We start from the raw sequence: 57671 nt of genomic DNA on the forward strand, positions 1-57671 counted from the left end.
TTTCGCGGTTGGAGCGTAGCATATCAACACCATCCGTTCTACAATAGTTACCTATATTATACAACATTAACGCGGTGTCGTCTTAAACAAAATTAACATAAAATAGGCTGTCGAGACTTTCTCGACAATCTGAGAAGACCTTAGTAGGTCTTCTTTTTTTGGACTTAGATGCCCCTGTATACAAGGAATATGATGAACAAAGCAACATTCTGTCTTTTTTTGGCGCCTGAACGATGTATAATATAGAAAATGAAAAACAATAAGGAGGCCGTTCATAGTGCGGAAATTTCGTTGGATTTCAGCAGTTGCAGTCCTCATATTTGTAGCCACCGCGCTTCCGGTTCAGGCGGCGACCATTCCGGCCGCCGCGGAAACGACGGATAAGCAGGTTGGGTCGCTAACTCCGACAGTGGTAAGCCGTTTAGAAAAAGCGGTGCAAGAACTCATCGGCTCGAAGACAGCATTTCAATTTGACGATGTGACGGATATGGGGAAAACTTGGATTGTAGAGGGCGGACTGGAAGATGGAACTGCTACGTTACAGACAGAATATAATAAAGAAAAAAATAGAGTAGATTCTACAACCATACGATATAAAATAAGCAGCTTGGGAAAAGCGATGAACGCGCCACTCAAGACGAAAGTGCTAAACAGCGCCAAAGCGTTTGACAGCAAGCGTCCTTTGCAATTTGAAGCATTTTGGCGGGTCAAATCCCCTTATCAGTCCAACAAGCCATCAAATTACTGGGTATTTTGGGGCGCAGGTGAACAGGCTTCCTCGTTGTATGTGGATGTGGATCGAGGTAACGCTATTACCATCAACGCGGACTATGCGCTGAAGCGGGTGGACCCTCTGATACTGAACCGTGCAATGAACACATTTAAGCGTGTGAGTGGACAGCCAATTAAGGTGCAGCACGCTTCACGGTACAAGGACGAAACGAAGGGGCTTTCATATTGGTCGTTTGAGGATGCAAACGAGGCCAGTGAGGTCAAAATTAGCGCGGTAACCGGTAAAGTGCTGGCCGTATCCACCTATGGGGTGGATTGGAATGATGACGCAGATTTCAAAAAAACATTTGCAAGCCCGAAATATACTGCCTCAGAAGCTTTGAAGCTAGTCAAGCCCAAGGCTCAGATGTTGTTTAATATCAATTTGACCGGCTATAAAGTGAAAGTTCAAGGGAATCAATATACGTTCTACAAGCAGCAAAAGGGAACGGATTCTATTGTGGCTAAAGTAAATAAAAAAGGGACTTTTTACGCTTACTCTCTCCATTCTTCCGTTGGGAAAATGTAGTAGGAAATAGAAAAGATGAATCAAGCCGCTCCACTCCTGATATCATATTGTCGGGGAGTGGGGCGGCTTTTTTAGTTTTTGGCTTATGTTTGAAGTCTCTTTATGTTACATTAGTATGAAAATAAAGAGCGGGGTGGAGCAGAGGACATGAAACCGGATTTGCGTACTGTGCTGAATCGTGAAATTATTGTCGGAGACGGCGCAATGGGGACTTTTTTATATCAGCTAGGATTTCCAGTAAATACGTCTTTCGAAGAACTGAACATCACTTCGCCTGATGTTATATCAGACGTGCATGGTCAATATTTAAGTGCAGGAGCTCGATTGCTGGAGACTAATACATTTTCTGCAAATGATTATAAGTTAGCCCGGTTTGGACTGGAATCTAAGGTAGAAGAGATCAATCGTGCTGGTGTGAGAATTGCCAGAGATGCGGCCGGACCTGAACATTATGTGGTAGGTGCAGTGGGTTCCATATGTGGGGGAAAGCGGCTTAACATATCAAAGCTGGAGCTGGCAAGAAACTATGAACAGCAAATTGATGCCCTTCTCTCCGAAGGAGTCGACGGTATTTTGTGCGAAACGTTTTATTCGCTGGATGAAATACGCATAGCGCTTCACAGTGTACGTAAATATAGTGATATTCCGGTGATTTGTCAGTTTGCGGTCGATCAGGTTGGTCGTACTCAGGATGGTTTTTTAGTGGCGGAAGCTTTTTCGGTGCTGCGTAATGAGGGGGCAGACATCCTTGGATTTAACTGTCACTCGGGTCCGCAGGGAATTATGAGTGTAATGGAGCAGCTGGACGGCCCTTTGTCTGTACCGTTGTCCGTATATCCGAATGCGGGACTAGCAGATTATGTGGACGGTCACTATGTATACGGTGCATCACCTGAATATTTTGGAGAATGTGCCAAATCCTTTGTAGACCTGGGAACGAGGCTGCTCGGTGGTTGCTGCGGAACTACACCGGATCATATTGCTGCTATATCCAAAGCCTTGAACCGTTTGCAACCGCCTCCTCTTGCTTCAAAAGAAGCTTTGTCGAAAGAGTCCTTTCAAGTGGCGGAGCAGATTGCAGATGAAGGGGAACGAGGAAATGGCAGACATATCAGCGAGCCCAACATTGTGGATCTGGTTAAGGAACGACATACGGTCATTGTAGAACTGGATCCTCCGCGCGATCTGGACATTACGAGGTTTATGCAAGGTGCTCATGCGTTGAAGAAAGCCGGGGCCGACGCGCTTACACTGGCTGACAACTCGCTTGCAGTCACTCGCATGAGCAACATGGCGCTTGGACATTTGGTCAGTATTGAAACAGGCTTGCGTCCATTAATTCATATAGCATGTCGTGATCGCAATCTGATTGGTACTCAATCCCACATGATGGGTTTTGACGCGCTCGGTATTGACCATGTACTGGCGGTTACTGGAGATCCGGCGCGGTTTGGTGATTTGCCAGGCGCCAGTTCGGTGTATGATATGACCTCTTTTGAAATCATACGCATGATCAAGCAATTAAATGATGGTGTTGCATTTTCCGGTAAGCCACTGAAGCAGAAGGCTAATTTTGTGGTAGGTGCCGCATTTAATCCTAACGTCAAGCATTTGGGTAAAGCCGTACAGCGGTTGGAGAAGAAAATTGCCTCCGGAGCCGACTATGTTATGACTCAGCCCGTATACGACCACGAGTTGATTGCAGCCATCGCGGAAGCGACACGACATTTGGAAGTACCGATTTTTATCGGTATTATGCCGCTGGCTAGTGGGCGCAATGCAGAATACTTGCACAATGAAGTACCAGGCATTCAGTTATCCGATGAGGTGCGTGCACGTATGTCTGGCCTTGAGGGTCCGGAAGGACGAGCAATGGGCGTGTCTATTGCCAAGGAGTTACTCGATACGGCAATGGAACATTTTAATGGTATCTATTTTATGACTCCATTTATGTTCTATGAAATGACAGCTGAACTGACTTCTTACGTATGGCAAAAATCAGGCCGCGCACAGGCCCCCTTGTTTCGACTATAATAATCAATTACAATAGTATAATGGATGTGATGCCGATGTCATTGAGTATGACCGGATACGGTCAAGCTATCCTTCATTATGAGGGCTATAAAGTGCGCTTGGAATTGAAATCGGTAAATCACCGCTATTGCGAAGTGATGATGAGAATTCCGCGCGAATGGACTCGTTACGAAGATGGCTTGAGAAGAACGGTTCAACAGCAGATTAAACGCGGTCGTATCGATGTCTTTATCCACAGGGAACGTGATGAAGAACAGATGCCCGCCGCGCGGTTAAATGACACTGTGGTGCAGGCTTACCTGCATGCAGCAGAGCAGCTGGCGGATCGTTATGGAGTGAAAGGAACGTTAGGGATAAGCGATATTCTTGCTTTGCCTGACGTTCTGGGTGAGCCTGGAGAGGCTTTCCATGGAGACGAAGAGGACTGGGAAGAGCAACTACAGCGAGCTTTGAATGAAGCTTTGCAAGGTTTACTGGAGATGAGAAGGCGAGAAGGCGGGCATTTGGCGCAAGATGTGAAATCCCGTATTTTACGTCTGGAATCCCTGCATCATGAAATGACGGTGCTGGCTCCTCATGTTGTGAGCGACTACCGTAACAGGCTGAAACACAGGCTTAAAGAGCTTCAGGACGGTTCATTTACGCTTGATGAACATAAGTTCGGAATGGAGATTGCGTTATTCGCGGATCGCAGCAATATTGATGAGGAACTTACCCGGCTTCAAAGTCACTTTGGGCAGTGCAAGGGGTTGCTGCTATCGGACGAGCCGGCCGGTCGCAAATTAGATTTTTTAATCCAGGAAATGAATAGAGAAGTCAACACGATCGGCTCCAAGGCTAATCATCTCAACTTGGTTAATTTGGTCGTTGAGATGAAAGCAGAGCTCGAGAAAATTCGTGAGCAGGCTGCAAATATTGAGTAGCTACCTGGTAGCGGCACGGCTGCAAGAGTCACATGTATAGGGGGAAAGACCTGAATATGGCAATCAAATTGATCAATATTGGTTTCGGCAATATCGTGTCGGCCAACCGAATTATCTCCATCGTCAGTCCGGAGTCTGCTCCGATCAAGCGGATTATACAGGAAGCCAGGGACCGTCATATGCTAATTGATGCTACCTATGGCCGCCGGACGCGGGCTGTTATTATTACAGACAGTGATCATGTAATCCTGTCTGCGGTGCAGCCGGAGACGGTCGCTCATCGCCTATCCACTAAAGATGATGACAATGACGAATAAAAATGGAGTGTACTATGGCTAAGGGATTATTATTTGTAATATCCGGACCTTCGGGTGTCGGTAAAGGGACGGTAGGCAACGCATTGCGTGACAAGCTACCAGAGATAACGTACTCCGTTTCTGCTACAACTCGAACACCTCGTTCGGGTGAACAGGATGGAGTGACCTATTTTTTTAAAACGCGTGAAGAATTTTTGGGTATGATTGAACGAGATGAAATGCTGGAGTATGCTGAGTATGTAGGGAACTATTATGGTACTCCACGTGATTTTGTAGATCAGACGCTTGCGCAGGGAAAAGATATTTTTCTGGAGATTGAAGTTCAGGGAGCGCTAAAGGTTAAAGAAAAATTTCCAGAAGGCATATTCATTTTTCTGCTTCCGCCTTCGCTAGATGAATTAAAGGATAGAATCCGGGGACGGGGCACAGAAACTCAAGCGACCATAGACCACCGTATGTCGGTAGCTGTGGATGAAATGAATCTGTTGCGTCACTATGATTATGCGGTTGTCAATGATGAGATTGATTTCGCTTGTAAACGAATAGAATCCATTATTATCGCCGAACATTGTAAGGTTCATCCTTAAACGAGGGCTTTTCATATGCCAAGCGTACCTAAAGAGAAATAATACTGTATAAGCTGAGCTTGAAGGTGTACACTGGAGTTCAGCTTATACAGTCCCAAAACTACATGAAGAGGTGTCTATTCGTGCTGTATCCTTCCATTGATGAAATGATGAAAAAGGCAGATAGTAAGTATTCGTTGGTTGTAGCGGCTTCACGTCGTGCCAGACAGTTGCGCGAGGGTGAAAAGACGACTCTCAAGAATCCTAAATCCCACAAACAGGTTGGAGTGGCGTTGGAAGAGATTTACGCGGATCATCTGCGTCTTGAAAGCGGCGAAGACGAGTAAGAATTATACACAACTATTATAACCGGGCGCAATGCCAATTCCTTTGACAACCGCAAGGTTGTTATTTTTTTAGGTCAGGGGGAGTTAACGATGTTGAAGGGGAAAGTTATTATTCTTGGTATAACCGGTGGAATTGCTGCTTACAAAGGGGCTGCGTTATGTAGTAGGTTGACACAAAAGGGCGCCGATGTTCATGTGATTATGACAGCCTCTGCTAAGGAGTTTATTACCGAGCTTACACTGCAGTCGCTCTCTCGTAATCCGGTGTACAGTGATACGTTTGATGAAAGAGAGCCGTCCGTCGTATCCCATATTCATCTGGCAGATGCGGCTGATTTGGTGCTTGTTGCACCTGCAACTGCGAATATTATTGGAAAAATGGCGCATGGCCTTGCTGATGATATGTTGTCTACAACGTTGTTGGCTACAACAGCGCCTATTATGGTGGCACCTGCGATGAATGTACATATGTACACTCATCCGGCAGTCATGCAAAATATGGAGACGCTTGTATCACGTGGTGTGAAGATGATTGAGCCTGGTGAAGGATTACTGGCTTGCGGTTACGTTGGCAAAGGACGTTTGGAAGAGCCGGACACAATTGTGCAAACCATAGAGCACTTTTTTGATCAGCAAGCCCAGGAACAAAAAAACAACATTAAGTCTGAATCCCGATGGTTTGGTGGCGAATCTGTGGAGGCTCAAGTGCCTGAGTCACCTGTGAATGAGAATGAATCGGTGTTTTCAGGTAAAAAAGTCATTGTAACGGCTGGAGGCACGATCGAGCGAATTGATCCAGTGCGTTATATCACAAATGATTCATCTGGAAAAATGGGCTTCGCCATTGCAAAAGTGGCTCAAAAGATGGGGGCAGAGGTGCACTTGATTGCTGCCAATACCAGTGCGGAACCGCCTGCTGGTATTATGCTTGAAAGAGTCCAGTCGGCTGAAGACATGTACGCAGCTGTATTAAAACAATGGGAAACGAGCGATATGGTCGTTATGGCTGCTGCAGTTGCAGATTATCGACCACGTGAGATAGCACAGACCAAGATCAAGAAAAAAGATAGCGTATTTACGCTAGAGTTAGTGAAGAACGTCGATATTCTAGAATCACTCGGACGGAGTAAGAAACATCAATTTTTAATTGGCTTTGCAGCTGAAACTGAACATTTGGAGACGTATGCGAAAGATAAATTAGAACGTAAAAATTGTGATTTGATCGCGGCAAACGATGTAACTGTGAATGGTGCTGGTTTTGGCGTCGATACGAATGCTGTTCAAATTTATGACCGAAGCGGGATCGTTGAGCGTATTCCTGTACAGTCAAAGGAAGAAGTTGCGCGTAAGTTGCTTACTATAGCCGCGGGACGCATGGGTGGGGTGCTGCATTAATGGAGACGGGCAATTTAGTTGCCAAGGTCATTGTCGATGTACCTGCCAAGGATACGGACCGCACCTTCGATTATCTGATACCGGATTCAATGAGACCTTGGATTGAGCCGGGTAGTCGGGTAGCTGTGCCATTTGGCAAACGGACGGTGCAGGCTTTCGTCATCTCGGTAGTCCCAGCTGAGGAACCACCGAAATACAGGATGAGAGCGATTCAGGAGTTGCTGGATTTGGTGCCACCTTTATCTGCCGACCTAGTCGAACTGGGCAAGTGGATGAGTGAACGTTATGCTTGTAATCAAATTATGGCATTGCAAGTGATGATTCCTACCGCGCTCAAAGGCAAAGCAGAACGTTATATCTCAATTGCGGAACAGCATGAGTTAACGCATCCACAGCGTAGTATACAACCGAATCAGGGCGATGAGCTCGAATGGGCACTTCTGACCGACGATGGTATGAGTGATCCGACAGAGCGTCGGATTGTCAGCTTCATTCAGGAGAAGGAGCAAGTCCCGTTGCAGCAACTCAGTCGACGTTTCCCTGAGGAAGCGGAGGTTATTAAATCACTGTTACGCCGGGGTGTGCTTCAGGAAAGTCAAGTTATTAAAGACAAGCTTGGCAAAAAGACCATGAAATCCGTTGATCTGGCTATCGGCATAGACGAGGCATCAACGGTACTGGAGCAATTTTCTGCCAAAGCACAGCGTCAGCGGGAGGTACTTGCTTTTTTGCTGGAACGTAGCGAGTTTTTGCCTCTGTCGCTCAAGGAAGTCATGACCTCATTGAGTGTGTCTGCTGCAACGGTTAAGGCGCTGGAAGATAAGGGCTATGTGTTGCTGGAGGATGTCGAAGTGTTCCGCGACCCGTACCGGGGCAGACACTTCAAGCCTACAGAGCCACTCCCTCTCACAGCAGAGCAGCAGTCGGTGTATGAACGGATTATTCGCCAGCTGGACACGCGTGAGCAAGGAGCTTATTTGTTGCATGGAGTCACGGGGAGCGGTAAGACGGAAATTTATCTACAGACGATTCAACGTTGTATCGAGCAGAATCGGCAGGCCATTGTGCTGGTACCTGAAATATCGTTAACCCCACAAATGGTTGAGCGTTTTAAAGGTCGGTTTGGCGATCAGGTAGCAGTGATGCACAGTAGGTTGTCTGGAGGAGAACGGTACGATGAGTGGCGCAAAATACGCGAAGGCCGTGTGAAAGTGGCGATTGGTGCTCGCTCGGCAGTATTTGCGCCTTTTCGTGAGTTAGGTCTTATTATTATGGATGAGGAGCACGAAACGTCCTATAAGCAGGAAGAGACACCTAAATACCATGCGCGTGATGTCGCCATTCGCAGAGCCCATCAGCATGGGGCTGTCGTTATTCTCGGCTCGGCTACACCGTCGCTGGAAAGCTACTATGCGGCTCGCTCACAAAGCAACGACGAGTTTGCGCCGTTGCTACTTGAAATGCCAACTCGCGCATTGGGGAACACGTTACCCGAAGTACATATCATGGATATGCGTGAGGAACTGCGTGCTGGCAACCGCTCTATGTTTAGCCGTGCGTTGCATAATGGGATTGCAGAGCGGTTAGAGCGTAAGGAGCAGACGGTGCTCCTGTTGAATCGGCGTGGACACTCCACATTCGTCATGTGCCGTAGCTGTGGCTATGTGGCGGGCTGTCCGCATTGTGATATTTCGCTTACGTATCATCAGCGGTCGAACAATTTACGTTGTCATTACTGTGGTTATTCCGAGCCTGTGCCTCAGACTTGCCCTGAATGCGGTAGTGAGCATATTCGCTATTTCGGTACAGGTACCCAGCGAGTGGAAGAAGAGCTGGCGAAGCTATTCCCCGGTATACGTGTTGTTCGAATGGATGTTGATACAACGACAGAAAAAAATGCCCACGAAAAGCTCCTCAAGCAATTTCGTGATAAAAAAGCGGACGTGCTGCTCGGTACTCAAATGGTTGCCAAAGGCCTGGACTTTCCCGATGTGACACTGGTTGGTGTCATTACTGCGGATTCAGCTCTCAATTTACCGGATTTTCGGGCTGCGGAAAAGACATTTCAGCTGTTAACACAAGTAGCTGGACGTGCTGGGAGACATCAATTGCCAGGGGAAGTATTCGTACAATCCTATACTCCAGAGCATTATTCGGTGATTCACGCAAGTCGCCATGATTATGCTTCTTTTGTGAGGGAAGAATTGAAACACCGCCGCAATTTGCACTATCCACCATATTGCCGTCTTATTTTGGTAACCTTTTCTCATGAACAACTCCCGGTGCTGGTCCGGCTGGCAGAGAATTATTCAGCAACACTACAGGGACGGGCCAGACAACGAGGCTGGTTCGGGAATATGGATCGTCTTACATCGGATGTACTCGACATTTTGGGGCCAGTAGCTTCTCCCATTTCGAGAATCAAGAATAGATACCGATTTCAATGTATGATAAAATGGCGTGGAAATATCGACGCGATTAGTTTGGCTCAGCAAGTAGCTGATGAAATGGCCGAATCCGCACAGGCGCAAAAGTTGCTGATTAGTCTGGATGTTGATCCACAAATGCTTATGTAGAGCGTTGCCACAAAAGTTATTAGCACAATTAATGCGGACAAGTCGTCCGTACATAGGATAATGTAGCAGTCGCGTTTGTGATGAATACAGTTAAGCCTAAACGAAGGAAAAAGGATAAAGAGGAAGGTGTTCTGTTGTCATGTCAATTAGAATTATAGTGTTGGAGCCGGATGATGTATTGCACAAAGTAGCAAAGGAAGTTACTAAAATTACACCTAACGTGCAAAAGCTGCTCGACGATATGGCAGATACGATGTATGAAGCGGAGGGTGTAGGTCTTGCTGCTCCGCAAGTAGGTATTTTGAAGCGTCTCATCGTTGTAGATGCTGGAGATGAACATGGTTTGATTAAAATGATCAACCCAGAAATCGTGGCCGAAGAAGGGGAGGAATTGGGTCCAGAAGGCTGCCTGAGTATACCAGGGTTGAACGGGGATGTGCGTCGTGCCGAGAAAGTTACAGTCAAGGGACTGGACCGCGAGGGTAAGGCCATTACCGTTACAGCGACAGGATTGCTTTCTCGTGCTTTTCAGCATGAAATCGACCATTTAAATGGAATTTTGTTCACGGATATTGCAGAAAAAGTATATGAGGTTGCGCTGGAACAGCCAGGACCGAACCGTCAGATAGGAGAGTGAGGTTCGATGAGTCAAGACATTCGTATTATCTTTATGGGTACGCCTGAGTTTGCAGTGCCATCGTTGAACATGTTACTGGATAACGGTTATAACGTGGTCGGTGTGATTACACAGCCCGATAAGCCACAGGGACGGAAAAAAATATTGACGCCTACACCAGTTAAGGAAGCGGCAGAAAAACGCGGATTACCTGTACTGCAACCGACCCGCCTGCGCCAGCCAGAAGCGGTGGCTCAGGTGGCGGAGCTGCGTCCTGATCTGATCGTAACCGCAGCCTATGGGCAAATTTTGCCAAAATCCGTACTAGACCTGCCTCGTTTCGGCTGCCTGAATGTGCATGGTTCGTTACTTCCCCGTTATCGGGGAGGTGCACCGATCCAGCGTGCGATTATTAACGGTGAGACCGTGACGGGTGTGACGCTGATGTATATGGCGGAAGGACTGGATACTGGCGATATGATATCGCGAGTTGAGGTTGCTATAGGACCGGAGGATACATCCGGTACGATTTTTGAGAAGCTAAGCGTAGCTGGAGCAAAGCTTTTGCAGGGCGAGCTGCCTAAATTGCTGGCTGGGCAATCAGACCGTACGCCGCAAAACGAGGACGAGGCGACCTATGCTCCGAATCTGAACCGCGACGATGAGCGTATTTCGTGGAGTGACAATGCACAGCAGATATACAACCGGATCCGCGGCCTTGTTCCTTTTTCGGGCGCGTTTACGCTTTGGGAGGAAAATGTTTTTAAAATATGGGCTGCTGAGCAGCCTTTCATAAATAATGAAGTGAGTGGCTCAAATGCTCCAGCACCCGGAACGGTTCTTCAATTGACCGCTCGTGGCATTGAGGTGCAGACAGGCGAAGGAACTCTTTGGCTGACTCAGGTTCAACCGGCTGGCAAAAAGGTTATGGATGCCGGAACCTTTGCGCGCGGCGGACAGATGAAGCCAGGCACGGTGCTCGGATGAGCGGGAGTCACTCCCGTCGGGGAGGCCAAGGCAAGGGAGTGGGTGCCAGATCCGGCAATACTCGCAAACAGACGGCGCGGGAAGTTGCACTTGATGTGTTGACCGGTGTGGAGCAAGAGGGTGCGTATAGCAATCTTGAATTGAATCGTCGACTTCAGCAGGCAGGTTTATCTGCAAGTGACGCTGGTTTGGCGACTGAACTTGTATACGGTACAGTCGCACGCCGAAATACACTAGATTATTTTTTGAATAAATTTGTTCAAAAAGGAACGGCCAAGCTTCAGGCTTGGGTACGTTCGTTGCTGCGGATGAGTGTGTATCAGGTGGTGTATCTGGATCGAGTTCCAGATCATGCAGTCGTTAGTGAAGCGGTGACCATTGCCAAGCGTCGTGGACATCAGGGGATTTCCGGTATGGTCAACGGCGTGCTCCGCAGCATGCTGCGTGAGCCGGACAAGCTGCGTATTCCTGACGATTTGTCACCAGAGGAACGGATTTCATTAGAACATTCTCATCCACAGTGGCTGGTTAAGCGTTGGATTAAGCAATACGGTGCAGATACTGCTGAGGCTATCTGTCAGGCTAATAATGAGCCCCCTGCGGTCAGCGTACGGGTGAATACGACAATTACCAGCCGTGATCAGCTGCTGGACGAGATGCGCTCAAAAGGACTTGATGCCGTTCCTTCGGCAGTTAGTCCCTATGGGATTGTTGTTCGTAGCGGTGGCAATATGGCGCTTACCTCGTGGTATACGGACGGCTCGCTGTCCGTACAGGATGAAAGCTCTATGCTCGTTGCCGAAGCAGTTGCTCCTGAGCCCGGTATGCTGGTACTGGATTGCTGTGCCGCTCCAGGCGGCAAAACAGCTCATATGGCTGAGCTGATGAAGGATCGCGGTCGGATCGTTGCAAATGATCTGCATGCCCATAAGCATCAATTAATCCGTGAACAGGCTAAACGACTTGGCCTGGATGCCGTGGAAACAGTCACTGGTGATGCGCTAGAACTGAAGGAACGATATGCCCCAGCTTCTTTTGACCGTATTTTGCTGGATGCACCATGCTCTGGCTTTGGAGTAATTCGTCGTAAACCGGACCTGCGTTGGAGCAAAACTGCGCAGGATGTTCGCGACATTACACAGCTTCAGCATGAGCTGCTGGATAGTGTGGCGGGACTGTTGAAGCCAGGTGGCATTCTGGTATACAGTACATGCACGATTGAGCCGGACGAAAATGAAGGACAATTGACTCGGTTTTTAAGCGAACATTCGGAGTATGAATTGGCAGAGGGTCATTCCTTCCCGGACGTGAGCCGCGAAATGGATAGTATACAGGGAGGCTCGGTACAGCTGTTACCGCAGCATTTCCACAGCGACGGATTTTATATCGCGCGCCTACGTCGGGTGAAATAGCGCGGAAGAGAATTCCATGCAGCTGCCCACCAGCATTTCCACATTCCGCCGGAACATTTCCGGCGGTTTTTTGCATGAAGACGAAAAATTTTTACCCCCTCAGGGATTTGTGCTAAAATAGGAAGAATGAAAAATACGATCTGCGATCAAACAGAACTTAATGAAGAAGGAACGGGTGCAAACATTGATGAAACCTTTTATATATGATTTAACTTTGGAGGAGCTTCAGGACTGGGCCAAGAACAATGGCGAGCCTGCTTTTCGTGGAGGACAAATTTTTGACTGGCTGTATGTGAAGCGGGTCAATGATTTCAGCGAGATGACGAATTTGCCCAAGGCGCTGAGAGAGAAGCTTGAGGAGCAATTTAGTTTTGTGACGCTTAGTGAAATTACAAAGTTGGAATCTAAGGACGGTACAGTAAAATTCCTGTTCGGTTTGCATGATGATCATGCCATTGAAACGGTCATTATGAGACACAATTACGGAAACAGTATTTGTGTAACGACACAAGTGGGTTGCCGAATTGGTTGTACTTTCTGCGCTTCGACGCTTGGAGGCCTCAAACGGAACCTGACAGCTGGTGAAATTACTGCACAGGTAGTACAGGCTCAGAAAATTTTGGATAAAACGAATGAACGAGTGAGCAGCATCGTGATTATGGGCTCGGGCGAGCCTTTTGAAAACTATGAAGCGACCATGACGTTTTTGCGTACAATGGTTCATGAAAAAGGTCTGAACATTGGTCAACGTCATATCACAGTGTCGACCAGCGGTATTGTACCGAATATTTATAAATTTGCCGACGAGGATACCCAGATTAATCTGGCAATATCCATTCATGCGCCTAATGATGCACTTCGGTCGAAGCTAATGCCTGTAAATCGGCGTTATCCCTTTAAGGATGTTATGGATTCTCTACGTTACTATCTTGCTAAGACGGGGCGGAGAATTTCGTTTGAATATGCCCTGATTGGTGGGGTAAACGATCAGGCAGAACATGCTGAAGAGCTAGCGGATGTGTTAAAGGACATGCTGTGTCACGTTAATTTGATTCCAGTCAACCATGTGCCTGAGCGCAAGTATGTGCGCACATCGCGTAGCGATATTTTTAATTTTCAACGTATTCTTGCCGAAAAAGGCGTCAATGTGACGATCCGGCGTGAACAGGGTCACGATATTGCCGCTGCCTGCGGTCAGTTGCGTGCAAAGCATATGGAGTTGGGGTGAAACCATTTGATCAAAACAGTTCATGTCAGCCATGTCGGACGTGTACGTTCGGTGAATGAGGATTCTGCCTGGATCAGGCACTTAGAGCAAGGCTATATTCTTGGGATTGTTGCCGATGGTATGGGGGGGCATTTGGCCGGTGATACGGCCAGCCGCCTTGCGGTAGAGACACTTGCCGCTGATTTGGCGACGCTGGAGAGCGGATTATCCGCACATTCTTTGACGGCGGCGCTCAGCGACGCTATTTTGCATGCCAATGAAGTCATCTTCCAGACGGCTGCACGCGATGAGAAGTATCATAATATGGGAACGACAGTTGTTGCGGTTTTACTATACGACGCATCCGGAATTATCGGACATATCGGTGACAGTCGCGCCTATGTCATATCCAAAGGAGCGGTACGTCAGCTTACAGAAGACCATACTTTGGTTAACGAGCTGTTCAAAAACGGTCAGATCAGTAAGGAAGAACGGGAGAACCATCCTCGTCGCAATGTACTGACACGGGCGCTGGGCACTGATTCCGAGGTGAAAGTGGATATTGACTCCATTACGCTGGAAAAAGGCGATGTACTGTTACTGTGTAGCGACGGATTAAGCAATCTGGTAACGGAAGAACAAATCAGTAAAGTAGTAGGTGCCGCAGAGAATCCTTTGGAGGAGCGTGCGGATCGTCTGCTACATCTGGCGTTGCTTGCCGGAGGAGACGATAACATTACTGTAGCTTTGTTTGAATTGCCCGATGACACGGTTTCATTGAATGAAAAGGGGTGTGACGCATGATCGGGCACCTGCTAGGGGGAAGATACGAAATTATTGAGCGTATCGGTGGCGGCGGTATGGCTCTGGTGTACAAGGCTCAAGACATTTTGCTGAATCGCAATGTTGCAGTTAAAGTGTTGCGCCAGCAATTTGTTCATGACGAGGAATTTATTCGCCGGTTTCGGCGTGAGGCGCAGTCTGCGGCTTCGCTTTCGCATTCGAATGTGGTCAGTATTTATGATGTCGGCCAAGAGGATGAAATCCATTATATTGTAATGGAGTGCATCGAAGGTAAAAATTTGAATGAGATTATTAAAGAACGTGCGCCATTGCAAGTGGATGAAGCAGTACGGATTGCTTCCCAGATTTGTGATGCGCTGGAGCATGCTCACCAAAATCAGATCATTCACCGAGACATCAAGCCTCATAATATATTAATTGGACGTAATGGACGGGTTAAGGTAACCGATTTTGGGATTGCTAGAGCTGTTACGTCAACGACCATTACCCAGACGGGTTCTGTTGTAGGTTCTGTTCATTATTTTTCACCTGAGCATGCAAAGGGTGTCGTCACCGGCGAAAAATCGGACTTATATTCTTTAGGTATTGTCTTATATCAAATGCTGACGGCGCAGCTCCCTTTCCTCGGAGAAAGTCCAATTAGTGTAGCGCTCAAGCATTTGCAAGAGGAGTTTGAGGAACCGCGTAAAATTAATCCGTTGATTCCGCAAAGTGTGGAAAATGTCATTCTAAAATCCATGCGCAAAAATCCAGAAGAGCGTTATCAATCGGCAGATGAAATGCTAAAAGATTTGGAAACCTGTTTGCTGCCGGGACGGCGTAATGAATCCAAGCTGGAGTTTACACATTTGGATGATGAGGATCAAACACGGGTTATTCCGGCTATTAAGCCTCAACAATTAGGGATGTCTTCTAGCGGGGAAGATGTACCTGCCCAACCGCGTGAGTCTGAACAGCTTCCGAGCAAGCAATCGTCCAAGAAAAATAGAAAAAAAGCGATCTTGTGGGTAACACTAGTGTTGGTGTTACTTCTGTGCATGGGCGGAGTGGTGTACTATGTGCAAAGTGTACTTGTCGTGCCTGAGGTAAAAGTACCAGGTGTATTGACACAAACAGAAGACCAAGCGAAGGTTAATCTCAGTAAAGCGGGTTTACTCATTGAGGAGCCAATCCAGCATGAATACAAAGAGGGGATCGCGCCTGGAATTGTATTTTATCAAAGCTATCCTGCAGATTCTTTAGTCAAGGAAGGAACCAAGATTAGTCTGAAAGTCGGGATTGCCAAGCCGCTCACCCCAATGCCGGATGTAAAAGGCCAAAGCTACGAGAATGCTGTTAAGCTGCTGACCGCCCAGCAAATTAAGGAGACGCAGATTCAGCAAAATGAGCAGTTCAGTGATCAGGCCGTTGGGACCGTCCTTAGTCAGACTCCAGCTGCAAATGAGCCATTTGATAAGGATTCAGTCCAAGTTGTGCTCACAGTCAGCAAGGGCGCTGACACTGTAAAAATGCCAAGTCTCGTAGGGAAAACGCAGAACCAAGCGGAAAATGAGGTCAAAAAGGCAGGGCTGAAGGTTGGCTCGATTAAAGAAGAATTTAGCTATGAGCAGGAAAAAGGAAGAGTAACCAAACAATGGCCGTCCGAGGCAGGCAGTGAGTTGCCACCAAATACGGAAATTACGTTTTATGTAAGCACTGGTTACCCGCCAGAAGCGATTACGCTGCCATTTAATGTGCCTGTTGCACCGAAGGAAGAGGGTAAAAACAGCAAAATTCGTATTACTTATACGGATGCACGTGGAGAAAATCAGGAATGGGGAAGCCGTACAATTAATACGACACAGGTGTTCACTATCAACCTGCTAATGGCTCCGAACAAAGACAGTGTTGTCTCAGTATTTAGAGATGGTGACTTTATTGATACGTATCCGGTTTCTTATATTGATGCGAAAAATGGAACAGTGACGATGCCTCAAATTGCCCCACCTGCTGGAACTTCACCAACGGATACACCTGATGGTAATTCCTCGCAAAATGGAAGTGGAAACGGCGAGGAAGGTGATAACGGGGGATCTTCTAATGATAGTGGTGACGGTGGAGGCGACTCGAACAATCAGGAGGGCACAGGAGGTAATGGTGACCCTTCCGCCTTTGTTCCTGGAACGAATTCCACGGGGGCTACGCGCAGTGAGTTGGCAGTTAGCCATAAAAACAACCCAGGTCACGCTTCCCACAAAAAGAAGGAAAAAGTGATTGAGGCTGTTCAGCATCAGTAAACGTGCAATAGGAGATGTTCAACCTGCTATACGCAATAAAACTTAAACATTATGAAGGAGGACATCTTACACATGCCTGAAGGTCTGATCGTCAAGGCGCTTAGCGGATATTATTATGTCTCCAGCCTGGATCAGGATGGGCGTCCGGTATCTGGCGAAGCTACGGTACAATGCAGAGCACGCGGCATTTTTAAGAAAAAAGAGATCACGCCTCTTGTCGGTGATCGGGTCGTTTACGAACTGACTGAGAACGGGGAAGGTATGGTCAAGGAGATTAGAAAGCGTACAACGGAGCTGATTCGTCCTCCGGTAGCTAATACCACGCTTGCTGTGCTGCTGTTTTCCTTGCGTGAGCCGGATTTAAACCTGCCTTTACTGGATAAATTTTTAGTCCATATTGAGCACGCCGGGCTGGATACGATTATCTGTCTGACTAAGCGCGATTTGTATGAAGGCAGCCCTTCAGAGGATGACACCGTGCTGACCGTTCAGGAAATGTACCGGAAGATCGGTTATGAAGTGCTGGTAACCAGTGCCCGTACCGGAGAAGGAACGGTTGAGCTTAAGAAGCTGTTGGCTGGTCAAATCAGCGTGTTTTCCGGGCAGTCAGGTGTAGGGAAGTCTTCCATGCTTAATGCTTTGGAGCCTGGGTTAACGCTCGAGACGAGCGCCATAAGCAATAAGCTGGGCCGAGGAAGACATACGACTCGTCATGTAGAGCTTATTCCTTTAGACAACGGAGGGTTTGTAGCAGATACGCCGGGGTTTAGCCAGTTGGATTTTCTGGAGCTGGGTGTGGATGAACTATCTCCCTGTTTTCGTGAATTCCAGCAGTATGCGGAAGGATGTAAATTTCGGGGGTGTACCCATATTCACGAGCCTGGCTGTAAAGTAAGAGAGGCCCTGGAAGAAGGACATATTTCACAGGGACGGTATGATAGCTATTTGCAGTTCTATCAGGAATTAAAAGAAAAAAAACGGAGGTACTAAGTTTATGTTAAAAATAGCACCGTCGATTTTATCCGCTGATTTTGCTCGCTTGGGCAGTGAAGTTGCGGAAGCTGCGGCAGGAGGGGCAGACTGGATTCATGTGGATGTAATGGATGGGCATTTTGTATCCAATATTACATTGGGGCCACCTATCGTTCAGGCTATTCGTCCGCATACGACTCTTCCCTTGGATGTTCATCTGATGATTGAGCATCCTGAACGTTATATTGGCGATTTCGTAAAAGCAGGAGCCGATATCATCACTGTTCATGCTGAGGCGTGTGTTCATTTGCATGGTGTCCTTCACTTGATCAAGCAGCAAGGCGCTCTGGCTGGAGTGGCTCTCAATCCGGGTACTTCACCATACGCGATCAAGGAAGTGCTGCCAAATGTAGATATGATTCTAGTGATGACGGTCAATCCTGGCTTTGGAGGACAGTCCTTCATTCCAGAGACGTTGAATAAAATCAGACAAATCCGTGCTTGGTTGAACGAATTGGGTCGTCCAGACGTACATATCGAGGTAGACGGAGGTATTGCGGAGGAGACGGCACCAGCCGTATTTGAAGCGGGGGCTAACGTGCTGGTGGCTGGTAGTGCGGTATTCGGCAGAGCAGACCGCGCAGCGGCTATTGCTACGATTCGGGACAGTGCAGCTCGTTTGTCCAAGTGAAGCTGACCGAAGCATTGTGGATGACTGTCGCGAGCATGGCGACGGGGTTGACCCTTAGCTGTTTCTCGCTTGTGAAGGCTCCTTGGAATGCCGTTCTTTCACTTTTGGCTGTTCTAGTTGTGCTGTTTTATTTTCGTAAAAATGAACGGCGTGGTTTACGAATAGGTTTTGTGGTGTGCAGCGTACTTTATTATATCCTGTTTATTTTCATACTCTCAGCATATCTCTATGTTCGCGGACTTGTCTGATGGTATAGCCTGGGATGGTTGTGCATAAATATGGTTACATGAGCGGGATTCTCATGTAGCCTTTTTTTGTGGGGTAACAACCCTTGACAGGTTGCATAAACTACAGAGAACGGATGCAGGAGGATGATGGGGAGGGTGAGGCATGAAGTTTTACACAATCAAGCTGCCAAAATTTCTGGGTGGATTCGTTAAAGCCATTTTGAATACATTCCAGAAAAACTGAATTCAACGTAATGTAAACACAGGATGTAGGGTGAAAGCTAGAGGTACACAGGGCACGCTTCCCGGGCATAACAGATAGGTAGCTCGGTAGTAAAAGATAAGAACGCACGGGAAGGTGCCTGACATTTTGTTCTCCTGAACTAGGCGGATATTACTTTTCGAATAACCAAAAAAGCACCCGTTTAAAACGAGGTGCCTTTTGTTTATAACGATATTTTTTTACGACTACACGCGAGTCACTTTACCGGCTTTCAATGCACGAGTGCTGACATAAACGCGTTTCGGTTTACCGTTAACGAGAATGCGAACTTTTTGTACGTTGACGCCCCAAGTACGGCGATTACGGTTGTTAGCGTGAGATACGTGGTTACCGCTGCCAGGCTTTTTGCCTGTTACAGAACATTTACGAGACATGATTCCACCTCCTATTCTGAAAATAACCAAATTCCATATGGAACGGGTCTCTCTTCAGGCCGACTGGGTCAGCCGGACTTTGTAAGTCACTAACCTGAACAAAACAATACTTAAATATAATATCATAGTCAAAAAAGCTCCGTCAACTGATTCAAAAACTTTATTTATTTCTCTTTCGCATTATAGTACAATATGGGATAGTTATTGTTGCGATTATTTTGTATTTAAATGGAATGTGAATTCTTATTCCAGTCATGCCGGCGGTTCAGAGGCGGGACTATAGTTATCATTCCAGCCGATGATTTATTGTGGGGCAGTTGACTGGTTTTTCATTGTATATGACCTGTAGAAGAACGACCAGACGTGAGTACAAGAGCTTATGAAAGTGTGACATTCGTATTCGTCGTCTGGCTTTAGTATAATTTAATTGAACCTGTAGGCACAGTTGAATAAGGTGTGGTGAAGGTTGATAGTAAAACAAGTGTATTAAGCTAGGAAGGGGAATTCTCTTGAGTAATCGTTCTTTGAATGGAACAGATTTTACCGCAATGGTTTTAGCCGGGGCGGAACAATTACAGCAGCATGCGGAACATGTCAATTCACTAAATGTATTCCCGGTGCCAGACGGTGATACGGGAACCAACATGAATTTGACGATGAGCGCGGGCGTAACGGAATTAAAGAGGGGGGATTCTTCCTCCATCGGTGTCATGTCCGGCATATTATCCAAAGGTTTGCTGATGGGAGCCCGCGGCAATTCAGGGGTTATCCTGTCTCAGTTGTTTCGTGGCTTCAGCCGTTACGCTGCCCCATACGAGGAATTGAATACCCTTCAGTTCGCATCGGCATTGCAGAGCGGGGTGGATGCGGCCTACAAGGCGGTGGTTAAGCCGGTGGAGGGTACAATTCTTACCGTGGCGAAGGAAGCGGCCAGGCATGCTGTGTTTTTCTCACGCCGGACGAACGATATCACGGAACTGATGGAAGAAGTGCTTGCCAAAGCGAAGGAAACGCTTGCCATGACGCAGGACATGCTCCCTGTACTGAAGCAAGTAGGAGTTGTAGATTCGGGTGGGCAAGGTCTTGTGTATATTTATGAAGGCTTTATGCAGCATCTTGGAAGCGGCTTGGTGACGTCTCCAATTGCAAAAAGTGATAATGCGCGCCAGGTTTTTGCTCCTCACGTATCGGAGAGACCTACTGCTCCTGCAGTTGTTCCTTCCCCAGATGCGCCGATTTCTGCGCAAGCGAAGCTCGAAACGGATAATATTGAATTTTTGTATGATATGGAGTTTTTTATTAATCGACAACTGGGCGATGCGCAAGGTACCTATTTTGATGAGGAAGCCTTCCGGAAAGCGTTATCTGTAGATGGTGATTCTATTATCGTGATTTCAGACGATGACGTCATCAAGGTTCACGTGCATTCTAAGGCTCCTGGTGAAGTACTGAATTTGGCACTGCGTTACGGAGAAATTACACAGATTCGTATTTTAAATATGCGCGAGCAGCATCGTGATTTGTTGTCTGCGGGTATGGATGTTGCTCCTGAGCCTGAGTGGTTTGCTGAAATACCAACAGAGCCTGTACGTGAGGAAGAGCCGTCTGAGCCTCCCGCTCATGAACTGGCATCCTTTGGTTTTATAGCTGTGGCTTCCGGTGAAGGAATTGCTGATATTTTCAGAAGTTTAGGCGTCGATGTTGTCCTTGCTGGCGGCCAAACAATGAATCCGAGCACAGAGGACTTCGTTAATGCGGCCCGCTCGATTGCGGCTCAACATATTTTTATTCTTCCGAATAATTCCAATATTATTTTGGCGGCAGAACAAGCACGTGAACTGCTAGAGATGGAACGTTTGGTGTCGGTTATTCCGAGCAAAACAATTCCTCAGGGCATTGCGGCAGCATTTGCCTTCCAGGAGGAAGAGGCTTTTGAGGTAAATCAGGACAATATGCGTGACGCAGTCACCCGGGTGAAGTCTGGGCAAGTGACCTACGCGGTACGGGATACGACGCTTGATGATCTGCATATTACAGCAGGGCACTACATCGGTATTCAGGATTCCAAGATTGTTGCGACCGAGGAACACTTAATGGCAACGTCCCGTCTTTTGCTAGCGAAAATGCTGGTGAATGGCGATGAAATTGTTACTATTCTTACAGGTTCGGACGCGAATCAACAAGACACAGATCAGCTTGTTGCATGGATTGAAGAAAATTATGCGGATGCTGAAGTGGAAGTTCATGAAGGTGGTCAGCCGATTTATCCTTATTTGTTCTCAGTGGAAACCTGATGTGCTTTTGCGCGTCCATGGAAGTCCACTACAAAAGGAGGTCTGACTGATGAGTAGTACCATCATTTTGACGGATAGCACGGCTGATATTCCACCGGAATTAGCAGACCGTCTCGGTATAGTCGTTGTACCACTGACAGTGATGTTCGGCAGCACAACTTACCTGGACGGCATTGAGATGTCAGCGGCGCAGTTTTACAGCGAACTGGTACGGGCTGATGAGCTGCCTACGACTTCACAGCCTTCACCAGCCCGTTTTTTGGAGACGTACACGACACTGTTGGAGCAATACCCTGAGAGCCAGGTTATCTCTATCCATTTATCCTCGGGTGTGAGCGGAACGTATCAGTCTGCTCTGCTGGGCAAATCCATGCTGGAGAAGCATGAACATAGAGTGACTGTGGTGGATTCCAAATCAGCTTCATACGGATACGGTATGCTAGTGGTTTATGCGGCAGAGCTGGCGGCAGCTGGGCACTCCCCGGCTGATATTGTTCGGGCTGTGGAACGTCGTGGAGAGCGCCGTTGTTTGTATTTCTTGGTGGATACCCTGCAATACTTACAAAAAGGCGGACGTATTGGTAAGGCAGCGGCAATGGTGGGCACGTTGCTTAACATTAAGCCGATACTTTCGATTGACAAAGAAGGCATTATTTATTCGGTTGATAAGGCGAGAGGGCATAAAAAAGCGACAGCGAGAATTATTGAACTACTGGAGCGGGACTTAAAAGGCCAAAAAATTAATATTGCTGTGGGTCATACGGCAGATCGCTCAGCGGCAGAAGCGTTCGTGGCTCAGCTGGCAGAGCATTTTGAGCTAGGAGATCGAATATATACTGAACTTGGCGCTGTGATTGGGACCCATGTAGGGCCAGGAACGATTGGCATTTTTGTGTGGCCGGCCGGAGATGAGAGGTAATATGCTGCAATTGGATCAAATACCTTTAAAACAAATACATGGCGTGAGTGCTCTCAAAGAGGGAGAGCTTCACGCTTTTGGCATTTTTAACATACAGGATATGCTGGAATATTATCCGTTTCGGTATGAAGATTACCGACTGCGCTCGCTAAGCGAAGTGAAGGACGGAGATAAGATTACGGTACAAGCCAAAATTATGGGCATTCCAGTGCTTCAGCGTTACGGGCGCAAATCAAGGTTGACTTGTAAATTGATGGCCGAGGATTGGATGTTTACCGCAACGTGGTTTAATCGGCATTTCATGAAGGAGCAGCTAACCTCAGGTCGTGAAATTGTGGTGACTGGTAAATGGGACCTCAAACGTATGCAGATGACTGTTGCAGATTCTGAGTTTCCTGATAAAGGGGTAGCCCGCTCGGGGACACTTCAACCGGTGTACTCTATAGGCGGCAAGATCACCCAAAGCTGGATGCGAAAAATAATGAACCAGACGCTCCAGCAGTTTGGTGAAATGATCCCCGAAATATTGCCTGAGTTGCTTGTACGCAAATATAGTATGATGCCGCGCAAGCAGGCTATTGCGGGTATACACCAGCCTCAGGACAACCGCGAGGGGCAAGAGGCTCGTCGGCGGATGGTGTATGAGGAACTGTTTTTATTTCAGCTGAAAATGCTGGCATTCCGGGCGTTAAATCGCGGTCGTGCGGACGGGGTGGTACATACGGTGGATAACGCCACGATTCGTGAATTTGTAAGGGCTTTGCCTTTTGAATTAACGGATGCACAGAAGAAGGTAGAGCTTGAAATACTGCACGATCTACGCTCACCTTATTGTATGAACCGTCTGCTTCAGGGGGATGTTGGGTCAGGTAAAACAGTTGTTGCTGCCATCGGTTTATTTGCCACAGTACGTTCCGGTTTTCAGGGAGCGCTGATGGTGCCAACCGAAATATTGGCCGAGCAGCACATGCGATCGCTTCACAAGCTGTTTGAGCCCTTTGGAATCAGCGTTGGTCTACTGACTGGGAGTACAACCGGGAAGAAGCGTAAGGAACTGCTAGCTGCTCTCCAAATGGGTCTGCTGGACATTGTAGTAGGCACCCATGCTCTCATTCAGGAGGATGTATATTTTCGTCAGCTTGGGCTTGTTGTAACGGATGAGCAGCATAGATTCGGAGTGAACCAGCGAAGTGTACTGCGTCGCAAAGGCTATAATCCCGATGTGCTGACGATGACGGCCACACCGATCCCTCGTACGCTGGCCATCACTGCGTTTGGCGATATGGATGTTTCTACGTTGTCAGAGCGGCCGAAGGGGCGTATTCCAATTTCCACCTATTGGGTGAAGCACGAACTGATGGATCGGGTACTTGGTTTTATTTCCCGCGAGGTAGACCAGGGACGGCAGGCTTATCTGATTTGTCCGTTGATTGAAGAGTCGGAGAAGCTAGACGTACAGAATGCCATCGATTTGCATATTCAAATGCAGCAGGCTTTTCCACATTACCGCGTTGGGCTATTACATGGACGAATGACTCCCGCAGAAAAGGAAGAAGTTATGCGTTCTTTCTATGCGAATGAAATTCAGTTGCTCGTTTCAACGACGGTTGTGGAGGTAGGGGTAGACGTTCCCAATGCGACACTAATGATCATTATGGATGCGGATCGTTTTGGACTATCCCAGTTACATCAATTACGTGGACGAGTCGGACGGGGTGCACATGCCTCGTATTGCGTATTGATCGCTGACCCTAAGTCGGAGGTTGGTCAGGAGCGGATGAAGGTTATGACCGATACGGACGATGGTTTTGAGGTGGCTAGACGCGATCTGGATTTGAGGGGGCCGGGTGACTTTTTTGGTACCAAGCAGAGTGGGCTACCCGAGTTTCGTTTAGCAGATATGGTAGCGGATTTTGAGGTGCTGGAAAAGGCGCGTGAGGATGCAACTGATCTAATCAAGGATGCGTCCTTTTGGACATCTCCGCAGTATGAAGCATTGCGCGGTTATTTGCAAAAAGAGCAGATTTTTCAGGGGGATCTCATCGACTAATCCACCATGAATTATGAGATTGTTTTAAACGTTTTAAACAGATAGGCACAATGGACAGGCTGGCCGTCATATATTTGGGAATGACCGAATGATATGGGAGGTGTGGCAACATTGAGCTATCAGCAATATGGAATCAGTCCGCAACTGGTGGAGCGGATTAAGTTGAAAATGAAGAATCGTGCGCTCAAGGAGCGGGTTAAGCAGCAGATTGAAGGTGTGACTAAAGCGGACCTGCAAAATAAAGCTAAGGTGCGTCATCTTGTGAAGTCCACTTCTGCTATTTTAAACGAGCGTTTGACGGCTGCGCAGGAGGAGCAATTGACCGCCTTCGTATTGGCACAAAAAATTGATCCGTCCAATACATTTCATCTAATCAAGCTGTGGGGAATGTTCCGTTGATTGCTATTTGAAGAGGTGCTTCAAAGCGTTCTCCATGTTTTTTTGTGAAGCACAGATAAAAAAAGGATTGCCTGATATCAGGCGATCCTTTTTGGTTTGTTTTAGTTCATTCCCCGGGCAATAGCTAGTGTGTACTTATCATGAGACTTTTTATTTGTAATGACCGCCAATTTTGATAGAGCGTTCCATGGCCTGCCCGGCATCTGTTAACGATGATGTTCGCATGATGATGGACTGACCATACCGATCCTTTAAAGTGTCCGTCACCTTTTCCAAAGCACGGGATCGCTCCTGATCCTCAAATAAATCCAACTGATATAGTTGATCATCCACCAATCCGCTTAAAGTAACCCCTGCGCGCTTCACGGGCATATGATTCCAAAAAGTATAAAAGATTTTTTTAACGGTTTCATATACTTTTTGGGTATGGTTTGTAGGATCGGGTATCTTCATTTGTCGGGAGAACCCAGTTGGTGCCTCGTAGGGACTGCATATACAATGAACAGTCACAACTGAGCCCATATATCCTTTGCGGCGGGCGTCCCGACACACCTCTTCTGTTAGTTCAAGCAGGATGGTTTCCACTTCCGCAGGCTGGAGATAGTCGCGGGGAAGAGTCATCATATGACCGATGGATTTGGGAGGTGTATTAAATGTTTCCGGCTTGACCGGGCTGTGATCGATCCCGTTAGCAGTCCGCCATATCACCTCTGCCTGAATATCGGACTGCTTGCCGAAATGAGACCGGAATCTGTCCTGTAGCCGGGGTAAGGGGGTACGTGCGATATCTCCAATGGTGTGTAGTCCAAGCTTCTCCAAATGCCGTTCCATACGCGAACCAATGCCGAACATAAGACGTACTGGCTGAGGCCACAGCAACGCTGCAATATCGGATGTAGGCAACAAGAAAATGCCACTGTCATTTTTTTTAGCCCATATATCTGTCGCGGTTTTAGCCAGCATTTTGTTGGAGCTGATGCCAATTCGAATCCATACTCCTGTTTGTGCCAGTACCTTTTGCTGAATTTCACTTGCAATACTCACCGGATCTCCGAACAGAGAGAGACTTCCGCTCATATCCAGAAACTGTTCATCAATGCTGAAAACTTCAACCAAATCCGTATATTCATTATAGATTTCTGTTATTTTTAATGAGACATCGATATAATGCTGCATACGCGGGCGTACAATGATAAGGTCAGGACATTTTTTCACCGCTTCTCCCAGACGTTCTGCTGTAGATATACCGTATTTTTTGGCCAGCGGACATGCAGCTAAAATAATGCCTGAACGAAGTGCAGGGTCACCGGCCACAACGAGTGGCTTATGTTGGTATTTGGGATCATCTGCTTTTTCGATGCTGGTATAAAAACTTTGGCAGTCCGATAAGAATATGGTTCTATTTCTGCGTTCCTTCAAAAATTCGACCTCCTCTCCTGATAGGTGTTGATCATCCTACCAAAATATTCTTGAATGTATACTCTTATAGTAGTATTATATACAGAACAAGTGTTCCTAATACAAATGTATTTTTTGGAACGTTAGAGTTTACGTAAAACCTAACATGGCGTATCATAATATCTTGAGCAAAAACAAGTGGAAATGAATGAATATTGAGGGGAGAAAACCATTTTTATGAACCCAAAACGTCGACCATCATCTCAAAAACGCAGTAGGTGGCGTATTTTTGGCAGAGTTTTGCTAATTAATATCAAGTGGTTCTCGTTTGCGGGTGTACTTGGATTGCTATTTGCTGGAGGTCTTATATCCGGCTATGTAGCGGCACTGGTTCATGATGAACCTGTACGATCACGTCAGTTGATATATGAAAAGGTAAATGAGAACGCTCTGACCAGCTTTGTATTTTTTAATGATCAGGTAACTCCGGTTGGAAGAATGCGCATGGAGGAGGATCGACAGCTCGTTGATCTGAAGGATGTCCCTCAGTCGATTGTGGACGCCCTCATTTCAACGGAAGACAGCCAATTTTATGAGCACCGTGGTGTGGATTTAAAGGGAACAGCTCGTGCCGTTAAGCAGAAGCTTTTGAATGAAAACCGCCAAACAGGCGGCAGCACACTGACGCAGCAGGTAGCCCGAAGGGTTTTTCTCAGTCTGGATAAGACGGACAGCCGCAAGGTGAAGGAAATGCTGCTAGCATTGCGTATGGAACGGTTTATGGGCAAGGATAAAATATTAACGGCTTACTTAAACAAAATGCCTTTTGGTAATGGTTCCGCTGGTTACAATTTATATGGAATCAAGTCTGCTTCGTTAGGAATTTTCAATGTAAGTGATCTACATAAGCTTCATATTGCTCAGGCGGCTTATTTGGCAGGTCTCCCGCAACTGCCATCTGTTTATTCCGCTTTTGATGGTAAAGGGAACTTTGATGAAGAAGGCTTCAATAAAGCGATGGAGCGTCAACGTGTCGTGTTGGGAAGAATGCTGGCAACAGGTAAACTTACGCTATCCGAATATAATGAGGCGCTTCAATTTGATGTGAAAGCCACTCTTGCGCCACATCGCGAAAAAAGTTATAACACATTCCCTTATTTGATGCTGGAGACAGAGCGGGAAGCGGCCCAATTGTTAGCGCTCCAGCAAAATCCGGATATCACGCCAGCCGAAATTTCCAAGCCTGAGCATGCCGAGCTTCTTCAAAATACGCGAGAAGAGTTGCAAAGGTCCGGATATCGAATTTATACAACGATAAATAAGAAAATTTATAATAATATGCGGCAGATTGCAGCCAATCCACAAAACTTTTCTCCATACAGTAAGAAGAAGGGATTAGAGCAGATTGCAGCAATCATGATTGATCATAAAACAGGGGCTGTACTTGGTATGATCGAGGGCAGAGATTTTAATACCGAGCAAATGAACTATGCAACTCAAATGACACGTCAGCCCGGTTCTGCCATGAAGCCTATTGCTGCTTATTTACCTGCTTTGGAAAAAGGCTACACTCAGCCAGCCGGTCTTATTGATGATTCACAAATCATATTGAAAGACGGACGTAAAGGTTATCATATTCCTAAAAATTATAACAGACGGTACGAGGGGCTTATGACAGCCCGTGAAGCACTCAATCGGTCAATCAACATCCCTGCGCTGAGGCTGTTCTTATATGAAGTTAAAATTCCTAACGCTTGGAATTTTGTGCGTTCTCTTGGAATTACGACCATTCAGTCGCAGGATGAACATGCACAGACAGGGGTTTTGGGTGGACTAAGTAAAGGGGTATCCGTCGAGGAACTGACCGCAGCATATGGAACGATTCCCAATATGGGTGTATATAATGCACCTCATCTGATCAGCAAAATTACGGATGCCAACGGGAAGATCGTATATGAATTTAAACCGCAGACGAGACGTGTATATTCGCAGCAAACCGCATTTTTGATGACGGATATGCTCAAAACGGTTATATCAGATCCGAGGGGAACTGGCAAACGTCTGCAAAATGCTTTTAAAAGCTATGGTGACATTGATATCGCCGGTAAAACCGGTACGACACAAAACTTTGGTGATGTGTGGTTTATGGGGTATACACCTGACGTTACACTAGGCGTCTGGGCTGGTTACCGCCAACAGGTTAATACACTATCTCAAGAAGGCCATTCCAGAGCACAGTCAGTGTGGGCACTGATCATGAATGAGGCGGTCAAGGACCAGCCTGAGCTTTTTAAGAATAAGCACTTTATACAGCCGGAAGGTGTTGTAAGAGTTACGGTTTCTAGCCTTACAGGTAAGCTACCAGGGCGTTATTCCCGTCAATCGGGTCAACTCGTGACTGACTGGTTTAATCAAAAATATGTGCCTACCGAGGTTGGAAGAGAACAGATTCCGCGTTCTGCTAGACCAGTGGTCCCATCCAAACCAGATATCAAGGAAAAAGCAGTCCCAGAGGTTGAGGTCCCTGCAATAGATCAAGAGAAAATTCCACCAGAGGAAACGGATCCTGCTATTCCTGACGCAGACACAGAGGTAGATATGCCTGATGAGAACAACGATGTGCCATCAACAGATACTTCGCAACCTTCTGTTGAAAATGAACAGGAGACTCCTTCTGAATCGGAAAGCCAGAGTGAGACTCCAAAAAACCAATCTGATGAAGTTACTTATCCAGAAATAATATCTGATCAACCCAAAAACTAAGCGACAGGAACGGTTTAATTTAAAATGCCGTTCCCAACAATGTCTACAGTGACCTGCGGATGAAAACGAACATTGGGGTATTCTTCATTCCAATCTACACTTTTCCATACTACTGGATGATGAGCGATCAACTGTCTGTCTACGCCAAAGGCATCACATCCATTTTCCTGATTGCTTTGAGGATCATCTACAGTCTCTAGCGTTTGCGACAACACGCCTTCAGGAGTGAGATCATAAGCCGATGCATTTGCCAATCGGGCATCCTTCAAATTGTTCTGATCCCAGCAGCCTGTTATAAACATGAGTAGAGCCAGCATTCCAAGCGCTCTGCTCTTTTTTATGTTTCAGGTCCCTCCTTTTTTTTTTGAAGAGATAGGATAGAATTAGCAGCAGAAAAAGGGAACACAATTAGGGGGGAATAAGTAAAATTATTGGGCGTAGAACCAATTCCTAGTTATTATTTGATGATATGCGCCAGCTCTAATGGCAAAATAGCTGGATGAAAAGTAATCGTCGCAATGTAAATGGCAAGCAGCGTAAAAGCGATTAAAAAGCTCGTCATTCGAATCGTTCTTAGAAATGAACTAATAATCCAACGAGCGTGATAATCGTCTGGGCTTTGGTAAAATGCAGAAAAAGAGATGGGAGCTATTAGAGTAGTTGGGCTACCATCAGCCAAAATCGCAATCCGTCCCTCCATTAGATTGGCGGTCACACCATCCGGTCGTTCCGTCTGAGCTATTGAGGGAAGAGAATAAGAATTGTCCTCCTTAAATTCTTGAATAAAACCGGCAGGGAGCGCCATATCGGAGGAGATTGCTTTAATTCTCGTTTTCACTGCTTTCACCAGCTCAGGATTAGCCAAGTCTTGAACATAGACAATAACGATTTTAGTTCGGGTTTTAGATCCCACATAAAGTAGCGTACAACCAGTGACGGGGTGACAATTTGTTTGCGAATCAGATTCAGATTGATGGATAACTGCTCAAACATTTCTGCTTAATTCAACGGAAGCTGCGTCACGTCCAGCCAAGAGAGCACCTCCTTTTGGATGAGATAGGCATAATGTGTGCCAAATGGACTGAGTTTATCCATGATCTGGTGACTTATCCATTCTTGAATCACCAGATTACAAGGAGGCTTAATCTTGCGTCGGATCAATTCCTAGATAGTGTCCCAGTTTCCGCCGGACCTCGCTGCGAGCAAAGGATGAAAGCATGAAAAATCGCCTTTGATAGCCACGGCATACATACAAAACCTCTACGCCTTCATGATTTCGGATTTCGCTGTAAATTTTAATTCCTAGTGTTTTCATTCGCGCTTTTGTCTCTGCTAATTGAACAGCTACGCGCTGTTGTACTCCAGTCAGGCTACGAACATACAAATCGGGCATTTTTAGAGGAGAGGTATTTATAATATGAATGTCTCGTTCCAGCACATCCAGAACAAGAGTTAAAAGTACACACATCTTGACCAGCCCTGTGTCTTCTTCAGAAGGTAAAGGAGCTTTGCTCTTGTGGTTCAGTATCTTTTGGCTTGGCATAAAAATCTCCTTTACTCCGAGTAAGAATACAATATATAATCAGTATATAGAACGTATGTTCTATTCATACCTCATCATAGGAATTTTTCCATGGTTAAAGCAATCATCAATTATTGGAAAAGTGATGGGGAGCGATACCCATGTGCCATTATGTAAAGAATCTTACGTTTATCGCCAATGACAGTCAAACAGAGTTTATGTTAAGCTAATGGATAAAAACTTACATAAAAGGGGAGATCGTTCTGACTGCGGTCAGCCTTTACTATTTAACTAAAGAAAGTGGAGAAAGAAGGTATACATATTGTCACGTTCGTTATATGCAGCTTTATTACTGTTGAGCCTCATTTGGGGCGGTTCGTTTATGTTTATCAAGGTGTTGTTGCTACATCAGGTAGGGCCGTGGACTATTGTATTTCTCAGGTCCAGCTTTGGGCTTATTTTTATTGTCTTGTTAATGATACTTATGCGCAGGCCGTTTAAAATCAAAAGCATTCCGTGGAAATCGGTTACTCTGGTAGCTTCGGTCAACATGGTCTTGCCATGGACATTGATCGGTTTTAGCGAGACCAGAATAGCTAGCAGCATGGCTTCTGTATTGAATGCTACCACGCCCATATGGACCATGTTGGTGGGGCTTGTTTTTTTCGGAGCTATTTTTCATCGAATGCAGTGGTTAGGAATGGGTCTCGCTTTTGTAGGAATTATTATTTTATTGGGTATTAATCCTGCATCTATTATTTCTGTTGATCCTGTGGGTTTTGGGTGTATGCTGCTTGCGACTCTTTGCTACGGATTTGGAACACAGCTCTCCAAACGTTTTCTTTCCAATCTTTCCATGTATCAGGCTACCTTTGCGACACTGCTTGGTGCGGCGGTAGGGGGTGGCATTATGATGGCAATGGTGGAGAGACCTGATTTGTCGATTGTTTCTGATTCAGGTGTATTGGGTTCTCTTATAGGACTGGGAGTTTTGGGATCAGGAGTAGCATATATTTTGTTCAACTACATGATTTTGCGGGGGAGTGCGGAATTTGCTTCTTCGGTGACGTATTTTGTACCAGTAAGTGCCATTGTATGGGGCTTTTTGCTCTTGAATGAACATATCGGCTGGAACGTTCTAACCGGGCTGGTCCTTATACTTGGAGGAGTGTTTATGGCCAATCAGCGTAGAACCGCCAAATTAAGTGGATAATAATCTAAACAAAAATAAAATACGATTTGGGTTATATTAAATGTACATTCGCCAAACCTTCGGTATAATGCGTTAATTCACACATACAATAAAGCATGCTCACACATAAAATAAAATATGGTGCAGCAAAAAAGCAAGCTGTTTAGCAGGTGACAAGGTGTGGTATAATAAATTATAGAATTATATGTACCACAGAAATGTCGGAGTTTTATTCCACAAAAGAAAGGATCAGGATACCATGTGTCCCCGAAGGATACTTCCCCAAAGGACGATTTGGAAACGATTTGATCTGTCTTATACTTAGCTTTTCCGCGGAGTAACGTCAAGTTGCGAAAGCCAACTCTGCGGAAGAGGGGATTGTACATGCGAAGGACCAAGTCCTCCAGGCACATCTTACCTGGTAGTTTCCGTAAGAGTGGGTTCATCCACATCAAACTTACGAGAAACCGAGGGAGCCTGTATGAGGAAAACTTACGAATCTATCGTGAACAATGGAGCATTGAGACAGATTGCTGTCATGTTGCTCGGAACATGCATTTTAGCTTTTACGTACTATCACATTAATGCCCAAAATCATTTGTCAGAAGGCGGATTTGCAGGCTTGGCCCTGCTGGGACATTACGCGTTTGGCATATCTCCAGCATGGAGTATGTTGCTGCTTGATATTCCCGTCATATTGCTGGCATGGGTACTGAAGGGCAAAAGATTTATGCTGCTTGCGTTAATCGGAGCCGTCGCTTTTTCACTGTTTTATGCAGGATTTGAGAAGTATTCGACTCTGGTTATAGATCTACATGGAAATCTGCTGATAGCTGCTCTACTTTGTGGGGTGCTTACAGGTTTGGGAGCCGGAATCGTACTGCGATTCGGTGGAGCAACCGGGGGCGATGATATCTTATCTCTGCTGATCAGTGAGTGGCGCGGGTGGAAAATCGGCAACGTGTTTATTGTCAGTGACATCATCGTACTGGGATTATCACTATTGTATCTGCCTATGAAGGAAACAATGTTTACAATACTGGCTGTGTGGCTTGCCGGAAAAATAATTACATGGACGACCACGTTCCAACTGCACCGACCTGTGAAAAAGGTACTGCCAGCGGCTATTCCCGCTAAAAAGGTAGTTGCCAAAACAGTGCCGGTCGTCCACAGCCTTCGTCAATAAGGAAAGGGTGTTACGTTAGGAGAGAAATCTTCTTACGTAACACCCTTTCGCTGTATTCAGCTTCTATCAGGAAGGTTTTAAAGTAGACTGAATGCGTCCGTTTTATATTTTTTCTACTGTTTCTCATCTTGCTCGGCTGGATGATTATCGTTCCATTCCTCGGCTTGGGAAGTGGCAATCGCAATCGAGCGACCTTCTTCATAGCCGTCACGGAGTAGAGCGTTAGCAATATCAACGGCTTTTTCTCGCACACGAGGTTCCAGGTTTTTCATGGATGGAGGGTAATCATGTTTGTTCCAAGGCATAGTTGCACACTCCTTATAGCAGATGATGTACTATGTATTACCCGTTGTAGGATTAAACAAACGGAAATCAAAGAAATGAATATATTGTAAAATGTATCTTGAGAAAAAGCGTATAATGGTGTGCAGAATACCAGAAAAAGGAGTGAAGCATTTGCTTGCCTGGGGTTTTGTTTTTTTGCTGACTATCATCATTCATACTACAGATAGCTTGTCCTATGCTCTGCGGCTTGGTGGTTTGCGAGCGCGTCGGATTGGATTAGCGTTAACCGTTGCGGGAATGCTGCTGTTGGTTTCACGCACCTCTAACATGGCGCAGGGGCCTTTACTCGGAGGGATGGTCGATCAGGCTAAAGCTGCAGCACAAGTGGGCGGAACGGATATTAGACTGGAACTATATATGCATGGGGTACTGCTGGCAGCAACCGTTGGAACCATACTTGCTATATTACTGTATCCAACAGTGGTACGCATGTCAGCCAGATGGATTGTGCATTTGGAGCATACCGGATCTATTCCGGCTTTGGTGCGTCATTTAATGCTGCGAAGTCGCTGGAAACATGCAGGCTACTACATAAAACGTCCCACCTGGTCTATGCTTACTTCATTGATTAGCGGAGCGATACCCAAACGTCTAATTATTCTGAATATAACCGTTACTGCGATCTATACAACAGGAGTAGTATCTGCTTTATATGCTTCATTCCTGTGGCCTGCTCAAGGTACAGCAATGTCAATGTCGTCAGGTCTAATCAATGGCGTTGCAACGGTATTATTGACCTTGTTAATTGATCCAAGATTGGCGGTACTGTCGGAGAAAACGCTACGAGGGGAGCTACCCTTAACTCGGATGAACAGTATGTACGGCTGGATGATCATGTCGCGTTTGGCAGGTACTTTATTAGCTCAGCTATTGCTAGTACCGCTAGCAATTTGGCTTGGATGGGTAATGAGTTAATTGCTAGCTTTCGTAATGATGTGCTGCTGCCATATCCCAAAAAAGGGCTGACCCGTGATCATCTATTAAAGATAGATCGCGGGTCAGCTCCAATGATTTTATGGTTACTTACTGTTCAAATAATGACTTATATGCTCCGTATCCTTCACGTTCCAAGTCTGCTTGAGGCACGAAGCGGAGCGCGGCGGAATTGATGCAATAACGCAGACCATCTGGACCAGGACCATCATCGAATACATGCCCTAAATGGGAGTCAGCTTCGCGACTTCGCACCTCGGTACGGATCATAAAATGGCTGAGATCGGTTTTTTCTTTGACATTATAGCTGCGCAGCGGACGGGTAAAGCTGGGCCAACCGCAACCTGCATCATATTTGTCCAATGAACTGAACAAGGGCTCTCCTGATACGATATCTACGTAAATGCCTTCACCCTCATGATCCCAAAACTCATTTTGAAAAGGGCGCTCGGTCGCGTTCTTTTGAGTTACTTCGTATTGAATAGGCGTCAGCCGATCTTTAAGATCGGATTTATCAATCTTGCCAGACCAATTTTGTTCGATAAAATCCTCACGTCCCGAACCTTTGCGGTAGCGTTTGTAATGAGCGGGGTTTTTCTTATGGTAGTCCTGATGATATTCTTCTGCTTCATAAAAAGTGGTCGCAGGCAGGATCGGTGTAGCAATGGGCTTGTCGAAGCGGCCACTTTGAGCCAAAGCTTCTTTAGAAGCTTCTGCCTTGATTCGCTGCTCTTCATTATGATAGAAAATAACCGTTTGGTAAGATGAACCTCTATCGTGAAACTGTCCACCTTCATCCGTCGGATCAATCTGCTGCCAGAATAGCTCCAACAGTTTTTCATACGGGAAAACTTGTGGATCAAATGTAATCTGTACGGCTTCCACATGCCCCGTTGTTTCAGAGCATACCTCTTCATAGGTAGGATTTTCGGTATGTCCCCCTGTGTATCCAGATCTAACCTTCAAAATACCGGGTAATTCCTCAAAAGGGGAAACCATGCACCAGAAGCAGCCACCTGCAAAAGTTGCTTTTTCTACCGTGTGTGGATTGTTGGTGCTCATATTTGTCACTCCAATCTGAGAATGTTTAATTAGTTGTTATTTAAATAGCTTACAATTAAATTATATACGAGATTTTTGCAAAATCCAACGAAACGTCAGAAACCAAACGGCAGTGTAACTGGCTCTGTCCTCAAAATCGCCATGAAACATCCTACAGAAACGGTAGCAAACTGTCGCATTAAATTCTATTGATGCGTTGAAGCCTTTTTCGGTAGAGTATAAAGCCGCCGCCCACCAATGCAGTATATAGCACCAAAATGAGCAAACCAGTGATTGGGTGTTCTGCAAAGGTGCCGCCAGCATAAGCATACACCGCAATTGCGGGAAGCTTGCCAATAGCTGTACCTAGGATAAAGCTCCAGAACGGAAACCCCGCTACTCCAGCGTATACATTTACCGCTGCCTGGGGGATGACCGGAATCAGGCGAGCCAGCAGAACAGCAGCAAAAGGCTCCCTTTCCATGACCCGATTGAAGCGCTCCAATGCAGGAACCCGCTTCAAATAGGCTCGTCCTTTGTCACGAAACAGGGTACGTACTGCAATGAAAACGACCAGTGCAGCCATGGTAGTGCCTAGCCAGCAAATCAGAGCACCTTGCCAAGGACCTGCGGCATAAGCAATAGAAGCGATAATCAGCTTGTAAGGCACAAACGGTATTAACGCGAATAAAAATGCGAGCAGTAGCAGAACTGGAAAGGAGGTTTGCTTGTCCGCCCAGGCGAGCCAATCATATCTGTAGATAAACGCGATGCAAAGCAGCGAAACATAAGCAGCGGCAAGTAGCCATTTTTTCATTTACATACCTCTTTCAATATCCCTGTACGGCTTATCGCTTATACAGAAAAAAATAGGGTTCACATTCCTAATAATGTGTGCTATACTGCCACTAATAGAATAGTTCCCAAAGGGGAGTAGCTCAACGAGTAAAGTCGTCATTACGGGATTTTTAATCCCCGGCTTTATTGGCAACGTAATGTTGTAAGCGAGACCTTTGCCAGGATTTTAGGAATCCGGGTAAATGGTCTTTTTTTGATGCCAAATTTGGGTCAGCGCCGTTTCCGGATTCCGTGAAATGGCGCTTTTTTAGTATAAAGCGCTGAACTATGTACAGTATAACAAATAAATAAAAAAGGTGGGAGAAACGTATGGATTTGTTGTCAATTGAGTTTTTAACCGCATTAGTATCCATCATTATCATTGATCTGGTGCTAGCTGGTGACAATGCAATCGTAATCGGTTTGGCGGCTCGCAATGTTGATAAGGCCAATCAAAAGAAGGTCATTATTTGGGGGACGGTCGGAGCGGTCATCATTCGTGTGATTGCTACGGTGCTGGTCACGTATTTATTGCAAATTTATGGATTGCGTTTGATTGGGGGACTCGCACTTATCTATATCGCCTATAAGCTACTGGTCGAAGAGAAGAAGCATGAAATTTCAGCCACGAATCAAATGTGGGCAGCGATCCGCACCATTATTATCGCGGATACGATGATGGGGCTCGACAATGTACTTGCTGTAGCGGGCGCAGCTCATGGAAATATGCTACTCGTTATATTGGGTCTTGCAATCTCTGTTCCAATCATGGTGTGGGGAAGTACGATTATCTTGAAGCTGACAGAACGTTACCCAGTAGTTATTACGATTGGGGCTGCTGTACTTGCTTATACTGCTGCCAAAATGGTGGTGGCGGAACCGTTGATTGCACACTGGTTTATGAACGGGGTCGTTAAATACGGCTTTGAGGTTCTGGTTGTGGTTCTGGTTGTAGCCATTGGGATGCGTGTTAAAAAAATCAAAAGTGAAAAAACAAGAAAGCAAGTGCAGCACGCCTAAGCTAACTTACATTGAGGTAAACTTAGCTGAAGCTGAATGTTCATGCCATAGAGGCTGTTCCGTTATTGTCCAACTGGACCCGGAGCAGTCTCTTTTCTTTACTTGTCAGCAGACTTCCATGTAAACTAGACAACAGATGAATGAGTGATTAGAGGTGGGAATGATATGGACAAGCAAACGAAGACAAGGGTAGCCATTGCGGGACTGGGTGGTATTGCTCGTAAAGTATATTTGCCGTTACTGGCTGCACACCAAGGTGTAGACATTGTAGGTGTCATGAACCGTTCACAGGAGCCGGTAAGTTCCGTCATGGAGCAATATAGGTTGCCTAGAGGAACGACAGATGTGAAGGAGATGCTGGCATGGGAACCGGAAGCTGTATTTATACATGCCGCGACCGAAGCTCATTTTGATCTGGTTATGGCGTGTATTGAAAAAGGGATTGCCGTGTATGTGGATAAACCGTTGTCCTATGATGTTCGTCAGAATCTGGAAATGACCGCTTTTGCGGAAGCACAGGCCGTGCTGCTGGCGGTGGGATTTAATCGGCGTTTTGCCCCGCATTATGTTGCTGCTAAGGCTTGGTTAGAGGAAGCGGGTGGATTCAGTCAATGTGCGGCTATTAAACATCGTACTGGATATGATCGAAGACCGGCGGCACAGACGGTTTATGATGATTTAATTCATATGCTTGACTTGCTTTTGTGGCTGGGTGGCGATGATTATGAACTGCTGCATAGTAGTCTGAATACGACGAGTGAAGGATATATGGATGCTGCGTTCGGGACTGTACGTTTGGGAAATGCCACCGGAAGCTACAGTATGAGTAGACAGGCAGGAGCTGACATAGAAAAACTGGAGCTTCACGGGGCAGGACGGTCTGTTGAAGTAACAAATATGGAACAGGCTGTTTTTATGCAAAAAAATCATTCACCATTAACGCAAGCTTTTGGAAGCTGGGATACGATTTTGGAAAGACGAGGATTCACAGGAGTCGTGAATCATTTTCTGGAGCATATTCATCGTCCGGAGGAGTGTGCTGTACGAGCTGGAAAAGTATTGGAAAGCCATATGCTGGCTGACGAACTGATCAACCGTTTGAGTGATTAATATGGAACGTCCGAACATGATCTTAACAGTCCAGACAGACATCAAGAATTAGGTTGAAGGAGAAATGAATGAATGGAAGAAGATAATCGTGGTAAACAGCTAGAAGAAGCCATCATCGAAAATTATAAGCAAGAAGAAGATATGATGATTCTTGTATTTGCGCAATGGTGTATCAATCACGGGTTGGAGCCAGAGGAATTATATCGTGTAGCGTATCCGCATCAGGATAGCAACGAGCGTCTGCTACGAGTACGCAAATTGACTGTATCGCGTGAAGAAGCGGGTGATATTCCGCTGGATACAGTATTAGGGGTACTATCCATGTTCGGAAATGAGGACTTGGCGATGGTCGTATCCGAGGCGGCTGCCAGCCTTCCGTCGGAACGGAAATAGGGCTAGCCAGAATAAAGGATATACTGTTATCATTTATGGCATCATGGACTCACTATATTTACTTAAGACATTGTTGATGGGGAGGTAAGCTGACGATGGAAGATATACCTGTGCCAAGCACCTGCAAAGGTTGTGAAAGAGATATCTCGATATCGGAAGAGCAAATTACCAGAATTCTAACCAACATGAGACCCAAAATGGAATGTGTAAACGATGAAGTGTACGAAGCCAGACTGTTGGCCTGCTCACAATGTGAAGAGTTAATGTCCGGACATACGTGTGGTATCAGCGGAAGTATTGTTCGTGTACGTGCTTTGGCGGCAGCTCAAAATTGTCCCAGTTACCATGGTTCACGGTGGATAGGAACAGCCTAAAAGATACAATGCTCAGGCTCGGCTGAACCTGGATTACGGGTTAAAGTAGTCATACCTTGGTCTGCCTTAATGGCAGGCTTTTTGGTTTGATTGGACCTTTTCTTAACGATTGACAAAAAGTAGACAATAAAATATATTAAACACGTGAAATATTTTTGTTTAATTATTAATATTTATATTAATATTTACTAAAAGTAATGATGCGTAAAAATTAAGATCGAAAGAAAATCGGTGGTATGAGTGGTATTTAGGCCAAAATGAAAGCGCAAACATTTGTGCGGGTGTTCCAACAATCTTAATATTTTTGGGGAGGGTTTGTTGTGAAGGGTTCTATTGTTGTTAATACCGATTGGAAACAAGGCATTATTAATAAAAACATTTATGGACAATTTGCTGAGCATCTTGGACGTTGCATTTATGAAGGCATATGGGTTGGAGAGGACTCACCGATTCCGAACACAAACGGAATTCGTAATGATGTGGTGGAAGCGCTGAGTAAGCTGAATATTCCTGTGCTGCGCTGGCCGGGAGGCTGTTTTGCCGATGAATATCATTGGAAAGATGGTATCGGACCCAAAGGAAATCGTAAGAGAATGGTAAATACGCATTGGGGCGGTGTGGTTGAAAATAATCATTTTGGCACACATGAGTTTTTTCAATTGTGCGAGCTGTTAGATGCAGAGCCTTATATTTGTGGAAATGTCGGCAGTGGTACAGTTCAGGAAATGTCGGAATGGGTAGAGTACATGACCTTCGATGGAGAGTCCCCAATGGCTGCATGGCGTCAGGAAAACGGTCGTGAGAAACCATGGAAGCTCAAATATTTTGGAGTGGGTAACGAAAACTGGGGTTGTGGCGGTAACATGCGCCCAGAATATTATGCCGATCTGTATCGCCGCTATCAGACATATGTCCGTAACTATGGCGAGAACCGCATTTATCGGATTGCAGGTGGGGCGAATGTGGACGATTATCGTTGGACCGAAGTGTTGATGCGTGAAGCTGGGCATCTTATGGACGGTTTGAGCCTGCATAACTATACGATCCCGGGAAACTGGGAAGGGAAACGGCAAGCACTCGGCTTTGATGAAGCGGAATGGTTCGAGACGATGAAAAAATCACTGCACATGGATGAATTGATTACTCGTCATTCTGCTATTATGGACCAATATGATCCTGACAAAAGGGTCGGACTGATCATCGATGAATGGGGAACTTGGTTCCTGACTGAGCCAGGGACCAATCCGGGCTTCCTGTATCAACAAAATACGATGCGCGATGCGCTGGTAGCTGGGCTGCATCTACACATTTTCCATAATCACCATGACCGAGTACAGATGACGAATATTGCTCAAATGGTCAATGTTTTACAAGCAATGGTTCTGACCGAAGGTCCTGCTATGCTGTTGACGCCGACATACCATATATTTGAAATGTTTAAGGTGCATCAGGATGCGCAAGCACTGGCTGTTCATGTAAAGGTAGGCGATTATGAATATGACGGGGATTCCATCCCGCAAGTAAGCGTGTCCGCCTCCAAGGCGCAGGATGGTAATATTCATATCAGCTTTTGCAACGTCCATCCGGGCGAGTCGGCAAACTTGAATTTGGAGCTAAGAGGACTGGAAGAGGTTAAAAAGATCAGTGGTGTTGTCCTTGCCAACGACGATATGCAGGCACATAATACGTTTGATCAGCCAGAGCGTGTGAAAAAGGAAGCTTTCACATCCTATCAGCTTCAAGGTCAGCATTTGGATGTTACACTGCCACCAATGTCAGTAGTGATGCTGACAATTGCTCCGTAAAAAAGCTGGGTCGTGGTATGTAAGCAGTATCCACTATTATTGGTTATGAACAAAGAGAGCGTTCAGGTAAACGCTCTCTTTGTCCTACAATTGCTCGCGGTGAATCACCCTGAATTCTTTGGGCGACATACCGAAGCGGGAACGAAATACACGGTGAAAATACGTGTAATTTGCAAATCCTGACGATTCGGCGGCTTGTTCCAGTGACATGGGACTGAAAATGATTCGTTCTCTCGCCATGTTAAGCCTGATGTCCAGCGTGTACTGCATAATGCTCGTATCGAATGTTTCCTTAAACAGATGTACTGCTCGGGATACGCTGATACCGACGTGTGAAGACACGTCATCCAGTTTGAAGTTAGAGGATGCATTTTCTTCAATATAATTTTTAATCTGATACGCAAGATAGTTATGATGAGTAGCGATAGGATGATCGGATAGCATACGGTCAAACTCCAAACATAAAATGCGTATGTAATAACTTGATATTTCCGGGTAAGGATTAGAAATACGTCGTTGCTCCATCACAAGCTGACGAAATAGGCCAAGCAGGGCTTCTGTGAGCTGAACCTTAATTCTGTTGGGTCGTTTATGATGGTTCCACCACTCATCTACCCAGGAACCACCGAAAAAAATGTGATAATCTCCGCTTTCCACGACCAGCTCTCCCATGGGATTCAACTCACTATGAATATCCAGTTCATAAGGCTCGGTAGGATTGAATAACAGTAGGTCACCTGCCTCAATCCGTGTCATTTCCCCGTTAATGCGGGCTTGGCAACGTCCATCTGTTTGCAAACGGAATAAATAATTTTTGATCCCCTCAGGCTGGTTCGAATAAAAGGGCTTTCGATGGAAGGAATAGCCTGCGGTAAGAACCTGACAAGGCTCGACGATAGACATGATGATGACTCCTTTGGGCATATGGCTGTTTCAAATATTGACCAGATTGTTCATGTTTTAATCATATTATTCATTTTAAACGAAACAGAAATAGAATACTATGTGAACTGTAAAGCTTACATGTTAGATGAGAAAGTACATGTTGGAGGCCAAGGAGTGTGACGACGTGGAACGAATGAAGGCCGGGATTATCGGATGCGGTACTATTAGCTCGGTATATCTTGAAAATCTCCAAAAGAGCCCACTCATTGAAGTGGTGGCCATCGCTGATTTACTGGATGAGAGGGCAAAGGAGAGGGCCGATAAATTCAACATTGAAAACGTATACAAATCGGATGAATTACTGCGCCAGCCTGAAATTGAGCTTGTATTTAATCTGACCGTGCCTGGCAGCCACGTATGGTCAGATATAGCGATACTAGAGGCAGGCAAGCATGTGTACAGTGAAAAGCCTTTGGCGCATTGAAATTCACGGACCATCGTGCCAATGCTGAGCTGGCCTACCATGTGTTAGAAGCCATGCATGCTTTTCAGCACTCATCATTGGAAGGCAATACATTACGCTGGTAAGTACGTTCAAGCCGGACGAGGATGTGTATTATGGAACAGATATAATGGTTCCTAACTTAAAGAGGTGAAGGGTAATGGCTAAAGTAGGATTGCAATTGTACACCGTAAGGGAAGAGCTTGAACAGGATTTTGAAGGTACATTGCGCAAGGTAGCTGAGCTTGGCTATAAAGGAGTAGAATTTCATACCTTTTTCGGACGCAATGCCAAGGATGTCAGAGCGCTCTTGGATGAACTGAATCTGGAAGTTGTCGGAACTCATGTACAATATTCTCGCTTGCTGGATCATTTGGATGAGGAGATTTCATACCACAAAGAATTGGGCAATAAGTACCTAATCGTTCCTTATTTAACCGAAGAACAGCGGGAGTGGGATGAACTTTTTGCTAATTTAAATCGTATTGGTGAAAAAGTGAAGGAACAGGGTTTGATACTGGCTTATCATAATCATGATTTTGAATTAACAGAAAAGATCAATGATCGCCCAGTATTCGATGCTTTATATGATGCAGTTTCCGATGATTTGTTACAGGTCGAAATGGATACTTGTTGGGTATACTACGGGGGCTATGATCCAGTGGAATACATCGGACGTTATAATGGACGCCTGCCTATCATTCACTTAAAGGATATGGCACGTGACGAGCAGCAAAAAGCAGTGACTGTAGAGCTTGGCAAAGGCGAAGTGCAGCTTCAGGCCATTACAGACGCCGCTATTCAGGCAGGTGTGGATTGGGTCGTCGTGGAACAGGATTTCTGCTCAAACCCTCCAATCGAAAGCATTGAAACCAGCATTAAATGGCTCCAACAATACGCAGCTCAGGGAGGAAATATTCATGTCTAAAACACTTAAAATCGGGATTATTGGTTGTGGAGGCATTGCCAACGGCAAACACTTGCCGAGTCTTGCCAAGCAGAAGCGTGCGGAGATCGTTGCATTTTGTGACATCATTCAGGAGCGCGCTGAAGAGGCAGCAGAAAAGTTTGGTGTTGATGGCTCGCAAGTTTATAGCGATTACCGTAAGCTGTTAGAAAATAAAGACATTGAAGTCGTACATGTATGTACACCTAACGACTCGCACTCGGAAATTACCGTAGCGGCGCTTGAGGCAGGTAAGCATGTGCTGTGTGAAAAGCCGATGGCTAAAACTGCTGAGCAAGCACGGGAGATGCTTGATGCGGCCAACCGCACAGGTAAGAAGCTGTCCATAGCGTATCAAAACCGTTATCGTGATGACAGTTTGTACCTGAAGCAATTAGTCGAGCAAGGAGAGCTTGGAGAAATTTATCTGGGCAAAGCCATTGCTCTACGCCGTCGCGCGGTTCCGACTTGGGGAGTATTCTTGGATGAAGAGAAGCAGGGCGGTGGTCCTCTTATTGATATTGGCACGCATGCACTAGACCTGACACTCTGGCTGATGGATAATTACAAGCCTAAAAGCGTACTAGGTTCAACTTTCCATAAGCTAGGGGATCGTAAAGATGCGGCAAATGCCTTTGGGCCTTGGAACCCTGAGGAATTTAAGGTAGAGGACTCAGCTTTTGGTTTTATTACGATGCAAAATGGAGCTACGATTGTACTGGAATCCAGCTGGGCATTGAACGTTGTAGAGTTTGGCGAAGCGAAGACACTGTTATGCGGTACCGAAGGCGGGGCCGATATGCAGGATGGATTGCGCATTAACGGAGAAAAGAACAGCCGTTTGTTTGATACGAAAATAGATCTGGATGCAGGTGGTGTTGCCTTTTACTCTGGAGAGACGGAAAATGAAGCAGACCGCGAAGCCCGCCTGTGGATCGAATCTATTCTGGACGACAAAGAACCTCTTGTGAAGCCGGAACAGGCACTGGTTGTTACTGAAATTTTGGAAGCTATCTATGAATCGGCACGTACGGGAAAAGCTGTCTATTTTGACTAAGCCGTAATTATCCCGAATAGACCATCGTTATAATGAAAGCAGCTTTTTTCACATATGATACAGGGGGGGATTTCTTTTGAAACTTGGAGTATTTATGGTGTTGTTCGGTGGCCGTTCGCTGGAGGAAGCGTTGGATTATGTGGCTTCTCAAGGATTGGATGCTGTAGAAATCGGTACAGGCGGCAACCCGGGGGATAAGCATTGTAAGCCGGATGAATTGCTGGAGAATGATGCAGCGCTCAAAAATTTTAAAAAGGCAGTAGAGTCCCGCGGACTAACGATTAGCGCACTTAGCTGTCACGGCAATCCTCTTCATCCGCAAAAGCATTTGGCCCAGGCTGATCATGATACGTTTCTTAAAACCGTTCGATTGGCAGAAAAGCTGGAAGTTCCAGTTGTGAACACTTTCTCCGGCTGTCCGGGAGATCATGAGGATGCGAAATATCCAAACTGGCCTGTGGCTCCGTGGCCTAATGATTTTCAAGAAGTGTTGAAGTGGCAATGGGAGAATAAAATTATTCCTTACTGGACCGAGACGGGGAAATTTGCAGCAGATCATCATGTTAAAATTGGACTGGAGCTACACGGAGGCTTCTCCGTTCATACACCAGCGACCTTGCTTCGTTTACGTGAAGCTGCGGGAGAGGTTATTGGTGCTAATCTCGATCCGAGCCATATGTGGTGGCAGGGAATTGACCCAGTGCAGGCAGTTCAAATTTTGGGCCGAGAGGGAGCTATTCACCACTTTCATGCCAAGGATACGACGATTGATCCAATTAATGTAAATAAATATGGACTTACCGATATGCAGGAATATACGAAAATGCTAGATCGCGCTTGGCAGTTCCGTACTGTGGGTTATGGACATGATGTAAAAACCTGGGCAGATATTATCAGTGCTCTGCGTTTGGTGGGATACGATCATGTAGTGAGTATTGAGCATGAAGATGGTCTGATGTCCGTGGAAGAGGGCTTTACTAAGGCTGTCCACAATCTTCGCCAGGTACTGATTGAAGAACCGCTGAGCGAGATGTGGTGGGTCTAACCTAATAGGGGGAAATGTTGATGATTAACGTCACCATTTGGAATGAATTTTTGAACGAAAAGTTGAATGATGAAGCCAAACAGATATATCCTGACGGGATACACAAAGCGTTGGCTGACGGCCTGGCAGGAGAGGGATTTGCCATTCGAACAGCTACACTGCGTGATGATGCAGAGCATGGTTTGGGAGAAGAAGTCTTGAATTCCACAGATGTGCTGCTGTGGTGGGGGCATAAAGCCCATGATCAGGTGAGCGATGAAGTTACGGCGCGTGTTGTCAAGCGAGTGCAGGAAGGAATGGGCTTAATCGTGCTGCACTCAGGCCATTTTTCCAAGCCATTCAAAGCCCTGATGGGCACTAGCTGCGATCTGAAATGGAGGGTGGCAGGTGAACAGGAGATTATTTGGTCGGTGAATCCGTCACATCCCATTGCAGAAGGCATTGACGCCAAAATATTGTTGAAGCAGGAAGAGATGTATGGCGAGTTCTTTGATATTCCAGCGCCAGATGAATTGGTATTTGTTAGTAACTTTGAAGGTGGCGAAGTATTTAGAACCGGATGTACTTTCCGTCGAGGTAGTGGTAAAATATTTTATTTTCGCCCAGGCCATGAGACCTATCCGACTTATTACCAGCCTGATATTTTGAAGGTTATTGCCAATAGTATTCGTTGGACTTCTCCAACAAGTATTAACAAACCAATATATGGTAGAAGTGAACCGGTAAGACCTCTCGGTGGAGTGTTGGTATAATGACAATCATCACATTTTGATGAGCTATATAATGAATAGATTGAAAGGCGGAACCTCTAGGGGATTCCGCCTTTTTTGATTTAACGATTTAGACATATACCTGCTGTGTTGGTTTGTTGTATAATCAGTTTTGGTCATGGCAACTTTATCGGCGCAGGTATTTAATTTAAGAAGAAAGTGTTTTCTTTCGGGATAAAGTATGCTAAAATGATATATACTAACAAAAGGAAAGCTTTATCAAACCGAAATGCAAAAGAAGGTGAAAAATTTGGAGAGTCAACCGCAATGTACAAAAATGTGTCCGCGTTTTGAAACCGCCTTTTCATGTTTGGGCAAGCGTTGGAATGGATTAATTATTCAATCCATGATGAGCGGTCCTAAGCGGTTTAAGGATATTTCCAATCTGATTCCCACAATGAGTGACAAAATGTTATCAGAGCGGATGAAAGATTTGGAAAATGAAGGAATTCTTACACGTCATGTATATCCAGAAACTCCTGTCCGCATTGAATACGAGCTAACAACCAAAGGCCGTGCACTTCAGCCGGTTATGGAACAGATTCAATTTTGGGCTGAGGAATGGATTAGATGAGCACCAAACTAAATAAGTGTTTTTCATAGCAAAACAGCCTTTTCCTAGAAAAAAGGCTGTTTTTTATATTGCGTTTAGGACTACTTATCCATTTTGCAGAAATGATGTGCTTAGGCAGCACGACTTAATAGCCTTTGACGCGCCCTGCAACTGAGAATAATGCTGCTGTTGCACGGCGAGGCACACGGGTTTGAATATCCAGCGCGGCCGAACGGAATGTACCCAGACAGGAATGACAAAGTCTCCCTGCATAAATAGGGGAACGGCAGGACTCACAAGGATAATCAAGCTGACTGTATGTGGAGGGAAATTTGCCTGCTCTTACCCAATCTGTGAGCAATTCTATAGGTGTACCAGTTACGTCACTGAGCTGGCGAGTATGAGTAGAAGGATGCTTCCATAGATAGTTAGAACAGCGGTCCAAGAATATATTTTCTTCCTGAATACAAGTACTACAGAGGTTTCTAAGGTTTTGACGAAAAACGGAACCGCATTTTGGGCAATTAGAAGTATGTATCTCCATGGAAACCAGTCCTTTGTATCGAAATAAAGTGAAATTTTAAAATTTATTAGTTACATATTACTATGACATTATACCTATATCAATCTTTATTTATAGAATCTTTGACCTTTAAGTGTATGTTAAAATCTGTGTTGACATGACTCTGTTACTTATGTATCATTACTTACATAAAGTTACTTGATGAATAAAATAAATTGTTGATGATAAGGGGATCTTTATATGATGCCATCTTTATTTTTGGCCCATGGCTCACCGATGCTTGCTATTGAACAGACGGACTATACTTCATTTTTAGAGCAACTGGGGAAAAGTATTCGTCCTAAAGCAATAGTTATCTTTACTGCTCATTGGGAAACACAAACGTTGACGATCAGTTCGATGGATGACGTGTACGATACCATTTATGATTTTGGCGGTTTTCCACCGGAACTGTACACAGTGAAATATCCAGCACATGGTTCTGTGGAACTGGCCAATAAGCTGAAAAAATTATATGAACAAAAGGGCATTGACGTAGAAACTGATCGGGTGAGGGGTTTGGATCATGGATCTTGGACATTGTTGCATCGTATGTATCCTGAGGCAGACATTCCGGTAGTTCAGATCTCTGTAAATCCATATCTCTCGCCCAAAGCACAATATGCTATTGGTGAAGTGCTGCGAGGACTGGGAGAACAGGATATTCTGGTCATTGGTAGTGGCGTGACTGTTCATAATCTGCGTATCGTCAAATGGGGGGAAACGAAAACAGAACCTTGGGCTATAGATTTTGATGATTGGATTATTGAAAAAGTACAAAGTAGAGATATAGAGGCTTTGGATCACTATGAAAGCGAAGCACCGTATGCTCGCCAGGCCGTACCCAGAGCAGAACACTTTGTACCGTTGTTTATTGCAATGGGGAGTGGCAATCCTGCAAACAAAGCCAAGGTTATCCATAGAAGCTATGAGATGGGGAATTTAAGTTATCTATGTTTACAGTTTTAAAGAGTGTTGCCAGAAGAAGGACTGTCATTAAAATGCTTCGCTACTGCTCCTGTATAAGTAGGGGAGTGGAAATAAATTAGGGAGTGTTATAAGCTATAGTGGCTTATAACACTCCCTTTTACATAAAAAAACGATTTATTATATCCGGCAAATCTCACGAGGGCATAGTTCACAATGACATACACCTTGCAGCATTTCCAAATCTTTGACAACAATCATACCATTATCATATTCAACTGCATTTTTCTTACGTAGATCACTAAGCATCCGGTTTACGCTTTCCCGGGTCGCACCGATCATATTTGATAAGTCAGTATGAGTAATTTTTTTATGAATCAGGATATGTTCGCCGTGAGGCTCACCATAGGTATTGCATAGACGAATGAGCGTTGAACATAAAGCGCCTGGCTTGCCGTACATCATCAAATCGCGGAACTTAGTCTGAGTAATGCGGTGATGTGAACCCATCCATTTCATAAAGTCAATCGCAAAATCACAATGCTGGCAAATAAGCAGTTCCAAATCTGTATGATCGATTACGCCAATATCACTGTCTTCCAGAACCTCAGCAGAAAAGGAATGCTTAGTACCGAAAAATGGATCGGCTTGACCAACAAGATCGCCGCTTTGATACATATATAGAATAAGTTCCTTGCCCTCATCCGTTGTTTTGGTTACTTTCACGCGTCCGCGCTTAATATAAAACAGCTTATCCGCTGTATCTCCTTCCCAGAACAGATGCGAGCTTTCTGGCATAACTCGATCTTTCATCATTACTTGCAATCGGTTGAAGCTGGCCTCCGAGAAGCAACAGGTGTTGCCGCGGGCTTCCATTACATTTGTAGGGTTTCTCATCGTCCATTTCCCCTTTGTATCCTATGTTTTTTATCTGCAACTTGATCAATTCAAATTCATTATATACTTGTGCAATGAGTTTTTGGGGCAAGAAGAGGGGGTAAAAGTGGCAGAATTCCAAACTTTGTGATTTAATTCACTTCATAAAATAAAATTTTAAATAGATTGTGAAAAAAATCACAATATATCTTGAAAAGCTGTGTTACGATCAGTGCGTGAACAAGAGATAGTACACGAGATAACAGGAGGATGAGGGAAATGGCTGTTAAAAACGAGGTTATTCAAAAAGAGCAAAGCGCAGAGCAGTATATTCAAACGCTGATTGACCGGGGGAACCGGGCACAGCAAGCTTTCATGAGTATGAATCAGGAACAGATTGACGAAATCGTACAAGCTATGGCACTCGCAGGGATGGATAAACACATGTACCTGGCGAAGTTGGCTGTTGAAGAAACAGGACGCGGTGTGTACGAGGACAAAATCACCAAAAACATGTTTGCAACAGAATATATCTATCATAGCATCAAAAATGAAAAAACCGTCGGTGTCATTGAAGACAATGATTTTGACAGTTTTCAAAAGATAGCAGAGCCAGTCGGTATTATCATGGGGATCACTCCAGTGACAAACCCGACTTCGACTACGATGTTCAAAGCGCTGATTGCCATTAAAACACGTAACCCAATCATTTTCGGTTTCCATCCATCTGCTCAATCGTGTAGTGCGGAAGCAGCCCGCGTCTTGCTCGAAGCAGCTGTTAAACATGGTGCTCCGGCCGATTGTATTCAATGGATTGAAGCACCTTCGATGGATAAGACCAATGTATTGATGAACCACCCTGATGTGGCGCTAATTTTGGCAACTGGTGGATCAGGCATGGTTAAGGCAGCTTATAGCTGCGGTAAACCAGCACTTGGTGTAGGTCCTGGTAACGTGCCTTGCTTTATTGAAAAAACAGCAGATATCAAACAGGCCGTGAACGATCTTATCCTCTCGAAATCTTTTGATAACGGTATGATTTGTGCTTCGGAGCAAGCGGTTATTATCGAAGAGCCAATCTTCGAACAAGTGAAAAAATTGATGATCGCTAACGGTTGCTATTTTGTAAATAAAGAAGAAGCAGCTAAGCTCACTCAAGGAGCTATGAATGTCGAGAAATGTGCAGTGAACCCAGCTATTGTCGGGCAGTCTGCTGTGAAAATTGCTGAAATGAGTGGTATTACAGTACCAGCAGGAACTAAAATTTTGGTCGCTGAGATTGAAGGGGTAGGAACAAAATTCCCATTGTCTGCGGAAAAATTGAGTCCTGTATTGGCTTGCTATAAAGTAAAAAATGCGGAACAAGGTATTCAACGCGCTGCTGAAGTCGTGGAATTCGGGGGCATGGGTCACTCGTCCGCTATTCATTCGAACGATGAGGATGTTATCGCTCGGTTTGCAAACCGTTTGCAAACAGGACGTATCATTGTAAATGCACCTTCCACACATGGTGCGATTGGCGACATTTACAACACCAATCTTCCTTCGTTGACACTTGGTTGCGGTTCGTACGGTCGTAACTCGACTTCGTCGAACGTATCGGCAGTCAATCTGATTAATGTGAAAAGGGTGGCGAAACGGACGGTGAATATGCAATGGTTCAAAGTACCTTCCAAAATCTATTTTGAAAAAAATTCGACACAGTATCTTGCTAAAATGCCTGATATCACACGTGTAGCTATTATCACAGACCCTATGATGGTACAACTGGGATATGTAGATCGTGTTATTCATTATCTGCATCAGCGCCAAACACCAGTAGCTATCGAAGTGTTCTCTGAAGTAGAGCCAGATCCATCGACAGTTACGGTAGAACGTGGTACTGAAATGATGAGACGTTTCCAACCGGATTGCATCATCGCACTGGGCGGCGGTTCGCCAATGGATGCCGCTAAAGGCATGTGGATGTTCTATGAATATCCAGATACTGATTTCAATAACTTAAAACAAAAATTCATGGATATCCGTAAACGGATTTACAAGTACCCACGTCTGGGCCAAAAAGCACAATTTGTAGCTATCCCTACAACATCGGGTACAGGTTCCGAAGTTACATCGTTCGCAGTAATTACGGACAAAAACCTGGGCGACACGAAGTACCCACTGGCTGACTATGAGTTGACTCCTGATGTGGCAATTATTGACCCAGTGTTTGTATATTCGCTGCCTAAAACAGCTGTAGCGGACACAGGTATGGACGTTCTGACACATGCTATCGAGGCTTACGTGTCCGTAATGGCTAATGACTACACAGATGGTCTGGCAATTAAAGCCATTCAATTGGTATTCCAATACCTAGAACAATCGGCTCTGACCGGTGATAAGCTGGCTCGTGAAAAAATGCATAATGCTTCCACACTTGCTGGTATGGCGTTTGCTAATGCATTCTTGGGCATTAACCACAGTCTTGCACATAAATGGGGTGGACAATACCATACAGCGCATGGCCGCACGAATGCCATTTTGATGCCGCACGTTATTCGTTATAATGCGAAAAAACCGACAAAATTTGCTTCGTTCCCTAAATATTCGCACTTTGTTGCGGATGAGCGTTATGCAGAAATCGCGCGCATATTGGGACTGCCTGCACGCACCACCGAAGAAGGGGTTAACAGCTTGATCGAAGCGATCCGTAAAATGAACAAAACACTCGGTATCGAGGAATCGTTCCAACAAATCGGTTTCGATGCGAAAGATTTCGAATCACGTGTAGATTATCTGGCTGACCGCGCATTTGAAGATCAATGTACAACTGCGAATCCTAAGTTGCCACTGGTTACTGAGTTGGCTGATGTCTATCGCAATGCCTTCTACGGACGTTTTGACCAATAATATAATAGGTAAGAAGAGGCTTGTGAAAAAGCATTTTCTCGTTCAATACCGATGCAGGCTCTCTATATAGAGGGCCTGTTGGTTTGGGAAGGGAGGTGAACGGCAAGGCTAAGGATATAGGCGCGAAGCTAGGGAAAATAAAGTGACAAAAATCACTCATATTGTGATTTTTGTCACATACTACACTCTATCATTATTCTACAATAAGGGTGTAAGAAAGGTCCCGACACTGAGCGTAAGGCATCGGTGAACAGGCCGGGCTCAAGAAATAGCTTTATCGTGAAAAAAATCACAAGTCCGGAAGACCAAACAATTTGGAGGGATTTACATGTCGGTGATTGAGAGAGAATTACAAGAGCAACAATCTGGCTGGAGAGGTTTTAAAAAAGGCAAATGGACTAAAGAAGTCAACGTCAACGATTTTATTGAAACCAATATCTTACCTTATGTTGGCAATGAAGAATTTTTGGTTGGTCCTACGGCCAACACAACTGCATTGTGGGATATTGTATCCGATCTTACCAAAAAAGAGTTGGCAAACGGCGGCGTGCTTGATGTAGACGTGAATACGCCATCCACTATTATTTCACATAAACCGGGTTATCTAGACCGGGATAAAGAGCAAATTGTCGGTGTACAAACAGATGCTCCATTCAAACGTTCTTTACAGCCGTTTGGCGGAATTCGAATGATGATCGACGCTTGCAAAGCCTATGGTTTTGAAGTGCCAGAAAGTATCATTGATATCTTCACTCATATTCGTAAAACTCACAACCAAGGTGTATTTGACGCTTATACAGATGAAATGAGAGCAGCTCGTAAAGCTGGTATCATTACTGGTCTGCCAGATGCATACGGCCGTGGTCGTATTATCGGTGACTATCGTCGTGTAGCTTTATACGGTGCAGACTTCTTGATCCAAGATAAAAAGCTGCAACTGAAAAGCCTTGAAGTTGATTCCATGGAAGAAGACGTAATTCGTCTGCGTGAGGAAATTTCCGAGCAAATTCGTGCTTTGAATGAACTGAAACAAATGGCTGCTGAGCACGGTTTTGATATTTCAAAACCTGCTAACAATGCGAAAGAAGCTTTCCAATGGGTATATTTTGGATATCTTGCAGCAATCAAAGAACAAAATGGTGCAGCAATGTCCTTAGGACGTGTATCTTCCTTCCTTGATATTTACTCTCAACGTGATATGGAAGAGGGTACAATGACAGAAGAACAAGCTCAAGAACTGGTCGATCATTTTGTTATGAAATTGCGTATTGTTAAGTTCTTGCGCACACCTGACTATAATGAACTGTTCAGTGGAGATCCAACTTGGGTTACTGAGTCCATTGGTGGTATGTCCGTAACTGGAGAAACTCGGGTAACTAAAAACAGCTTCCGTTTCCTGCACACCCTCTACAATCTGGGACCTGCACCGGAACCGAACCTGACTGTACTGTGGTCGGAAAAATTGCCTGAAGGCTTCAAAAAATATTGTGCGAAAGTTTCTATTGAAACTAGCTCCATTCAGTACGAGAATGACGATCTGATGCGTCCGATTTATGGAGACGACTATGGTATTGCTTGTTGTGTATCGGCAATGAAAATCGGTAAACAAATGCAATTCTTTGGTGCTCGTGCTAACTTGGCTAAAGCTCTGCTGTATGCAATTAACGGTGGTAAAGATGAAAAATCTGGCGTCCAAGTAGGGCCTGAATTCCCAGCCATTACAGGTGAAGTTCTGGATTATGAAGAAGTGTTGAGTCGCTTCAAACCTATGATGGAATGGTTGGCCAAACTGTATATGAACACTTTGAATGTTATTCACTACATGCATGATAAATATAGCTACGAACGCATTGAAATGGCGTTGCATGATCGTGATATTCTCCGCACCATGGCTTGTGGTATTGCGGGTCTGTCAGTTGCTACCGACTCCTTGAGTGCCATTAAATTTGCAAAAGTTAAACCAATCCGTAACGAAAAAGGGATTGCTGTTGACTTTGAAATTGAAGGCGAATACCCTTGCTACGGTAACAACGATGACCGTGTAGATAACATCGCTGTGGAACTGGTAGAGAGCTTCATGAGCATGATTCGCAAGCATAAAGCTTATCGTAATGCGCTTCCTACTCAATCTGTACTGACTATTACTTCTAACGTGGTGTATGGTAAGAAAACAGGTACAACACCGGATGGACGTAAAGCAGGCGAACCGTTTGCACCAGGGGCAAACCCAATGCACGGCCGTGATAAAAAAGGTGCTTTGGCATCTCTGAGTTCCGTAGCCAAATTGCCTTATGAACACAGTCTGGATGGTATCTCGAACACCTTCTCTATCGTGCCTAAAGCACTGGGTAAAGAAGAAGAAACACGCAAAACAAACCTTGTTTCGATGATGGATGGCTATTTTGGAAGCCACGCACATCATCTTAATGTCAATGTGTTTGCTCGCGAACAACTGTTGGATGCAATGGAACACCCAGAAAACTATCCACAGCTGACGATCCGTGTTTCCGGTTATGCCGTTAACTTTATCAAGCTGACTCGTGAACAACAATTGGATGTTATTAACCGTACTTTCCACGGTACAATGTAAATAAGTATTACAATGACGCACGCATAGCGGATGCGGGAAGGATGATGCAACATGTTGAAAGGACACATACACTCATTGGAAACCTTCGGGACCGTCGATGGTCCCGGCATCCGCTTCGTGCTCTTTATGCAAGGATGCTTGTTGAAATGTCAGTATTGCCATAATCCGGACACTTGGGCCTTGAATGAAGGCAATCCAATGACCCTAGAGGAAGTATTGGCTGAAATTGAACCGTATTTAGCCTATTACCGTTCTTCGGGAGGCGGATTGACCGTATCCGGTGGAGAACCGACATTGCAAGCTCATTTTGTAGCAGAGCTGTTCAAAGAAGTGAAACGTCGCTGGAATTTGCACACGACACTGGACAGTAATGGCTTTAATGATGCGGGCCGTATCCATGATCTGCTGGACGTAACAGACTTGGTGTTACTTGATATTAAGCATATTGACAACGACAAGCATATTAAGCTTACAGGCAAGTCCAACGACCGTATGCTAAGCACAGCTCGCTGGTTGTCTGAGCAAGGGCGTAAAATGTGGATTAGACACGTATTTGTACCGGGTATTCATGATGACGAGCAAGATTTATTGAATTTGGGACGGTTTATCGGAACGTTGAACGGAGTCGAGAAATTCGAAATTTTACCTTACCATCAAATGGGTGTTTACAAGTGGGAAATGCTCGGTAAGGAGTATCCGTTGGAGGGAGTTCCATCTCCTACAGACGAAGAAGTTCAACGTGCTTACCGACTCATTGAAGAGGGTCGTCTGGAGACTGCAGGAAAGAATGCTGTCTGTCGTCCATCATAATGTAAATGGTGCAAAAGCTATTTCTTAGTAATGAAGCCGCCGCCACATCAGGTCAGATGGGTGGCGGTTTTTTGTTGTAGAATTTTTTGCAGTCACAGGAGAAAGTTCCCTTTTTTTCATGATAAGCAAAATTTCCAGAAACTTTTTAACAACTGACGCGTCTAATAGTATGACTTTTTACGGGAATGATAATAATTTGGTGATAGAAGGAGACAGACAATGAATTTCAAGAAATGGACCATGCTCACCGCTTTGGCGGTAGCTCAGGTGGCCGCAGTAGCCCCTGTAGGAGCAGAAGCAGCATCAACAACCGTTCAATCCACCGATTCGGTTAGCGCACAGCAGGCTCAGACCAATGTTGCTGATTCCAGCGTTCAGAATAGTATCGGAGCTCAAGAGGGAACAGGCACACAAAACAACACGGTAACACCAGATAACACAGGCGTAACCAATGATCCATTGACTGGCCTGCCTACGGATACAACCAACGGATCGAACGTATCCAATGATGTATACGGTGGAGACGGAACGATCACCAATCCTGGTGGAGCTCCAACAAACATGGGGGCTAATCAACTGATTTTGTATTTAAACAGCGCGAAAATGGAACAAAACGGACAGGTATATACGGCAACTCAGCCGATGACTGTTAAGGACGGAGTTTCCTATGTAGCTATCCGTTCACTTGTCAGCCGTGTCGGATTGCAGTTTAGTTATGACACTGCCACCAAAGAAACCGTAATCACACAAGGAACAAATGTCATGCGCTTCAAAACAGACAGCAAGGTTTATACGGTTAACGGTGAAGCCAGACAAATGAAGGGACCGGCTTTTCAGCAAAAGAACGTATTTATGGTGCCGTTGACCTCGATTACACAGGCCTTAAATATTCCTTATACTGTGAATAATACGACTAAACAAGTTATCATGGATTTGAATCAGAAGCCTAAAGCTTCCTTCACGGTTCAGCAAAAAGATATCTATGCGGGCGAAACCCAAGTTACGTATTTGACGAAGGAATCTTCTCCTACAGGTCTACCGATTGTGAACCAACGTTGGGAAGGTAAGCAGGACGTATTTCAGGAGCCGGGTACATATGTAGTTACCTATTCTGTTCTTGACTCAGCTGGAAACTGGAGTGATCCTTACTCAGTTACAATTACAGTAAGACCGCCGAACCAACCGCCAGTCGCTCTGTTTACTACAGATAAAAAAGAGTACAAGATGGGTGAAAAGATCACCATTACGGACCTGAGTACGGATGATGAGAATGCTATTACTAAGCGTGATTGGGAGAACAAGAAACTAGCCTTCTTCCAACCAGGTGATGTAACGATTACGTTAACCGTGACTGATAAGCACGGCGCAACAGGTACCAAAAGTGAAACGATTAAAATTACGAATGAACTGCTGTACAACGAAGATGATTTCAATAAAATCTTCACACCATATGGTGATAAATATACAGTAGACGGCAGTCAGGTGCCTACCATGGCTACCATTCCTTTGACAAGTACATCTTCACCGCGTCTTTTGATCCGTGCTAACAGCCCGGAACGTGTATTTCAGGACGGAATTGTGTATCAGGAAACCGGATCAGGAAGCACGCGCATACTCGTCCATCATGTGAATGAAACGGGTCGAGATGTGAAAATGTACGTGATTGCAACCAACAACAATATTACTCCTGCCAACATGAATGTCGAAAATTCCGGTTTTGCCGGACCATCTGAATTTGCAACGGCTGCGGGTAAAGTCTCGATTCAACGATATTTTCAATCCATGCAGGATGGAAGCAAGCGTTCTAGCACAGTTCTAAATCCTGGCGAAAGCCGCGTTATTTTACAGGATCTGAACGCACAAAAAATCAAGCAAAAACAAGTCATTTCTCTGTTATCCGATTTATATACGGATCAACCTATTCAATACACGGTTATTGTGTTAGATGCAAATACAGATCCGTTGACCGTGTTGCCTACTTTGGCAAAACTGCCTAAGGACGGAATTCATAACCGTGGAACGTACGCTAATTCGGATATCTCACTCAATTATACCGAAGAGGTTGGTAAAACAGCTCAACGTATCGTTCTTGGCGATAATAAGGTAGACCCGAACCTGATTGGTACGGATGGTCTGGACGGCTCTTCTGCTTCCAATGCCGGTAATTTTGGTGTTGTATATAAAGTTAAATTGGATCATGTAGCGCCGTATTCACTGATTACGTTCAACCCGCGTGGAGGCGAATATTCCGGCTATGCGATGGTAAACAATCAGGTTGTGGGTATCCCGACAAACGGCTCGGTATGGGCTCCAAATGAGATGAGTGTGCTGTATCGCACAGGGCATATCGAGGAAAGTGTAGAGATGT

The 57671-nt window shown here is 45.4% G+C and carries 52 protein-coding genes and 1 pseudogene (1 of these 53 running past the window's edge); 42 read left to right on the forward strand and 11 right to left on the reverse strand.

Going from position 1 to position 57671, the window contains the following annotated elements:
- Positions 1-277 precede the first annotated feature (277 nt).
- The 18 genes from ACWA2B_RS20510 to spoVM all read left to right on the forward strand — a co-directional run bounded on the left by ACWA2B_RS20510 (position 278) and on the right by spoVM (position 18894).
- Entirely contained in the window at positions 278-1300 is a 1023-nt protein-coding gene (locus tag ACWA2B_RS20510) for a hypothetical protein (protein ID WP_029517196.1), read from the forward strand.
- A 147-nt stretch (positions 1301-1447) separates the two neighbouring features.
- Entirely contained in the window at positions 1448-3334 is a 1887-nt protein-coding gene (locus ACWA2B_RS20515) for a bifunctional homocysteine S-methyltransferase/methylenetetrahydrofolate reductase (RefSeq protein WP_165150242.1), read from the forward strand.
- Between the two features lie 35 nt (positions 3335-3369).
- A complete protein-coding gene (locus tag ACWA2B_RS20520) occupies positions 3370-4257 on the forward strand; it encodes a YicC/YloC family endoribonuclease (RefSeq protein WP_029517198.1) in 888 nt (295 codons plus the stop codon).
- Between the two features lie 56 nt (positions 4258-4313).
- On the forward strand, positions 4314-4574 hold the full coding sequence (gene remA, locus ACWA2B_RS20525; RefSeq protein WP_005548256.1) for an extracellular matrix/biofilm regulator RemA: 261 nt from the start codon (positions 4314-4316) through the stop codon (positions 4572-4574).
- Between the two features lie 14 nt (positions 4575-4588).
- Positions 4589-5161 (forward strand): guanylate kinase, encoded by a 573-nt coding sequence (gene gmk / locus ACWA2B_RS20530; RefSeq protein ID WP_013310894.1) that lies wholly within the window; start codon positions 4589-4591, stop codon positions 5159-5161.
- Between the two features lie 122 nt (positions 5162-5283).
- A complete protein-coding gene (rpoZ, locus tag ACWA2B_RS20535; RefSeq protein ID WP_013310893.1) occupies positions 5284-5487 on the forward strand; it encodes a DNA-directed RNA polymerase subunit omega in 204 nt (67 codons plus the stop codon).
- Between the two features lie 90 nt (positions 5488-5577).
- Complete coding sequence (coaBC, locus tag ACWA2B_RS20540) at positions 5578-6882, forward strand: bifunctional phosphopantothenoylcysteine decarboxylase/phosphopantothenate--cysteine ligase CoaBC (protein WP_029517199.1); 1305 nt, start codon at positions 5578-5580, stop codon at positions 6880-6882.
- Positions 6882-9458, forward strand: a complete 2577-nt coding sequence (priA, locus tag ACWA2B_RS20545; RefSeq protein ID WP_029517200.1) for a primosomal protein N' — start codon at positions 6882-6884, stop codon at positions 9456-9458. The genes coaBC and priA overlap by 1 nt, the downstream gene beginning before the upstream one ends.
- A gap of 139 nt (positions 9459-9597) precedes the next feature.
- A complete protein-coding gene (gene def, locus ACWA2B_RS20550; protein WP_013310890.1) occupies positions 9598-10095 on the forward strand; it encodes a peptide deformylase in 498 nt (165 codons plus the stop codon).
- A 6-nt stretch (positions 10096-10101) separates the two neighbouring features.
- A complete protein-coding gene (gene fmt / locus ACWA2B_RS20555) occupies positions 10102-11061 on the forward strand; it encodes a methionyl-tRNA formyltransferase (protein ID WP_069012749.1) in 960 nt (319 codons plus the stop codon).
- Complete coding sequence (gene rsmB / locus ACWA2B_RS20560; RefSeq protein WP_449292584.1) at positions 11058-12473, forward strand: 16S rRNA (cytosine(967)-C(5))-methyltransferase RsmB; 1416 nt, start codon at positions 11058-11060, stop codon at positions 12471-12473. Before fmt ends, rsmB begins: the two co-directional genes overlap by 4 nt.
- Before the next feature lie 187 nt (positions 12474-12660).
- The gene (gene rlmN / locus ACWA2B_RS20565) at positions 12661-13701 is read left to right on the forward strand and encodes a 23S rRNA (adenine(2503)-C(2))-methyltransferase RlmN (RefSeq protein WP_029517204.1); all 1041 of its coding nucleotides are present in this window, start codon (positions 12661-12663) and stop codon (positions 13699-13701) included.
- Between the two features lie 6 nt (positions 13702-13707).
- Positions 13708-14484, forward strand: a complete 777-nt coding sequence (locus ACWA2B_RS20570; RefSeq protein ID WP_069012748.1) for a Stp1/IreP family PP2C-type Ser/Thr phosphatase — start codon at positions 13708-13710, stop codon at positions 14482-14484.
- Positions 14481-16760, forward strand: coding sequence for a Stk1 family PASTA domain-containing Ser/Thr kinase (gene pknB / locus ACWA2B_RS20575; protein ID WP_029517206.1), 2280 nt, complete (start codon positions 14481-14483; stop codon positions 16758-16760). The genes ACWA2B_RS20570 and pknB overlap by 4 nt, the downstream gene beginning before the upstream one ends.
- A 72-nt stretch (positions 16761-16832) precedes the next feature.
- Positions 16833-17750, forward strand: a complete 918-nt coding sequence (rsgA, locus tag ACWA2B_RS20580; RefSeq protein ID WP_029517207.1) for a ribosome small subunit-dependent GTPase A — start codon at positions 16833-16835, stop codon at positions 17748-17750.
- 4 nt (positions 17751-17754) lie between these two features.
- Positions 17755-18423 carry a ribulose-phosphate 3-epimerase gene (gene rpe, locus ACWA2B_RS20585; RefSeq protein ID WP_029517208.1) on the forward strand — a complete coding sequence of 223 codons (669 nt, stop codon included), beginning with the start codon at positions 17755-17757 and terminating at the stop codon, positions 18421-18423.
- The gene (locus tag ACWA2B_RS20590) at positions 18420-18671 is read left to right on the forward strand and encodes a hypothetical protein (RefSeq protein ID WP_080710687.1); all 252 of its coding nucleotides are present in this window, start codon (positions 18420-18422) and stop codon (positions 18669-18671) included. The genes rpe and ACWA2B_RS20590 overlap by 4 nt, the downstream gene beginning before the upstream one ends.
- A gap of 142 nt (positions 18672-18813) precedes the next feature.
- The gene (gene spoVM, locus ACWA2B_RS20595; protein ID WP_010345573.1) at positions 18814-18894 is read left to right on the forward strand and encodes a stage V sporulation protein SpoVM; all 81 of its coding nucleotides are present in this window, start codon (positions 18814-18816) and stop codon (positions 18892-18894) included.
- A 224-nt stretch (positions 18895-19118) separates the two neighbouring features.
- Here spoVM and rpmB read toward each other — a convergent pair whose 3' ends face one another.
- Positions 19119-19307: a 50S ribosomal protein L28 gene (rpmB, locus tag ACWA2B_RS20600; protein WP_013310881.1), complete on the reverse strand. Its 189-nt coding sequence runs from the start codon at positions 19305-19307 to the stop codon at positions 19119-19121.
- 509 nt (positions 19308-19816) lie between these two features.
- Here rpmB and ACWA2B_RS20605 point away from each other — a divergent pair.
- The 4 genes from ACWA2B_RS20605 to ACWA2B_RS20620 all read left to right on the forward strand — a co-directional run bounded on the left by ACWA2B_RS20605 (position 19817) and on the right by ACWA2B_RS20620 (position 24969).
- Complete coding sequence (locus ACWA2B_RS20605; protein WP_029517209.1) at positions 19817-21601, forward strand: DAK2 domain-containing protein; 1785 nt, start codon at positions 19817-19819, stop codon at positions 21599-21601.
- A 49-nt stretch (positions 21602-21650) separates the two neighbouring features.
- A complete protein-coding gene (locus tag ACWA2B_RS20610) occupies positions 21651-22520 on the forward strand; it encodes a DegV family protein (RefSeq protein ID WP_322251757.1) in 870 nt (289 codons plus the stop codon).
- A gap of 1 nt (position 22521) precedes the next feature.
- On the forward strand, positions 22522-24570 hold the full coding sequence (gene recG / locus ACWA2B_RS20615; RefSeq protein WP_029517211.1) for an ATP-dependent DNA helicase RecG: 2049 nt from the start codon (positions 22522-22524) through the stop codon (positions 24568-24570).
- Positions 24571-24681: 111 nt separating this feature from the next.
- On the forward strand, positions 24682-24969 hold the full coding sequence (locus tag ACWA2B_RS20620) for a stage VI sporulation protein F (protein WP_013310877.1): 288 nt from the start codon (positions 24682-24684) through the stop codon (positions 24967-24969).
- Positions 24970-25119: 150 nt separating this feature from the next.
- Here ACWA2B_RS20620 and ACWA2B_RS20625 read toward each other — a convergent pair whose 3' ends face one another.
- Complete coding sequence (locus ACWA2B_RS20625; protein WP_449292585.1) at positions 25120-26388, reverse strand: DNA polymerase IV; 1269 nt, start codon at positions 26386-26388, stop codon at positions 25120-25122.
- A 216-nt stretch (positions 26389-26604) separates the two neighbouring features.
- Between ACWA2B_RS20625 and ACWA2B_RS20630 the strand changes: the two genes are divergently transcribed.
- The gene (locus ACWA2B_RS20630) at positions 26605-29130 is read left to right on the forward strand and encodes a transglycosylase domain-containing protein (RefSeq protein WP_029517213.1); all 2526 of its coding nucleotides are present in this window, start codon (positions 26605-26607) and stop codon (positions 29128-29130) included.
- Between the two features lie 14 nt (positions 29131-29144).
- Here ACWA2B_RS20630 and ACWA2B_RS20635 read toward each other — a convergent pair whose 3' ends face one another.
- The 3 genes from ACWA2B_RS20635 to ACWA2B_RS20645 form a co-directional block, all read right to left on the reverse strand.
- Positions 29145-29432, reverse strand: a complete 288-nt coding sequence (locus tag ACWA2B_RS20635) for a Ger(x)C family spore germination C-terminal domain-containing protein (protein ID WP_340885798.1) — start codon at positions 29430-29432, stop codon at positions 29145-29147.
- A 155-nt stretch (positions 29433-29587) separates the two neighbouring features.
- Positions 29588-30043, reverse strand: a complete 456-nt coding sequence (locus tag ACWA2B_RS20640) for a spore germination protein (protein WP_029517215.1) — start codon at positions 30041-30043, stop codon at positions 29588-29590.
- Between the two features lie 228 nt (positions 30044-30271).
- Complete coding sequence (locus tag ACWA2B_RS20645; protein WP_069012741.1) at positions 30272-30673, reverse strand: hypothetical protein; 402 nt, start codon at positions 30671-30673, stop codon at positions 30272-30274.
- Between the two features lie 301 nt (positions 30674-30974).
- Between ACWA2B_RS20645 and ACWA2B_RS20650 the strand changes: the two genes are divergently transcribed.
- Together ACWA2B_RS20650 and ACWA2B_RS20655 are read left to right on the forward strand one after the other, a co-directional pair.
- Positions 30975-31865, forward strand: coding sequence for a DMT family transporter (locus ACWA2B_RS20650; RefSeq protein ID WP_029517216.1), 891 nt, complete (start codon positions 30975-30977; stop codon positions 31863-31865).
- A 460-nt stretch (positions 31866-32325) separates the two neighbouring features.
- On the forward strand, positions 32326-33030 hold the full coding sequence (locus ACWA2B_RS20655) for a YitT family protein (protein ID WP_029517217.1): 705 nt from the start codon (positions 32326-32328) through the stop codon (positions 33028-33030).
- 113 nt (positions 33031-33143) lie between these two features.
- Here ACWA2B_RS20655 and ACWA2B_RS20660 read toward each other — a convergent pair whose 3' ends face one another.
- The gene (locus tag ACWA2B_RS20660; RefSeq protein ID WP_029517218.1) at positions 33144-33335 is read right to left on the reverse strand and encodes a DUF2188 domain-containing protein; all 192 of its coding nucleotides are present in this window, start codon (positions 33333-33335) and stop codon (positions 33144-33146) included.
- A 151-nt stretch (positions 33336-33486) separates the two neighbouring features.
- Here ACWA2B_RS20660 and ACWA2B_RS20665 point away from each other — a divergent pair, with 151 nt between their 5' ends.
- On the forward strand, positions 33487-34290 hold the full coding sequence (locus ACWA2B_RS20665; RefSeq protein WP_029517219.1) for a lipid II flippase Amj family protein: 804 nt from the start codon (positions 33487-33489) through the stop codon (positions 34288-34290).
- A 108-nt stretch (positions 34291-34398) separates the two neighbouring features.
- Here the strand turns inward: ACWA2B_RS20665 and msrA are convergent, their stop codons facing one another.
- Together msrA and ACWA2B_RS20675 are read right to left on the reverse strand one after the other, a co-directional pair.
- On the reverse strand, positions 34399-35370 hold the full coding sequence (gene msrA, locus ACWA2B_RS20670; RefSeq protein ID WP_029517220.1) for a peptide-methionine (S)-S-oxide reductase MsrA: 972 nt from the start codon (positions 35368-35370) through the stop codon (positions 34399-34401).
- 178 nt (positions 35371-35548) lie between these two features.
- Positions 35549-36166, reverse strand: a complete 618-nt coding sequence (locus ACWA2B_RS20675) for a TVP38/TMEM64 family protein (protein WP_029517221.1) — start codon at positions 36164-36166, stop codon at positions 35549-35551.
- 350 nt (positions 36167-36516) lie between these two features.
- Here ACWA2B_RS20675 and ACWA2B_RS20680 point away from each other — a divergent pair, with 350 nt between their 5' ends.
- The 5 genes from ACWA2B_RS20680 to ACWA2B_RS20700 all read left to right on the forward strand — a co-directional run bounded on the left by ACWA2B_RS20680 (position 36517) and on the right by ACWA2B_RS20700 (position 40888).
- Positions 36517-37206 carry a TerC family protein gene (locus ACWA2B_RS20680; protein WP_029517222.1) on the forward strand — a complete coding sequence of 230 codons (690 nt, stop codon included), beginning with the start codon at positions 36517-36519 and terminating at the stop codon, positions 37204-37206.
- A gap of 165 nt (positions 37207-37371) precedes the next feature.
- Positions 37372-38316, forward strand: a complete 945-nt coding sequence (locus ACWA2B_RS20685) for a Gfo/Idh/MocA family protein (protein ID WP_029517223.1) — start codon at positions 37372-37374, stop codon at positions 38314-38316.
- 72 nt (positions 38317-38388) lie between these two features.
- The gene (locus ACWA2B_RS20690; RefSeq protein ID WP_013310862.1) at positions 38389-38709 is read left to right on the forward strand and encodes a hypothetical protein; all 321 of its coding nucleotides are present in this window, start codon (positions 38389-38391) and stop codon (positions 38707-38709) included.
- Positions 38710-38804: 95 nt separating this feature from the next.
- Entirely contained in the window at positions 38805-39083 is a 279-nt protein-coding gene (locus ACWA2B_RS20695; protein ID WP_029517224.1) for a hypothetical protein, read from the forward strand.
- Between the two features lie 320 nt (positions 39084-39403).
- The gene (locus ACWA2B_RS20700) at positions 39404-40888 is read left to right on the forward strand and encodes an alpha-N-arabinofuranosidase (protein ID WP_342434273.1); all 1485 of its coding nucleotides are present in this window, start codon (positions 39404-39406) and stop codon (positions 40886-40888) included.
- Between the two features lie 84 nt (positions 40889-40972).
- On the opposite strand, the gene ACWA2B_RS20705 is transcribed toward ACWA2B_RS20700, so the two are convergent.
- Positions 40973-41791 (reverse strand): AraC family transcriptional regulator, encoded by an 819-nt coding sequence (locus ACWA2B_RS20705; RefSeq protein WP_029517226.1) that lies wholly within the window; start codon positions 41789-41791, stop codon positions 40973-40975.
- Positions 41792-41957: 166 nt separating this feature from the next.
- Between ACWA2B_RS20705 and ACWA2B_RS20710 the strand changes: the two are divergent.
- The 6 genes and pseudogenes from ACWA2B_RS20710 to ACWA2B_RS20735 all read left to right on the forward strand — a co-directional run.
- Positions 41958-42251, forward strand: a pseudogene (locus ACWA2B_RS20710) (Gfo/Idh/MocA family protein); the annotation flags it as partial.
- Between the two features lie 184 nt (positions 42252-42435).
- Complete coding sequence (locus tag ACWA2B_RS20715; protein ID WP_029517228.1) at positions 42436-43203, forward strand: sugar phosphate isomerase/epimerase family protein; 768 nt, start codon at positions 42436-42438, stop codon at positions 43201-43203.
- Positions 43196-44278, forward strand: a complete 1083-nt coding sequence (locus ACWA2B_RS20720; protein WP_029517229.1) for a Gfo/Idh/MocA family protein — start codon at positions 43196-43198, stop codon at positions 44276-44278. Before ACWA2B_RS20715 ends, ACWA2B_RS20720 begins: the two co-directional genes overlap by 8 nt.
- Positions 44279-44354: 76 nt before the next feature.
- The gene (locus ACWA2B_RS20725) at positions 44355-45323 is read left to right on the forward strand and encodes a sugar phosphate isomerase/epimerase family protein (RefSeq protein ID WP_029517230.1); all 969 of its coding nucleotides are present in this window, start codon (positions 44355-44357) and stop codon (positions 45321-45323) included.
- A 20-nt stretch (positions 45324-45343) separates the two neighbouring features.
- Positions 45344-46075 carry a ThuA domain-containing protein gene (locus tag ACWA2B_RS20730; protein ID WP_029517231.1) on the forward strand — a complete coding sequence of 244 codons (732 nt, stop codon included), beginning with the start codon at positions 45344-45346 and terminating at the stop codon, positions 46073-46075.
- A gap of 247 nt (positions 46076-46322) precedes the next feature.
- Positions 46323-46667 (forward strand): winged helix-turn-helix transcriptional regulator, encoded by a 345-nt coding sequence (locus ACWA2B_RS20735; protein WP_034095058.1) that lies wholly within the window; start codon positions 46323-46325, stop codon positions 46665-46667.
- A gap of 124 nt (positions 46668-46791) precedes the next feature.
- On the opposite strand, the gene ACWA2B_RS20740 is transcribed toward ACWA2B_RS20735, so the two are convergent.
- Entirely contained in the window at positions 46792-47091 is a 300-nt protein-coding gene (locus tag ACWA2B_RS20740; RefSeq protein WP_223821919.1) for a hypothetical protein, read from the reverse strand.
- Between the two features lie 318 nt (positions 47092-47409).
- On the opposite strand from ACWA2B_RS20740, the gene ACWA2B_RS20745 reads away from it, so the two are divergent.
- On the forward strand, positions 47410-48177 hold the full coding sequence (locus ACWA2B_RS20745) for a DODA-type extradiol aromatic ring-opening family dioxygenase (protein WP_029517232.1): 768 nt from the start codon (positions 47410-47412) through the stop codon (positions 48175-48177).
- A gap of 138 nt (positions 48178-48315) precedes the next feature.
- Here the strand turns inward: ACWA2B_RS20745 and ACWA2B_RS20750 are convergent, their stop codons facing one another.
- The gene (locus ACWA2B_RS20750) at positions 48316-49032 is read right to left on the reverse strand and encodes a Crp/Fnr family transcriptional regulator (protein WP_013310849.1); all 717 of its coding nucleotides are present in this window, start codon (positions 49030-49032) and stop codon (positions 48316-48318) included.
- Between the two features lie 258 nt (positions 49033-49290).
- Here ACWA2B_RS20750 and adhE point away from each other — a divergent pair, with 258 nt between their 5' ends.
- The 4 genes from adhE to ACWA2B_RS20770 form a co-directional block, all read left to right on the forward strand.
- Positions 49291-51903, forward strand: a complete 2613-nt coding sequence (adhE, locus tag ACWA2B_RS20755; RefSeq protein ID WP_029517233.1) for a bifunctional acetaldehyde-CoA/alcohol dehydrogenase — start codon at positions 49291-49293, stop codon at positions 51901-51903.
- Positions 51904-52231: 328 nt separating this feature from the next.
- The gene (gene pflB, locus ACWA2B_RS20760; RefSeq protein ID WP_029517234.1) at positions 52232-54493 is read left to right on the forward strand and encodes a formate C-acetyltransferase; all 2262 of its coding nucleotides are present in this window, start codon (positions 52232-52234) and stop codon (positions 54491-54493) included.
- A 51-nt stretch (positions 54494-54544) separates the two neighbouring features.
- Positions 54545-55303 carry a pyruvate formate-lyase-activating protein gene (gene pflA, locus ACWA2B_RS20765; protein ID WP_029517235.1) on the forward strand — a complete coding sequence of 253 codons (759 nt, stop codon included), beginning with the start codon at positions 54545-54547 and terminating at the stop codon, positions 55301-55303.
- Between the two features lie 219 nt (positions 55304-55522).
- Positions 55523-57671, forward strand: partial view of a copper amine oxidase N-terminal domain-containing protein gene (locus tag ACWA2B_RS20770; protein WP_029517236.1) — the 5' portion only. It continues 74 nt past the right edge of the window; only the first 2149 of its 2223 coding nucleotides appear in the window; the start codon lies at positions 55523-55525; its stop codon lies beyond the right edge, outside the window.

Source organism: Paenibacillus sp. CMM36, from assembly GCF_053570945.1.

Excerpts from the sequence above, each read along its gene's own strand:
- ACWA2B_RS20515 (WP_165150242.1), top strand. The coding sequence starts at position 1,448 with ATGAAACCGGATTTGCGTACTGTGCTGAATCGTGAAATTATTGTCGGA.
- ACWA2B_RS20520 (WP_029517198.1), top strand. The coding sequence starts at position 3,370 with ATGTCATTGAGTATGACCGGATACGGTCAAGCTATCCTTCATTATGAG.
- remA (WP_005548256.1), top strand. The coding sequence starts at position 4,314 with ATGGCAATCAAATTGATCAATATTGGTTTCGGCAATATCGTGTCGGCC.
- gmk (WP_013310894.1), top strand. The coding sequence starts at position 4,589 with ATGGCTAAGGGATTATTATTTGTAATATCCGGACCTTCGGGTGTCGGT.
- coaBC (WP_029517199.1), top strand. The coding sequence starts at position 5,578 with ATGTTGAAGGGGAAAGTTATTATTCTTGGTATAACCGGTGGAATTGCT.
- priA (WP_029517200.1), top strand. The coding sequence starts at position 6,882 with ATGGAGACGGGCAATTTAGTTGCCAAGGTCATTGTCGATGTACCTGCC.
- def (WP_013310890.1), top strand. The coding sequence starts at position 9,598 with ATGTCAATTAGAATTATAGTGTTGGAGCCGGATGATGTATTGCACAAA.
- fmt (WP_069012749.1), top strand. The coding sequence starts at position 10,102 with ATGAGTCAAGACATTCGTATTATCTTTATGGGTACGCCTGAGTTTGCA.
- rsmB (WP_449292584.1), top strand. The coding sequence starts at position 11,058 with ATGAGCGGGAGTCACTCCCGTCGGGGAGGCCAAGGCAAGGGAGTGGGT.
- rlmN (WP_029517204.1), top strand. The coding sequence starts at position 12,661 with ATGAAACCTTTTATATATGATTTAACTTTGGAGGAGCTTCAGGACTGG.
- pknB (WP_029517206.1), top strand. The coding sequence starts at position 14,481 with ATGATCGGGCACCTGCTAGGGGGAAGATACGAAATTATTGAGCGTATC.
- rsgA (WP_029517207.1), top strand. The coding sequence starts at position 16,833 with ATGCCTGAAGGTCTGATCGTCAAGGCGCTTAGCGGATATTATTATGTC.
- rpe (WP_029517208.1), top strand. The coding sequence starts at position 17,755 with ATGTTAAAAATAGCACCGTCGATTTTATCCGCTGATTTTGCTCGCTTG.
- spoVM (WP_010345573.1), top strand. The coding sequence starts at position 18,814 with ATGAAGTTTTACACAATCAAGCTGCCAAAATTTCTGGGTGGATTCGTT.
- rpmB (WP_013310881.1), bottom strand. The coding sequence starts at position 19,307 with ATGTCTCGTAAATGTTCTGTAACAGGCAAAAAGCCTGGCAGCGGTAAC.
- ACWA2B_RS20610 (WP_322251757.1), top strand. The coding sequence starts at position 21,651 with ATGAGTAGTACCATCATTTTGACGGATAGCACGGCTGATATTCCACCG.
- recG (WP_029517211.1), top strand. The coding sequence starts at position 22,522 with ATGCTGCAATTGGATCAAATACCTTTAAAACAAATACATGGCGTGAGT.
- ACWA2B_RS20630 (WP_029517213.1), top strand. The coding sequence starts at position 26,605 with ATGAACCCAAAACGTCGACCATCATCTCAAAAACGCAGTAGGTGGCGT.
- ACWA2B_RS20635 (WP_340885798.1), bottom strand. The coding sequence starts at position 29,432 with ATGTTTATAACAGGCTGCTGGGATCAGAACAATTTGAAGGATGCCCGA.
- ACWA2B_RS20645 (WP_069012741.1), bottom strand. The coding sequence starts at position 30,673 with ATGCCAAGCCAAAAGATACTGAACCACAAGAGCAAAGCTCCTTTACCT.
- ACWA2B_RS20655 (WP_029517217.1), top strand. The coding sequence starts at position 32,326 with ATGAGGAAAACTTACGAATCTATCGTGAACAATGGAGCATTGAGACAG.
- ACWA2B_RS20660 (WP_029517218.1), bottom strand. The coding sequence starts at position 33,335 with ATGCCTTGGAACAAACATGATTACCCTCCATCCATGAAAAACCTGGAA.
- msrA (WP_029517220.1), bottom strand. The coding sequence starts at position 35,370 with ATGAGCACCAACAATCCACACACGGTAGAAAAAGCAACTTTTGCAGGT.
- ACWA2B_RS20675 (WP_029517221.1), bottom strand. The coding sequence starts at position 36,166 with ATGAAAAAATGGCTACTTGCCGCTGCTTATGTTTCGCTGCTTTGCATC.
- ACWA2B_RS20680 (WP_029517222.1), top strand. The coding sequence starts at position 36,517 with ATGGATTTGTTGTCAATTGAGTTTTTAACCGCATTAGTATCCATCATT.
- ACWA2B_RS20685 (WP_029517223.1), top strand. The coding sequence starts at position 37,372 with ATGGACAAGCAAACGAAGACAAGGGTAGCCATTGCGGGACTGGGTGGT.
- ACWA2B_RS20690 (WP_013310862.1), top strand. The coding sequence starts at position 38,389 with ATGGAAGAAGATAATCGTGGTAAACAGCTAGAAGAAGCCATCATCGAA.
- ACWA2B_RS20695 (WP_029517224.1), top strand. The coding sequence starts at position 38,805 with ATGGAAGATATACCTGTGCCAAGCACCTGCAAAGGTTGTGAAAGAGAT.
- ACWA2B_RS20705 (WP_029517226.1), bottom strand. The coding sequence starts at position 41,791 with ATGTCTATCGTCGAGCCTTGTCAGGTTCTTACCGCAGGCTATTCCTTC.
- ACWA2B_RS20715 (WP_029517228.1), top strand. The coding sequence starts at position 42,436 with ATGGCTAAAGTAGGATTGCAATTGTACACCGTAAGGGAAGAGCTTGAA.
- ACWA2B_RS20720 (WP_029517229.1), top strand. The coding sequence starts at position 43,196 with ATGTCTAAAACACTTAAAATCGGGATTATTGGTTGTGGAGGCATTGCC.
- ACWA2B_RS20730 (WP_029517231.1), top strand. The coding sequence starts at position 45,344 with ATGATTAACGTCACCATTTGGAATGAATTTTTGAACGAAAAGTTGAAT.
- ACWA2B_RS20735 (WP_034095058.1), top strand. The coding sequence starts at position 46,323 with ATGCAAAAGAAGGTGAAAAATTTGGAGAGTCAACCGCAATGTACAAAA.
- ACWA2B_RS20745 (WP_029517232.1), top strand. The coding sequence starts at position 47,410 with ATGATGCCATCTTTATTTTTGGCCCATGGCTCACCGATGCTTGCTATT.
- ACWA2B_RS20750 (WP_013310849.1), bottom strand. The coding sequence starts at position 49,032 with ATGAGAAACCCTACAAATGTAATGGAAGCCCGCGGCAACACCTGTTGC.
- adhE (WP_029517233.1), top strand. The coding sequence starts at position 49,291 with ATGGCTGTTAAAAACGAGGTTATTCAAAAAGAGCAAAGCGCAGAGCAG.
- pflB (WP_029517234.1), top strand. The coding sequence starts at position 52,232 with ATGTCGGTGATTGAGAGAGAATTACAAGAGCAACAATCTGGCTGGAGA.
- pflA (WP_029517235.1), top strand. The coding sequence starts at position 54,545 with ATGTTGAAAGGACACATACACTCATTGGAAACCTTCGGGACCGTCGAT.